A 56,130-nucleotide genomic window follows, 5' to 3' on the forward strand; every position below is an offset into this window, starting at 1 on the left:
CCGCTGCAGATTCCCGAACTGGTGAAGGTGATGGACGCGCAGCAGGAACAGCTGGCACGCTCGCTGGGCGACGAGCACCGGATCATCCACGGCGTAGCCGGCTCGGGCAAGACCATGATCCTGGGCTTCCGCGCGATGCAGCTGGCGCGCGCGATGAACCGGCCGATCCTGGTGCTCTGCTACAACAAGACCCTCGCGGCCCGGCTGGAGCAGCTGATCGGCGAACGTGGCCTGGCCGAGAAGGTGCAGGTCTACAACTTCCACAAGTGGTGCCACAAGATGCTCACGGCCTACCACGTGGAGTTGCCGCCGAAAGGCAGCGATGGGTTCTTCGCGCAGATGGTCGAGCGGGTGATCGACGGCGTCGACAAGGGTCAGATCCCGCGTTTCCAGTACGGTGCGGTGTTGGTGGACGAAGGCCACGACTTCGAGCCGGACTGGTACAAGCTGATCGTGCAGATGATCGACCCGGCGACCAATTCGCTGCTGGTGCTCTACGACGACGCCCAGAACATCTACGGCAAGGCCGACCGGCGCAAGGTGAGCTGGAAGAGCCTGGGGGTCCAGGCGCAGGGCCGCACCACCATCCTCAAGCTCAACTACCGCAATACGCTGGAGATCCTGGCCGTGGCGCGTGGCTTCGCCAACGAGTTGCTCATCGAGCGCGACGACGACGGCGACGGCGTACCGCTCGTCGCCCCCGAGAGCGCCGGCCGCCGCGGTGCGGTGCCGGAGCTGATCCGCGTCGAGACGGCCGCCGCCCAGCTCACCGTGCTGATCGCACAGTTGCGCGACGAGCACGCGCACGGCCGGCCGTGGTCGGACATGGCGGTGATCTTCCGCAACCAGTGGGAAGGCGAGAAGCTCGCCGAGGCACTGGACCGCGAAGGCATCCCCGGCCGGCTGGCCGAAGGCCGGGGCAAGGGAGCGCTGTTCGCCGTCGCCGACACGGTCAAGTTGGTGACCATGCATTCGAGCAAGGGGCTGGAGTTCCCGTTCGTGATCATCCCGGGGCTCGGATCGCTGCCCAAGGAGGGCAAGGACGAGGCCGAGGAGGCGCGCCTGCTCTACGTGGCGATGACCCGCGCGACCGAGCGGTTGGTGCTGATCCACCATGACGATTCGGTGTTCAGCAAGCGCATCCGCGATGCGATCAATCAGGTGCAGGACCAGTTGGTCGCCCTGCCGGCCTGAGGATCGCGCTCCGGTCGCCCCCATCCGCCCTTCGGGCACCTTCCCCCGTGAACGGGGGAAGGATCGAACATGCGGCCAACGTCGCACGCGGAGCCACCTGAGTGAGCCTTCCCCCGTTGACGGGGGAAGGTGCCGACAGGCGGATGGGGGAAGCCTTGCCCCGGCCCCCATGCCTTTGGGCACACCCCTCAAGCCCCACCACCCGCTAGGCTGGCCGTTTCCGCAACAAGGGGAATCACCGTGCGCAAGACCCTCCAGGCCACGCTGCTGGCCGCCTCGCTGCTGGCCGGCCTCGCCGCCCCCGCCGTCGCCGCCGACAAGCCCGCCGCCGAGGCCAGCCACGGCGACTTCCACCTGCCGCCCTTCCCCGCCGACGCGCACGCCCAGCAGACCGCGCAGATCGACGGCCGCACGCTCAAGTACACTGTCACCGTCGGCTCGCTGCCGGTGCGCGACGCCAAGGGCAACACGGTCGCCGAGGTGGTCTACACCGCCTACACCATGGGCGGGGGCGACCGTCCGGTGACCTTTGCGCTCAACGGCGGCCCGGGCGCCTCGTCGGTCTATCTCAACCTGGGCGCCATCGGTCCCAAGCGGGTGGATTTCGGCGTCGAGGGCGACAACCCCTCCGACCCGGCCACGCTGCACGACAACCCCGGCAGCTGGCTGCCCTTCACCGACCTGGTGTTCATCGACCCGGTCGGCACCGGCTTCAGCCGTGCGCTGGTCGACGACAAGAAGGCGACCGAGCTCTTCTACAGCACCGACAACGACATCAAGTACCTCTCGCGGATCGTCTACGACTGGCTGGTCAAGAACGGCCGGCTGCAGTCGCCCAAGTACCTGGTCGGCGAGAGCTACGGCGGCTTCCGCGGCCCGCGCATCACCGATTACCTGCAGACCCAGCTCGGCGTGGCGATGAAGGGCGTGGTACTGGTGTCGCCCTATCTCGACCCGGCCGCCTTCAACGACGAGAACGTCTCGCCGCTGCCGTGGATGCTGACCCTGCCCTCGATCGCCGCCGCGCACCTGGAGCGCGAGCACAAGCTCACGCCCGAGGCGATGGCGCAGATCGTCGAATACACCCGCGGCGAGTACGCCAGCGACCTGATGCGCGGCCGGTCCGATCCGCAGGCCACCGAGCGGGTGATCAAAAAAGTGACCGAACTGACCGGTCTCGACCCGTTGTTCGTGCGCCGCTCGGGAGGCCGGATCGAAACCCAGGCCTACCTGCGCGAGGTCTATCGCGCCGAAGGCAAGCTCGGCAGCCGCTACGATTCCAACGTCACCGCGTGGGACCCGTTCCCCTACGCGCCGCGCCAGCGCACCGGCGACCCGATCCTGAACGGCATCATCGCGCCGACCACCACGGCCATGGTCGATTTCGTCACCCGTACCGTGGGCTGGAAGTACGCGGGCCGCTACAACGCGCTGAGCTACGAGGTGAACAAGCTCTGGCACGAGGACGACGACGCCGACGAGGGCTCGGTCTCGCAACTGCGCGAGTCGGTCGCCACCGACCCGGGCCTGCGCGTGCTGATCGCGCACGGCTGGGACGACCTCTCCTGTCCGTTCATGGCCTCCGTGCTCGTCGTCGACCAGATGCCGCCGATGGGCGATGCGACCCGCGTCCAGGTGAAGAACTACCCCGGCGGCCACATGTTCTACGCCCGCCCGGACAGCCAGGCGGCACTGCTGAAGGACGTCAAGGCGCTCTACGGCGCACGCTGAGTGCGAAGGTGCCGGCTCCCATGGGAGCCGGCACCCTACACTGTCGCCCGGCCATCAGGGATGATCCCATGCAATGCAAGCTGTTCTGCCGCAAGTCCGGCTATTTCACCCGTCCGGCAGCCTTTGCCGAAGTCCTGCAGCGGGAGGTCAACGACTGGCTGGCGGCGAACCCGTCCATCCGCGTGGTCCACGTTCTGCAATCGTCCAGCGGCGGTAGTCTTGAGCCCACCTCGGTGACCGTTTCGGTCTGGTACGAGGGCCAGTAACGCAGGCCGCCCGCAGGGCGCGACTCCCCAACCCAACCGCCGGTGCCGCCATGACCGAGCTGCTCACGCCCGATATCCTCGCCGCCCAGCCGCTCGACCATGCGCACGCGCTTTCGGCGCGCTGCTACACCGATCCGCGCATGCCGGCACTCGACGCCAGGGCCGTGTTCGCGAAGAGCTGGCAACTGGTCTGCCACCAGTCGCAACTGGCCGGCGTGGGCGACCACCTGGTCACCGCCATCGCCGGCCTGCCGATCGTCGTGGTGCGCAGCGACGACGCCACCATCCGAGCTTTCCACAACGTCTGCCGCCATCGCGCCGGCCCGGTCGCCAGCTGCGACGGCAAGGGCGCGACCGCCTTGCGCTGCCGCTACCACGGCTGGACCTACGGCCTGGACGGCGTGCTGCGCGGCGCGCCGGAGATGGGTCGTACGCCCGACTTCGATCCCTCGACGATCCGCCTGCCCGAGGCACGCGTGCAGGTCTGGCAAGGCCTGGTCTTCGTCGCCACCGGCGAGGGGCCACCGTTCGCGGATTTCGTCGATGGTATCGACACGCGCCTGGGCGAAGGGCGATCGCTGGCCGGCTTCGAGTTCCATCATCGCGCCAGCTGGGAGGTGGCCTGCAACTGGAAGGTGTACGTGGACAACTACCTGGAGGGCTACCACGTGCCGCACATCCACCCGGGGCTCAACAGCGTGCTGGACTACCGCAGCTACGTCACCGAGACGGCACAGTGGTACTCCTATCAGTTCAGTCCGCTGGAAAGCGCCGACGAGCTCTATGGCAGCGGCGAGGCGCTTTACTACTTCCTCTACCCCAACACGATGCTCAACATCCTGCCCGGGCGGCTGCAGACCAACCGCGTGCTGCCGTTGGGTGTGGACCGCTGCCGGGTGGAGTTCGACTTCTATTACGCGCCCGACCCGAGCGAAGAAGCGCGCGTCCGGCGTGAGCGCGACGTCGCCTTCAGCGACGAAGTGCAGGACGAGGACGTGACCATCTGCGAGGACGTGCAGCGCGGACTGGCGTCCGGCTCCTACGAGAGCGGGCGGTTGAATCCGCTGCGCGAGAACGCCGTCCACCACTTCCATGAACTGCTGCGCCGCACCTACCGCGAGCACGCATGAAACCTGCCGATACCCCTGTAGGAGCGCACCCGGTGCGCGACCGCGGGCTGCCACGGTTCCACGCGGACGTCAGGTGCGCGGTCGCGCACTGGGTGCGCTCCTACACGTTTTGTCTGCGATGAACGGGCGTCCGCTCGGCCAGCTGGCCCTGACCGCCCTGGTCATCGGCAACATGATCGGCTCGGGCGTGTTCCTGCTGCCCGCGGCACTGGCGCCGTACGGCGCGGCGAGCCTGCTCGGCTGGGCGCTGACCCTGGCCGGCGCGCTGCTGCTGGCGCTGGTCTATGCCTGGCTGGCGCGCGCGATACGCAACCACGGCGGCGCCTACGGCTACGCGCGGCGCGCGTTCGGCGACAGCACCGGCTTCGTGGTGGCGTGGAGCTACTGGGTGTGCACCTGGAGCGCCAACGCGGCGATCGCGGTGGCCTTCGCCGGCAGCCTCGGCGCGCTGTGGCCGGCTGCCGGCGCCACGCCGTGGCGCTCGGCCGCCTGCGCGCTGGGCGCTCTGTGGCTGTGCACCGCAGTGAACCTGGCCGGCGTGCGCGAAGCGGCGCGCGTGCAGATGTTGACCACGCTGCTCAAGCTGGTGCCGCTGGTGCTGTTCGGCCTGGTCGGGCTGGGCTGGGCGCATGCCGATGCCTACCGCCCGTTCAATCCCAGCGGATTGCCGCTGCTGGGCGTCGGCACGTCCGTCGCTGCGCTCACGCTGTGGGCGATGCTCGGCTTCGAGGCCGCCACGGTGCCGACCGGCGTGGTGCGCGACCCGGAGCGCACGGTGCCGCGCGCCACCGTGATCGGCATGCTGATCGCGGGCCTCGCCACGATGCTTGCCTGCACCGTCGTCATCGGACTGCTGCCGCTGGACGAACTGCGCCACTCCGCCGCGCCCATGGTGGCTGCCGCGGCGCGCATGTGGGGACCGGCAGCGGGCGCCGTGCTGGCCGCGGTGGCGACGATCTCCTGCTTCGGTGCGCTCAACGGCTGGGTGCTGTTGCAGGCACAGACGCCGCTGGCGGCGGCGCAGGACGGATTGTTCCCGGCCCGCTTCGCCCGGCTCGACGCACGCGGCACGCCGGCCTTCGGGCTGGTGCTGGGCAGCGGCCTGGCCAGCGCGCTGATCGTGGCCAACTACAGCCGCACGCTGGTCGCGCTGTTCACCTTCTCGATCCTGCTCTCCACCGCCACCACGCTGTTGCCCTACGTGGTCAGCGTGCTGGCCTGGTGGCGGATCGAGCCTGCCGCGCACTGGTGGCGACGGCTGGTCGCCGGCGGCGCGCTCGCTTACGCGCTGTGGGCGCTGGTCGGCACCGGCGCCGAGTCGCTGCTGTGGGCCGGCGTGCTGGTGGCGATGGGCCTGCCGGTGCTGGCGTGGCAACGCCGGCGCTCGGCCGTCCCGTAGAGAGCGCCCACGCATCGGCAACCTTCCTGAACGGACGGCGCATCGCGATGCCTGCGGGGACGTCGCTTCCACCAAGGCGTTGCTAGCCTGCGGCGGATGTATGGATTTGCCCGCACCGCCGACACGCCTGCCGTCCTCGGATCGCCCGTCCGGCCCGCACGCGATGCGTGGATGGACAACGCCCGCCTGGCGCTGATCACGCTGGTGGTGTTCGGCCACAGCCTGGAGCCGCTGCGCGGCGTCGCCTCGATCGATGCGCTGTACCGCTTCCTCTACCTGTTCCACATGCCGGCGTTCGCCTTCCTCTCCGGCGCGGTGGCGCGAACCGAGGTGGATGTGAAGCTGCTCAAGCGGATCACCTTCCAGTTGCTGCTGCCTTACCTGCTGTTCCAGGCGCTGTACGCGCTGGCGGCACAGACGCCGGGCTGGCCCGATGCCGGACCCAAGGGCGTCACCACGCCCTACTGGCTGCTCTGGTACCTGCCGAGCCTGGCGGCGTGGCGCCTGTTGCTGCCGCTGTTCATGCGCTTGCGCCACCCGCTCCTGCTGGCCTGCCTGTTCGCGCTGATGGCTGGCTGGGCCGACGACGTGGGCTATCGCATGTCGCTCTCGCGCACCGCGTCGTTCTTCCCGTTCTTCCTGATCGGCCATCTGTACGCGCCGGCGTGGCGCGAGCGGCTGCACGGTCCGCTGGCCTGCGTGCTGGCGCTGGCCACGCTGCTGGCGCTCGGCTGGGCCGCGAGCGCGGTGCCGGACCCGCGCTGGCTCTATGGCAGCAACGGCTACGCCGCGCTGGGGGTGGACTACGCGGCAGGCACCTTGTGGCGCCTGCTGCGGCTGGGCGCGGGCGTCGCCGGTAGCGCCGCGTTCCTGGCGCTGGTTCCGCGTCGGGAATTCGCTGTCACGGCGGCCGGTGGGCGCAGCCTGCAGGCGTACCTCGCGCACGGCTTCATCGTGAAGTTCGCGGTGACCGCCGGACTGTTTGCCTGGCTGGAGGCCGGCCAGCCGCCGCTGGCCAACATGGTGGTGCTGTTGCTGGCCGCCTGGCTGCTGGTGCGCCTGCTTTCCAGCGTGCCGGCCGAGCGGCTGCTAAGTCCGCTGACCAGCCCGCAATGGCTTGAGCGGTTCCTGTGGCGGGCGCCGCCGGCCGGGGAACTCAAGTCACCGGTGCGGCCGCGGGCCTGAGCACGGCGACCTGCTGCTCCATCGTCTTGGACAGCTCCATCAGCCGCCGGGCGTAGTCCTGCAGGCGGCGGTCCTCGTCCGTCTGCGGCTCCCAGCGTGGCACCGGCGTGGGTTTGCCGTCGGGGCTGTCGAGCGCCACAAAGACCATCACGCAACTGGTCGCCAGCCGCTGTTCGCCCTTGCGCAGGTCCTGCGCCAGCACGTCCACCGCCAGGTGCATGCTGCTGGTACCGGTATGGATCAGCCGTGCGCGCACGGTGACCAGGTCACCGATCAGGATCGGCGCGATGAACTGGATGCCGCTGACCGACACGGTCACGCAATACGCGCCGCTCCAGCCGACCGCACAGGCGTAGCCGGCCTGGTCGATCCATTTCATCGCCATGCCGCCGTGCACCTTGCCGCCGAAGTTGACGTCGGTGGGCTGGGCGAGGAAGCGGAAGCTGACTTCGTTCTGCTGGCCGGGCATGGCGGTCCTGTGATGTCGGATCAGCGGCCGATTATGCCCGCCCGCGGGACCCGGCGAGTTCCAGCGCCATCGGCGTGGTGCGCACGCCGGCAGGCGAGAAGCCCTCCGGCCCGGTCGCGACGAAACCGAAATGTTCGTAGACGGGAACCGCGACGCGCGTGGCGTTGAGCGTGAAACGGCGCGTGCCCGCGCGGCGTACGGCATCGGCCATCGCGCGCCGCCACAACCGGCTGGCGATGCCGCGACCCTGATAGCGCGTGCCAACGAAGAACTGCACCAGGTGGCTGTCGTCGCGCATGCCCGCGATACCGACCAGCACCTCATTCAGCCAGGCCAGATGGAAGCGCTGGCCCTCCTGCATGCGCTCGCGCAGCACCCGCGTGCCAAGCCGCGCCAGCAGCGCCTGGCCGGCTTCGTGCGACTGGTCGGGCAGGATCCAGCGCCGCGCCACCCGGCGCGCCAGCAGGCTGATGGCCGGCGCATCGTCGGGACGCCCCAGGCGCAGGTGCAGGTCGGACATGGCTACCCCTGTCATCGTCGGGCGACAGTGTGCGTGGCGTCCGGACCGAACGCCACGCCCGGCTAGAGCGCTCCACCGAGCCAGCGCCAAAGCAGCGCGATCAGCCCACTTCCCAGCAACACGCGCCCCATGCCGACCTTGAAGCGCAGCATCGCCAGCATCGCCGCGGCCGCGATCACGGCGGACGGCCACTGCAGCGTCGCCCACTGCGGATGCTCCAGCCGAAGCCAGCCGAACTGGCGCTCGTCCACGCGGCCGAACACGGTGTGCAGGGTGAACCACACCGACAGGTTCAGCACCACGCCCACCACCGCGGCGGTGACCGCCGACAGCGCCGCATGCAGCGCCCGGTTGCTGCGCAGCGCCTCGATGTAGGGCGCGCCCAGGAAGATCCACAGGAAGCACGGCGCAAAGGTCACCCAGGTGGTCAGCACCGACCCGGCCACGCCCGCGGCCAGCGGCGACAGGCCAGCCTGGTGGTAGTAGGCGCCGAGAAAAGCGACGAACTGCACGACCATGATCAGCGGCCCGGGCGTGGTCTCGGCCAGCGCCAGGCCGTCGAGCATCTGCCCCGGCGTGATCCAGTGGAAGCCGACCACGGCGCGCTGTGCGATGTAGGCCAGCACCGCATAGGCGCCGCCGAAGGTGACCACCGCGGTCTGGCTGAAGAACAGCCCCTCGCGCGCCAGCACGCTCTGGCGCCCGAATGTGGCGATCACCGCCAGCACCGGTAGCCACCAGATCGTCAGCCAGGCCAGCGCCACCCGCCACGCACGCGCGCCCGAGGGCCGTGTATGCGTCAGCCGCCCCTGGCCCAGCAGGCGGTCGATGAGGAAATCGGACGATGCATCGGCGGCCGACGACGCCGGCGCCGGGAAACTCCGCGGCGCCCACCAGCGCCCGAGCAGGCCGCACAGGCCGGCACCGAGCACGATCAATGGAAACGGCACGCGGAAGAAATAGATCGCCACGAAGGCCAGCGCGGCGATCGCGACCATCATGCGGTTCTTCAGCGCCTTGCGGCCGATCCGGATGACTGCCTCGACCACCACCGCCAGCACGGCCGCCTTCAGTCCGATGAAGACCGTCAGCACCAGCGGGACCTGACCGTACAGCGCGTAGACGATGCTCAACGCCAGGATCGTGACGAAGCCGGGCAACACGAACAACACGCCGGCGATCAGGCCGCCCACCGTCCGGTGCAGCATCCAGGCGATGTAGATCGCCAGCTGCGTGGCCTCCGGCCCCGGCAGCAACATGCAGTAGTTGAGCGCGTGCAGGAAGCGCGCGTCGCTGATCCAGCGCCGCGTATCGACCAGCTCGCGATGCATCAACGCGATCTGGCCGGCCGGGCCGCCGAAGCTGAGCAGGCCGATCTTCGCCCACACGCGGGTGGCTTCGCGCAGCGAGACCGGCAGGGTGTCCGCTTCGGTGGAAGACCGCTCGTTCATCGGCACAGGTCCGGTATGGGTGGGGACGCGATCGGTCTGCCAGCAGTCCACCTCGCCGCTGGCTCCCCAGCGGACGCCGCCTGCCCCGCGGCGGGTGCACGACGGCAGTGTTATAAGCGCCGCATCCTACGCTGTGTGAAGCCTGGAGGCGCTGGGCATGCTCACCGGAACCCTTCGTCGCAGGCCCTTCTTGGCGGGCGTGGTCCTGGCCCTCCTGATCAGCGCGTCGACTGCCTGCGGCCAGGCGAAACTTTCCCTGCCGCTCACCACGGTCGCCGATGCGCCCCTGACCGGCCGCACGACGCGCTGGGACTACGCCAGCCTGGAGCCCACCCGCCACCACCTGTTCCTGGCGCATCTTGGCGACGGCGTGGTGACCGTGTTCGATACGCGCCGCCAGCGGGTGGTTGCCGACATTCCCGGCGTCAACCAGGTGCACGGCGTGCTGGCGATTCCCGATCTGGATCGCGTCTACGCCTCGGCCACCGGCACGGACGAGGTCGTGGCAATCGACGCCACGAGCCTCAAGATCCTCGCGCGGGTGCCGACCGGCGATTACCCGGACGGCATGGCGTACGCACCCAAGGCACACAAGCTCTACGTCTCCAACGAGCACGGCGGCAGCGACACGGTGATCGACGTGCGCAGCAACCGTCGCGTGGGCACCATCGCGCTCGGCGGCGAGGTGGGCAACACACAGTACGACCCGGGGTCCGGGCATGTCTTCGCCAACGTGCAGACGCGCGCCGAGCTGGCCGAGATCGACCCGGCGACCGACAAGGTCGTCGCGCGCATCCGGCTGCCAGGCGCGCGGGGCAACCATGGCCTCTACATCGACGCTCCTGCGCGGCTGGCCTTCATCGCCTGCGAGGACAACGCCACGCTGCTTGTGCTGGACCTGCGCAGCCGCCGCGTGGTCGCCTCGTTCGAAACCGGCGACGGGCCCGACGTGCTTGCGTTCGACCCCGGGCCGGGCTGGCTGTACGTCGCCAGCGAATCGGGCGAGGTGGCCCTGTTCGAAGTCAAAGGGCGCCACGTCCGCGCTCTCGGGCGAGGCGCGCCGGGACCGAACGCACACGTCGTGGCGGTGGACCCGGCCACGCATCGCGCCTATTTCCCGCTGAAGGACTGGAACGGCAAGCCGGTGCTGCGGATCACCGCGCCCGCCGTTCCGAAGTGACGACTAGCGGCGTCCGCGCAGGTGCCGGACGCTGTCTTCCCACGGCGAGGCCTGCGCGTGCAGGCGCAGCAGCCAGCAGCCATGGATGTCGGCGCGGCGGGCGAAGTCGAACGGGATGCTGGCGGCGCTCCAGTCCTCGATGGTGAAGCGTTCCTCCAGCGCCTCCACGTCGAGCTTGAAGCGCCGGAAGTTGTTGGAGAACACCACCACGCCGTCGCTCGCCAGCCGGTCGGCGCAGGCCAGCAGCAGCGCCGCGTGGTCGCGCTGCACGTCGAAGTCCTCGGCACGTTTGGAGTTGGAGAAGGTCGGCGGATCGACGTAGATCAGCCCGTAGTGACCGCGGTCCTGGCGCAGGAACGTCGTGGCGTCGGCCTGCACCAGCCGGTGCGCCGCGCCGGTGAAGTCGTTGAGCGCCAGGTTGCGCGAGGCCCACTCCAGGTAGGTGCCGGAGAGATCCACGCTGGTGGTGTCGCGCGCGCCGCCGGCGGCGGCATAGACGCTTGCCGTGGCGGTGTAGGCAAACAGGTTGAGGAAGCGCTTGTCGCGCGCAAGCTCGCGCAGCTTTGCACGGACCAGCCGGTGGTCGAGGAAAAGGCCGGTGTCGAGGTAGTCGGTGAGGTTGACCAGGAAGCCCAGGCCGCCCTCCTCGACCTCGTGGAACTCGCCGCGCTGATCGAAACGGCCGTACTTGGCCCCGCCCTTGCCGCGCTCGCGGGTCTTCAGCGCGATGCGCTCGCGCGGCACGCCGAAGACTTCGCCGGCCACGCGCATGATCTCGCGCAGGCGCGTGCGGGCCACCTCGACCGGCACGTCGGCAGGCGCGCGGTACTCCTGCACGTGCAGCCAGGGTTCGGCATCCGCCCGGCCGTAGACGTCGATCGCCGCCGCGTACTCGGGCAGGTCCTGATCGTATGCGCGCCAGCAGAAGACGCCTTCGCGCGCGAGCCGCTTGCGCTGGTGGCGCGCGGTCTTTTCCAGACGGTTCTTCAGCATCTGCGCGCCGGGCGAGAGCGGCTTGCGTTCGCGTGGCGCGGTTTCCTTCGGGCTCAGGTCGAAGGTGAGCAGCACGGTTTCGAGCGCGCCGTTGTAGAGCGCGTAGCGCTTGTCCGCGTGCAGGCCCAGCGCACGGCCGAGCTCCGCGTCGCCCGCCAGCACAGCAGCGCGCCAGCCGGTGAAGCGCGTACGCAGCGCATCGCCCACCGCGCGGTAGAGCTGCGGCATCTGCGCGCGGTCGCCCAGGCGCTCACCGTACGGCGGATTGGTGATGACCAGGCCAGTGGTCTGGCCAGCCGGCGGCGCGGCGTGCGCCACGTCGTGCTTCTCCAGCGTGAGGAAGCCGGCTACGCCCGCCTCCTGCGCATTGCGCTTGGCGGTCTGCACCATGCGCGGATCGGCGTCGGAGCCGAAAAACGCCGGACGCAGATTGCGCAGGCCGGCCTCGGCGCGCTCGCGCGCCTCCTCCAGCAGGCCACGCCACAGCGCGATGTCGTGCTGCTGCCAGCCGAGGAAGCCGAAATACTCGCGGCGCAGACCGGCCGCCACGTCGGCGGCCATCAGCGCGCCTTCGATCAGCAGCGTGCCCGAACCGCACATCGGATCGAGCAGCGCGCCGCCGTCGGCGTAGACCTGCGGCCAGTGCGCGCGCAGCAGCATCGCGGCGGCGAGGTTTTCCTTCAGCGGTGCCTCGCCCTGTTGCTCGCGCCAGCCGCGCCGGTGCAGCGGCGTGCCGGCGAGATCGAGCGAGAGCGTCGCGCGGTCGCGCTTCAGGCGCAGGTTGACGCGAATGTCCGGCTCGTCGGTATCCACCCCCGGCCGTGCACCGTCGCGCTGGCGAAACTGGTCGACCACCGCGTCCTTGGTGCGCTGGGCGATGAACTGGCTGTGCGTCAGCTTGCTCAGCGCGGTGTGCGCATCGACCGCCAGCGTGCCGTGCGGCGCCAGGTGCGCCGACCAGTCGATCGACTGCACGCCCGCGTACAGTGCGTCGTCATCCGCGGCGTCGAACTCGGCCAGCGGCAGCAGGATGCGGCTGGCCAGGCGCGACCACAGGCAGGCGCGATAGGCCGTTTCCAGCGTGCCGCTGAAGCGCACGCCGGCGAGCGACTCGTGCGCCTCGGCGGCGCCGAGCGCGAGCAGTTCGTCGCGTAGCAGGTATTCCAGGCCCTTCGGGCAGGTGGCGAAGAAATGGCTCATGCCAGGATGTCGAGAAAGAGGGCGAACTGGCGTTCGATCGCCGGGAGACTGCCGCTCAGGCGGTGGTCGTCGTCGAGCGCGAGCAGGGGCAAATTGAGGCGGTTGGTAAAACGTTCGATGTCGTCGATGGGGCAGACCTCGTCACGCCAGCCGTGGACCATCAATGTGGGCACGTCCCGGCGTACGTCCAGCGCACTTTCGACGCCCGGGATCGCCGGCGGCGTGGCCATCAGGAACAGGCCGGCGACCGGATGTTCCAGCGACGCCAGCGCCGAGACGAACGCGCCCATGCTGGAGCCGACCAGGACCGGCGGGGCATCGCAGGCCATGATCGCCGCGTTGAGGCGGGCCAGCCGCGGCGCCACCGAACCGGCGTGGCCCCGCGTGTCGTCCTCGCGATAGTCCAGCCGTTGCGTGTGCCAGCCGCGCGCCTCGGCCAGCGCCGCCAGCGCGCTCACCTTGGTGGCGTCCGGGCTGGCATCGGAGCCGTGCGAAAGAAGGATCGTGCCGCGCATCGCTCGGAACTCCGGACCGCCGTGTGGACCGCGCATGATAGCCGGTGCCGTGCGAGACTTCCCTTCATGCCCGCGATCACCGACCAGCCGCTGCCCTACGTCGACCGCCTGCCCGAACGGCCCGCCGAGGCGGTGGCGCTGGTGGTGATCCACTGCACCGAGCTGCCGGACCTGGCGACCGCGCGGGAGTATGGCGAGAAGGTGCTGTACGAAAGCGGGGCCGGGAACAGCGGGCATTACTACGTCGATCGGAATGGCGCGGTACTGCGTTATGTGCCTGGCACGCGCATCGCGCACCACGTGCGTGGGCGCAATGCCGATTCGATCGGGATCGAGCTGGTCAATCGCGGGCGCTATCCGGACTGGTTTGCTGCGGGCAACCAGACGATGAGCGAGGCTTATCCGCAGGTGCAAATCGAGGCGCTACAGGAGCTGCTCGCCGAGCTGCGCCGGGCGTTTCCCAACCTGCGTGCGATTGCGGGCCATGAGGACCTCGATACCGCGCGCGTGCCGGCTACTGACGATCCGGTCGTGATGGTGCCGCGCAAGCTCGATCCGGGACCACTGTTCCCGTGGGACGTAATCGTTCCGGCGTGTGGTTTGGAGCGGGTTCGGGCCTGACCGGGTTTCCCCGCGAGCCCCCTCACCCCAACCCTCTCCCCGGAGGGGAGAGGGAGCCGGTTCGCGGCACATCCACACCTTTCGCTCCTGCCTTTCGCTCCTGCCTTTCGCTCCTGCCTTTCGCTCTCGCTCTGGCTCCTCTGAAAGGTGCGCGCAGGAAGCGCGCTGCTCTTCCCAAATCCCCTATGGCGCGGCGGGCGGGTGGCGGATCAGCCCGCAGGGTGGCCGGCAGGACGCCGGCCAGTTTTTCGTCGGGGCAGGAAGCCCCGTCGAAAAACCCCGCCACCCGCACGCGTACCCGAAGGGCGCGCCATCGGGGTGCCCTTCTCTTTGGTTACTTTCTCTTGGGCAAGCAAGAGAAAGTGACTCGGGCGCCGAAGGCGTCCGAAAGCTCTTGCTCTAGCTCTCATCAACCGCCGAGGCGAGCCCCATCCCGGCCGTCTCCCCGGAGGGAAGAGGGAGCAAAGCCCCCTATAATCCGTATTCCCTCACGCACCACGGACACCCCATGCGGGAAGAACACGTCAAGGAACTGGTCGACCTGCTCCAGCTCGAGCGTCTGGAAGACAACCTCTTCCGCGGCCAGAGTCGCGACATCGGCACCCGCTTCGTGTTCGGCGGCCAGGTGCTCGGCCAGGCCCTCTCCGCCGCGCAGCGGACCGTCGACCCCAAGCGCGAAGCCCACTCCCTGCACGCCTACTTCCTGCGCGCCGGCGACATCGACGCGCCGATCGTCTACTCGGTCGAGCGCGCCCGCGACGGCGGCAGTTTCTCCGCCCGCCGCGTGGTCGCGATCCAGCACGGCCAGCCAATCCTCAACGGCGCGGTGTCCTTCCAGGAACCGGAAAAAGGCTTCGAGCACCAGAGCGCCATGCCCGAAGTGCCCGCGCCCGAAGACCTCGAACCCATGCGCCACCTGCCGCCGGACGAACTGGCCAAGCTGCCGGTGAAACTGCAGCGCTGGCTCGGCATCGACGGGCCGTTCGAGTTCCGGCAGGTATGGCCGCGCGACGAACTGCACCCGGCCAAGCGCCCGCCGATCCAGCACATCTGGTTCCGGCTGACCGCGCCGATCGGCGACTCGCCGGTGCTGCATCGCGCCCTGCTCGCCTATGCGTCGGACTTCCACCTGATCGGCACCGCCACGCTGCCGCACGGCATTTCCTACCTCACTCACAACGTGCAGATGGCCAGTCTCGACCACGCGATGTGGTTCCATCGCCCGTTCCGCGTCGACGAATGGCTGCTGTACTCGTTCGACAGCCCGACCGCGCAGGGCGGCCGCGGCCTGGCGCGCGGGCAGATCTACAGCCGCGACGGCCGGCTGGTCGCCTCCACCGCACAGGAAGGCCTGATCCGCCTGCGCAACGGCTAAACTTTCGGCCATGCGTCCCCTTTACACCTCCCCCCGCCAGGAAAACATCGACCGCGTGGTCGCGCTGCTCGCCGAACACGGCATCGAGACGACCATCACCGGCCGATCGAACTGGAACCGTCCGAGCTACCAGCGCTTCAGCTATTCCCAGCGCAACGAGAGCCGCGAGAGCTGGCCGCAGGTCTGGATCAACCGCGCCGACGACTACACCCGGGCACGCGCGCTGATGCGCGAGCTGGGCATCGAGCCGATGGTGCGCCATGGCGAGGAACTGGCGGCGGCGCGTAATCCGACGCCTGAGATGCGTCGCGCCAGCGTCGCCACGCGCGTGCGCCGCATCGTACTGCTGGCGCTGGCCGCCGCCTTCATCGTGCTGATGTTGCGCTACATGGGCAAGATCTGAAGCGACCCATCACGGCGGTCTTCTCGGAAAATTTGCAACCGCCCGCGCACTCGGTCATAGAATCGGGCTCATGCGCTCCGAACGCGTCCGCCTGTTCCAGACCCTGCCGCACGCCTGTGGCTACTACGCCGAACGCACGGCGCAGAACCTGGTGATCGATCCGGCCGCGCCGCGGCTGGACCAGCTCTACGGCCCGGCACTGGAGCGCGGCTTCCGCCGCGCGGGCGGCCACCTGTACTACCCCAACTGCCCGCAGTGCCGCGCCTGCACGCCGTGCCGCATCGACGTGGAACACTTCGTGCCCGACCGCGGCCAGCGGCGCTGCCTCAAGCGCAACGCGGACCTCACCGTGATCGAATGCATGGCCGGCTACAACGCCGAGCGCCATGCGCTGTACGAGCGCTACCTGCGCACCCGCCACGCCGGCGGCGGCATGGACGAGGCCGACGCCAGCGATTTTCGCCGCTTCCTCACCGCGCCGTGGAGCCCCACGCTGTTCCTGGAATTGCGCCGGGGCGAACGGCTGCTGGCGGTGGCGGTCACCGACGTGTGCATCAACGGGCTGTCGGCCGTCTACACGTTCTTCGATCCGGACGAGAGCGCGCGCAGCCTGGGCACCTACGCCATCCTGCAGCAGGTGCAGCTGGCCCGCCGCCGTGGTCTACCGTGGCTGTATCTGGGCTTCTGGATCGAAGGCCACGAGAAGATGGACTACAAGCGGCGCTTCCATCCGTTGCAGGTGCGCACGCGCGAGGGTTGGGTGCCGCTCGATGCAGGCTAGTCACGGATGCGCTAACGCGCCCAAAAGCGCCCCCCCCCATCCGCCTGTCGGCACCTTCCCCCGCCTTGCGGGGAAGGCTCGGTAACGCGCCCCAACGTTGATCCTTCCCCCGTTCAGGGGGGAAGGTGCCCGAAGGGCGGATGGGGGAAGCCTTGCGCACACGCGCTAGATCGAGGGCCCTTGCCCGACCACCCGCGACGAGCCCACTTCCGGATACGGGAACAGCTTGATCAACGGCAGCGAGAGCCCATCGTCTCCCACCACGCGGCAGTGCGTGCGATCGAGCTGACGCGGATCATCCACACCGCAACTGTGCGCGATGATGCCGACCTCGTACATCAGGTTGCGCGCGTAGTGCGCCACCTTCTCGGTCTTGTCCGTCACCACCAGCCCGCGCTGCAGCTTGGGGTTCTGCGTGGTGATGCCGGTCGGGCAGGTGTTGCGGTTGCACTGCAGCGACTGGATGCAGCCCAGCGCGAGCATGAAGCCGCGCGCGGAGTTGACGAAATCCGCGCCGACCGACAACGCCCACGCCACGTCATAGGCCGTGATGCGCTTGCCCGAGCAGATCACCTTGATGCGATCGCGCAGGCCCTTGGCGATCAGCGTGTCGACGAGCGTAGGCAACGCCTCGTGCAACGGCAGGCCCATGCCCTCCATCAAGGTCTGCGGCGCAGCGCCGGTGCCGCCTTCGGAGCCGTCGACGATGATGAAGTCGGGCGCGCTTTCGATGCCGCGCTTCCACACCTGGTCACACAGCTCCTCGATCAGGCCGGGGCCACCCAGCACGGCCTTGAAACCGGTCGGCTTGCCGCTGACCTCGCGCACGTGCGCGATGGCGTCCAGCAGCTGCGACACGTTGGCGATATCCAGATGGCGGTTGGGGCTCTGCGAGTCCTGCCCGACCGGGATGCCGCGAATGGCGGCGATCTCCGGCGTCACCTTCACGCCCGGCAGCAGGCCGCCCATGCCGGGCTTGGCGCCCTGGCCGAGCTTGATGCTGACCATCTTCACCTGCTTGTGCGCGCAGATCGCACGCAGGCGCTCGTCGTCGAGCTGGCCGTCGGCCGTGCGCACGCCGTACTTGGCGGTGCCGATCTCGAACACCAGGTCGCAACCGCCTTCCAGGTGGTAGGGCGCCAGTCCGCCTTCGCCGGTGTCCATCCAGATACCGGCCTTGGCCGCGCCGTGCGAAAGCGCGCGCACCGCCGGTGCCGAGAGCGCGCCGTAGCTCATCGCGGAGATGTTGAAGAACGCGGCGTGGTCGTAGGGCTCGCGCGCGTATGGGCCGATCCGCACCGGCTTCGGATCGACGTGATGACCCTCCAGCCGCGGAAACGGCGCGTTGACGAAGAACGGGATGCCTTCAGCGGAAAGATCGCGCGTGGTGCCGAAGCCGATGGTGGTGTCGGCGTTCTTGGCCGCGCGGTAGACCCACACACGCTGGGCGCGGTTGAACGGCAACTCCTCGCGGTCGCTGGCGAACAGGTACTGGCGGAAGAACTCGCCCAGGCGCAGAAAGCCGTAGCGGAAGTGGCCGATGACCGGGAAATTGCGCAGCACGGCGTTGGCGGTCTGGTAGCGGTCGGCCACCCATACGGCCAGTACGACCACCACCGCCAGCGCCAGCATCAGCACGAAGAAAGCCGCCAATGTTTCGACCAGCACGATCAACCAATGCGCGAAGCCGTCCGATGCCATCGCGTGCCCCTCTTTCGGTGAAACGGAGAGCCTAGCCTATTCGCGAGGGGTGGGTTCGCCGCAAGACTTCCCCCATCCGCCCTGCGGGCACCTTCCCCCGCGCGCGGGGGAAGGACCACCTCGGGATCCTGTAGATGGCAGGAAGCCCAAGCTTCCGATCCTTCCCCCGCGCGCGGGGGAAGGATCACCTCGGGATACTGTAGATGGCAGGAAGCCCAGGCTTCCGGTCCTTCCCCCGTTCACGGGGGAAGGTGCCCGCAGGGCGGATGGGGGAAGCCTCGCCTCAGCCCCTCAAAGCTCGACCCGCAGATGCCCCGCCGCGCGCACCGCCTTGACGCGCGCCGCCTCGACATCCACATCCCGCGCCAGCGTCACCGCCATGCGTCGGCGACCCTTCACCTCCGGCTTGCCGAAGATGCGCAACTGCGTGTCCGGCTCGGCCAGCGCATCGGCCACGCCGTGGTACCGCGGGTGGCGCCCCTCGCCCTCGACCAGCACCGCGCACGAGGCCGACGGGCCCCACTGGCGTATGACGGGAATGGGCAGGCCGAGAATGGCCCGCGCATGCAGCGCGAACTCCGAAAGCTCCTGCGACACCAGCGTGACCAGCCCGGTGTCGTGCGGACGCGGGCTCACCTCAGAGAAGATCACGCGGTCGCCCTTGACGAAGAACTCCATGCCGAACACGCCCCAGCCACCCAGCGCCTGGGTGATCGCCGCGGCCTGGCGCTGCGCCTCGGCCAGCGCCGCCTCGCTCATCGGCTGTGGCTGCCAGGACTCGCGATAGTCGCCGTGTTCCTGCCGATGGCCGATCGGCTGGCAGAAGCTGGTTCCGTCGACGTGGCGAACGGTGAGCAGCGTGATCTCGTAGTCGAAATCCACGAAGCCTTCGACGATCACCCGCCCCTGCCCGGCACGCCCACCCGACTGCGCGTAATCCCACGCTGCGTCCAGTTCGGAGGCATCGCGCACCGTGCTCTGCCCTTTGCCGGAGGAACTCATCACCGGCTTGATCACGAACGGATAGCCGATCGCCCCGACCGCCGCGCGGTACTCCGCCTGCGTGTCGCAGAAGCGGTAGGGCGAGGTCGGCACGCCCAGCTCCTCGGCCGCGAGGCGGCGGATGCCTTCACGGTCCATCGTCAGCCATGCGGCGCGCGCGGTGGGGATCACGCGCAGGCCTTCCTGCTCCAGTTCGACCAGCGTCGGCGTGTGGATGGCCTCGATCTCGGGGACCACCAGATCGGGCCGCTCGCGCGCGATCAGCGCGCGCAGCGCCGCGCCATCGAGCATGTCGATCACGTGGCTGCGGTGCGCTACCTGCATCGCCGGCGCGTCGGCATAGCGGTCGACCGCGATCACCTCGACGCCAAAGCGTTGCAATTCGATCGCGACCTCCTTGCCCAGTTCGCCCGAGCCGAGCAGCAGGACGCGCACGGCGGCGTCGGAAAGCGGCGTGCCGAAAGGCTTCATGGAAAGCTCCCTGGAAGATTGGGGCGCATTGTAGGGCTACGCTGCACTGCGCATTGACGCCAGCCCGGTCAACGGTTCCACTGGGCACGTCATCCATCCCCGGGAATGACCATGCGACGCGTTCTGCTCAGCTTGGTGCCTGCGATCTGGCTGGGCATCTGTGGTGCCGCGCAAGCGGCCGTACCGGCGCAAACCGAATGGATGACCGTGCTGCTCGGCGGCCGCAAGGTCGGCCACGTCCAGATCGACCGCGTGCGCGACGGCGACATCCTCACCACCACGCAAACACTGTCGCTGGACCTGAGCCGCTCGGGCAAGCCCATGCATCTGGGCAACATGAGCCAGAGCGTCGAAGGCCCGGAGGGCGAACCCTTGGGCTTCGCCTCACGCACGCGGATGTCGTCGATGGACAGCACGGTCGAGGCCGTGCCCGAAGACACCGGACGCTACCGCGTCACCACGATGGTGGGCGGCCAGACCACCATCACCTCGATGGACTGGCCAGGCGATGCCCTGCTTGCCGAAGGCCAGCGCCTGGCCATCGTCGCCGCCGGGCGCGCGCCGGGTACCCACTACCAGCTGCACGAGTTCGACCCCTCCAGCCAGCAGGTCGTGCACGTACGGGTGGATGTGCTGGGCGAGGAGACCGTGGCCCTGCCCGACGGCCCAGTGCGCCTGAGTCACCAACGCCAGACGCTCTCACTGGCGCGTGGGCGCCAGACGCTCGATCTGTGGGTCGACGACGAGGGGATCGCCCGCAAGGGGTTGATGAGCCTGCTCGGCCAACCGATGGAAATGCTCGCCTGCGACCGCGCCTGCGCGCTGGCGCCCAACCAGCCGGTGGACATGCTGCGTGCGGCCACGATCGATTCGCCGCGCTGGCTTCCCGCTTACGTTCGCGCCGTGCCGATGCGCTACCGCATCCGTATCAGCGGCAACATCGGCCAGCCCTTCATCACCACCGACGAGCAACAGGTCACCGCGCTGGGCGGCACCGACTGGATGCTGGACGTGGGCACCTCCCACGCCGGCCGGCAGGCGCCGCCCCGGTCGACCGACACGCAACCCAACGCCTGGCTGCAGTCCGATGCGCCGGCGATCCGCCGCCTGGCCGCCCAGGCGGTGGGCGGTGCGCACGGCGACCTGCAGCGTATGCGCCGACTGCGCCAGTTCGTCAGCAACTACATCACCGGCCACGGACTGGACGTCGGCTACGCCTCGGCGCTGGAAGTGGTGAACAGCCGCGAGGGCGACTGCACCGAGTACGCGGTGCTGCTGGCGGCCATGGCGCGGGCGCAGGGCATACCGGCGCGGGTGGTCACCGGCATGGTGTACGCCGACCGTTTTGCCGGCGGCTCGCGGGTGTTCATCCCGCACGAATGGGTGCAGGCGTGGGTGGATGGCCGGTGGCAAAGCTTCGACGCCGCGCTCCAGCACTTCGACAGCACACACCTGGCGCTGGCCAGCGGCGACGGCGACCCCTGGCATTTCGCCGCTACTACCCAATTGTTCGGCAATCTGCACATCCGCCAGGCGGTGCCGGGGGCCGATCTCAGCCTGCCTGGTGGCGGCGGCTCATCGGGGCCGGCCGGCGGCCCGGGCGGCAGTGCCGGCGGCAACTCCGGCGGCAGCGGCGCGGGACCGGGCCACTGACAGCACTTGCATAGTGATATGTTTTTGATATCTACTTCTCGTATCCAAGGGAGGTAGCGTCATGAACGAACGCAAGGGTTTTTCGATCGCCGGCATTCCTTTCATCGGGGTTTGCCTGGTGCTGGCGGCCATCGGCGTCCTGTTGCTGGTGAGCGCCGATGGGGCGCAGCCGGCACCGCACGTGATTCCGGGCATGCTGCTCTTGGCTTTTACCGGATTCCTGCTCAAGGGGTTTTTCCAGGTTGCGCCCAACGAGGCGCAGGTAATGCAGCTGTTCGGCCGCTACGCCGGCAGCGTGCGCGAGGAAGGCCTGCGCTGGACCAACCCGTTCTATGCCAAGCACCGGCTCTCGCTGCGCGTGCGCAACTTCGAAAGCGGCAAGCTCAAGGTCAACGACAACGACGGCAACCCCATCGAGATCGCCGCGGTGGTGGTGTGGCAGGTGATCGACACCGCCGAGGCCGTGTTCCGCGTCGAGGACTACGAGAACTTCGTGCACATCCAGAGCGAGTCGGCGCTGCGCCAGATGGCGCAGAGCTATCCCTACGATGCGCACGACGACGGCCAGCCGTCGCTGCGCAGCCACGGCGAGGTGATCAACAACCACCTTCGCGACGAAATCCAGGCGCGACTGGAACAGGCCGGCGTGCAGGTGATCGAGGCGCGCATCAGCCACCTGGCCTACGCGCAGGAAATCGCCCAGGCGATGCTGCAGCGCCAGCAGGCCGGCGCGATCATCGCCGCCCGCACCCGTATCGTCGAAGGCGCGGTGAGCATGGTCGAGATGGCGCTGGACCAGTTGAGCCGTCGCGGCGTGGTCGAGCTGGACGAAGAGCGCAAGGCGGCCATGGTCAGCAACCTGCTGGTGGTGCTCTGCGGCGAGCGCGGCACCCAGGCGGTGGTCAACACCGGCACGCTGTACGGCTGAGGGAGAAGAACGATGAGCTACGCCATTCCCGTCATCGTCGTGATCCTGATCATCGCCGTGGCCGTCGCCGCGCGGCGCAAGCGCGACTGAGTCGATGCCGGCGGAGAAGAAAGCCTATCCGCTGCGGATCAGCGCAAGCGTGCTCGAAGCCATGCAGCGCTGGTCCGACGACGAGTTGCGCAGCGTCAATGCGCAGATCGAGTACGTGCTGCGCGATGCGCTGCGCAAGTCGGGCCGGTTGAAGGCCGGCACCAGCAAGCCGGTGACGGACGACGAATCGGACACGGATACCCGTTGAACGCGCATCCCCTGTAGGAGCGCACTTGGGCGCGACCGCGAACGTCACGGTCGCGCCCGAGGGCGCTCCTACAGGAAACTCTCAGCGCGCTGCCTGCACCAACGGCTGCGGTCGCAGTTCCGGTAGCCGCACCCGCTTTGCTCCGTCGCTGCCAAGCACCACCAGCCAATGCCCTTCGAGCACCATCCGGTCGACATCGGCAAGACCGGAACGCCGGTCTAGCACCCTCAGCGGACGTCCGTCGCGTGCGTCGTAGGCCTGGATACGGTCGTGCTGGCGATCGGCGACGAGCAGCCAGTCGTGGTTGCCATCGGTCCAGCGCACCAGTTGTTTGGGCGGCGCCTCGCTCGAAGGCGGCATCGCAACACCGGTGAGCGTCGCCGCTGCCAGGAACGTGGCAGCGAACCCTGCGCGACCATCGAGTCGACGCAGCGATTGCCTTAGGGAGAGAGGTTGGCGCATGCCCGCAGCTTCGCGCCGGGGCATGACGCGGTTATGACGCGGCCTTGTCCGTGCGATGAAAGGCCAGTCCCAGCGCGATCCACCCGGCGATGAAGACAAGCCCGCCCAGCGGCGTGATCGCGCCGTACCAGCGCGGCGCGCCCAACGCCAGCGCGTAAAGGCTGCCGCAGAACAGCACGATGCCGACGGCGAAGGCGGCCAGCGCACAGCGACGCGCCTTGCCCGCCGGCGCCAGGCAGGCAATCGCCAGCGCCAGTGCATGCCAGAAGTGGTACTGCGAGGCGGTATGCCAGAGCTCGCGTTCGCCGGCACCGAGCACGCCGCGCAGCGCGTGCGCGCCGAACGCGCCCAGCAGCACCGCGCTGGCGCCGGCCACGCCGACCAGCCAGGGCATCGCACGCGTCAAGGCGGGGACAGGTTGTCGCATGGGTTCCTCGTCGGCGGCGCCGGCAAGGCCGCGTGGCGTATGCTGGCAGGATGCATCGCCCGGATTCTTGCATGAAGCCCTTGCGCCTGGCCCGCCTCGTCCTGCTGCTGGGTGCCGCCCTGTTGCTGGCCGCCTGCCATCGCGAGGAGGCCCTGCCCTGGCGGCTGACCAACATCAGCGGGCACATGCCCGACCTCGCCTTCCAGCTCACCGACGACAACGGCAAGCCGGTCACGGGCGAGGATTACCGGGGCAAGGTCGTGCTGCTGTATTTCGGCTACACCCACTGCCCGGACGTCTGCCCGCTGACACTGGCGCACCTGCATGCGGTGCTGCAGCGGGTCGGCCCGAAGGCGGACGGCGCGCGCATCCTGTTCGTCAGCGTCGACCCGGCGCGCGATACGCCGGCAATCATGCACGCCTACGTCAATGCCTTCGACAAGCGCGCGGTCGGCCTGACCGGCACGCCACGGGCGTTGGAGGCACTGAGCAAGCGCTATCGCTCCGCATTCACCCGCGAGCCGTCCCAGGCGAACGGCCAGTACGAGGTCAGCCACAGCTCGGCGATCTACCTGTTCGACCGCCAAGGCCGGGCGCGCTTGCTCGCCACGCCGGCCGCCTCGCAGGACGACCTCGTCCACGACCTCTACCTGCTGCTGGAAACCGGAACATGACCCTGCGCTCTCTGCCGCTGCTGCTCGCCGGCCTGCTCGTCGCCAGCGCCGCCCACGCGAGCCAGGCCGACCACGTGCATGCCGGCGATGCCTGGATCCGCGTAATGCCCGCCAGCCTGCCGGCGGGCGGCTACGTGACACTGCGCAACGATGGCGACGAACCGGCCGTGCTCGATGGCGCCAGCAGCGCGGCCTACGGCAGCGCGATGCTGCACGAGAGCTCCACCGATACGGGCATGGGCCGGATGCGCATGGTCGATCGTCTCACCATCCCGGCGCATGGGAAGGTCGCGCTCGCGCCGGGCGGCTATCACTTCATGCTGATGGATGCGGCCAGGCCGGTGCAGCCGGGCCAGACCGTGCAGGTCACACTGCATTTCGCCGACGGCAGCACGCTGGCCACCGACTTCCTCGCCAAGCCGGCGAACGCGCTGTAGGTCACGCTCTTCGTAGGAGCCCGCTTGCGGGCAATGCTCTGATTCAAGACCTGTGGCGAAGAGCATCGCCCGCAAGCGGGCTCCTACAGGGACTGGCGCAGGGGCGCGCGGTGCTCGCGCCGGATGCGCCCACGCCGCGACAGCGCCAGCCACTGTCGCAGGGCCAGCAAGGCGCCCACCGATTCGATCATCGCCGCCGGCACCCAGGTGATCACGCCGCCGACCATCTGGCCGGTCAGCACGTTGAAGGTGAAGGCACGCCCGCAGATTTCGAAGATCGGGTACAGGTCGGTCTTGGAGAACGTGATGATCGCGCCCGCCAGGATCTGCGGCGACATCGTGATCGCCGGCGACAGAACGCGCAGTCCCGGGATCATCCGCCCCGGCGGACGCGGCCGGTGGTCCAGCACCAGCGCCCAGTAGATGAAGCCGCTGGCGAGCATCGTCCAGTTCATGAAGCGGTAGATGCGCCAGTCCAGCATCGCCAGCGTCTGCATCGACGGGATCAGCCAGACCAGGATGAAGGCGATGAACAGGAACGTCGCCAGCGCCGGGTTGAACAGCACCGCGCTCACCGCGCGCCATGGCGCCGACTGCTGCACCGGCCGCAGCACCCGCGCGCGCCACGCCAGAGGCAGGCCCGCGCGCAGTACCGATCCCGGGTAGGAAGCCACCACCAGCAAGGGCGCCAGATGATGCAGCAGCACCTGCTGGATGCGGTGCATGAAGAACTCGTGCTCCGCGTAGTAATCCAGGTAGGTGTGCAGCGACAGGTAGATGATCGCCATGCCGCTCCAGAACGACAGGCGGCGGCCCAGGCTCACGCCGAGCGCGCGCGCGCCACGCCAGTACAGCACCGCGGCCACGAGGAAACTCGCGAGGAATACCCACGAGAACTCCCACGGCACGATCCATTTGAGCAACAGCGCCATCACCGGCCCGCACAACCACCAGCCTGCAAGGATAGTCCCCGCGACGCAGTGCCGGGGCGCTTGCGGCAGATTGCCGCTTTGGCGGACGTCAGAGCCGCAGGTAGAAGCTCGAGGCGAACCCCGGCCCCTCACCCCAACCCTCTCCCCGGAGGGGAGAGGGAGCCGGTTCACCGCAAGTCCATGCTTTCGCTCCGGCCTTTCGCTCCGGCCTTTCGCTCTGGCCCTGGCTCTTCTGAAAAGTGCGCGCAGGAAGCGCGCTGCTCTTCCGGGTCCCTATGGCGCGGCGGGCGGGTAGCGGATCAGCCCGCAGGGTGGCCGACAGGACGCCGGCCAGCTTTTCGTCGAGGCTTCGAGCCCCGTCGAAAAACCCCGCCGCCCGCACGCGAACCCGAAGGGCGCGCCATCGGGGTGCCCTTCTCTTTGGGTACTTTTTCTTGGGCCAGCAAGAGAAAGTGACTCGGGCGCCGAAGGCGTCCGGAAGCTCTTGCTCTCGATCGAGAGCGACCGCGCCCTAACCCGGCCGCGAGCGACTCTGCCGAAGACGCCGCCAACCGTACAAAAGCCCGATCAGCGTCACCAGCGCCGGCACCAGCACGATGTTGATCACCTTCAACCGCAACCCCAACGCATCGATCTCCGCATTGAGCTGGTGCTGCACATCGCGCAGCTCCTTGTTGATCGCCAGCCGCCGCTGCTGGAACTGCTCGATCTCGCTCTTCTGCTGCGCGCTGGCCGCGCTGGAGCGCCCGTTCTTCTGCAGCTCGTCCAGCCGCTGCCGCGTCTCGGCCAGTTCCCGCTCCAGCTCCTGCTTCTTTACCAGGAACTTCTGGTCGGCCGCCGCCTGCAACGCCCGCACGCGGGTGAACGGGCGCTGCGAAGCCGAGCGTCCACGGATGGAAAGCAGCGCCGAGGAGCCGCTCAGGTTGTCGGCCAGGTTGGTGACGAAATCGCCGTTGTTGGCAAAGGCCGAGAGCATCGGCTGGCCCAGGAAGCTCTGCATCTCCACCCAGAGCCGGTCGCTGAGGATGTCGGTATCGGCCACCAGCACCACTTCCGAATCGGGCTTGGACTCGGCCAGGTAGCCCGGAGTGCCCGCACGCTGCGGGAAGGCACTGTGGAAGGTCCCGCGCAGGCGCGCTGCGATCACGTAGTGCTGGTTGTCCGGCTGGTAGCCCTGCAGCAGCAGGGTAGGATCGCTGGCGGCCTCCAGCACGCGCTGCGCAGGTACCTTCTCGGCCTCGGCGCTGCTCTGGATCAGGGGCAGCAGGCGCGTCTGCGCGGTCGGCGCGAGGTCGAAGCTGCCGGCGGTGGACACGTTGATGCGCTGCAGGCTGGCGGTCACCACGTCGTTGTGGTTGAGCTCCTGCGGTCCCAGGCCCAGCATCGCCGGGTGGTTGAGGTTGGTGCCGGCCAATTCGATCTGCAGCGCGCGCGAGCGGTCCAGCACCACCGAGTGCGCATCGAACGTCACGCCCCAGGCGGCGAACAGTCGCGGCAGGTCGGAGTTGTGGTCGTCGGTGACGCCATTGCTGTCCACGTAGGGCGTGGTGTCGAGCTCCGCGTCCGGGTCGACGAACACCACCAGGTGCCCGCCCCGCAGCACGTACTGGTCCAGCGCGTAGACAGCGGCATCCGGCAGCCGCTTGGGATGCACCAGCAGCAGCACCTGGATGTCATCGCCCACGCGGGTGAGCGTGTCGGCGTCCAGCGTCCTGACTTCAAACAGTTGCTCCAGCTGCTGCACGACCGCCCACGGCGGCTCGCCGATCGCCGCGTTGCCGGCCAGCTGCAGCGAACTGATCAGGCCGATGTGCGGCTTGCTGGGCTGGTCCAGCTCGTACAGCAATTTGGCGATGTCGTATTCGAGGAAGGTCTCGCGCGCCGGGTCGAAGAACGGGATCGACAGGCTGCGCTCCTCGCTCTCCCCTTCGCCGCCAGCCACCGTATTGCCCACCAGACCGAAGAACACCCGCTCGCCGTTGCTGCCGCCGTTGATCGGGGTCAGGCCGCCGCCTTCGGCGCTGGCCTCGTCGTCCGAATACGGCACCGGATCGATCACGGCCAGACGGATGCGGCCACGCGAGCGGGCGACCATCTCCTGCAGCATCTCGCGTACCCGTTGTTCGTAGCTGCGCAGCTGCGGCAGATCGCGAGTGGCGTGCTCCGAAAAATACAGGGTGAGCTTCAACGGCCGGCGCAGGCCGTCGATGATGTGCTGGGTCCCTGGCGTAAGCGTGTACAGGTGATCGGCGGTCAGGTCGACGCGTGCGGCCTGCAGGCCGCGGCTGCTGGCCAGGGTGATGCCGATGAAGGCGAGCGTCAGTGCGACCAGCGCGGTGACCAGCCAGGTGCGGCGACCGATGTGCAGGCGACGCATGTCAGCGGTTCCGCTTCAGGTCGAGCACCAGCACGCCGGCGGTGAGCCAGGCGAAGATGGTGAGCAGGAAGTACATCAGGTCGCGCACGTCGAGCACACCGCGCGCGATCGCCTCGAAGTGACGGAGGATCGACAGGTGCGCCACGCCATTGACCAGCTTGCGCGGCAGCGCGCCCTGGAAGAAGTCCAGTACCTGCGGCTGGCCGACCAGGATCAAGAGCACGCACACCAGCGCGGTGAGGATGAAGGCGACCACCTGGCTGCGGGTGAGCGTGGACAGACAGGCGCCGATCGCCAGGAACGCGCCGGCCATCAGCCAGCTGCCCAGGTAACCGGCGAAGATCACGCCGTTGTCCGGATCGCCCAGGTAGTTGACGGTGATCCAGATCGGGAACGTCAGCGCCAGCGCGAGCCCGAGGAACAGCCAGGCGGCGAGGAACTTGCCCAGCATCGACTGCACCAGCGTCACCGGCAGCGTCAGCAGCAGCTCCAGCGTGCCGGACTTGGACTCCTCCGCCCACATGCGCATCGACAGCGCCGGCGCCAGGATCAGGTACAGCCACGGGTGCATCACGAAGAACGGCTGCAGGTCAGCCAGCCCGCGCTCGTAGAAGTCGCCCGCGTAAAAGGTGAGCAGGCCGGCCAGCACCAGGAAGATCACCAGGAAGACGTAGGCCACCGGAGTGACGAAATAGCTGCGCAGCTCGCGGCGCATGATGGCGGCGACCGGGTGCATCAGGCGCCCTCCCCCATCGTGATCTGACGGAAGACTTCATCCAGCCGGCCGCGCTCGAGCTGGATTTCCGACACTTCCAGGCCCTGCTGGCGCAGCAGGTCCTCGACGGGCTCCAGGATGCGTGCGCCGGGCTTGGGGAACACGGTGATGCGCCCGTCCAGCGGGTCCACCTCGATCGCAGCCACCTGTGGCAGGCGACCGAGCATTTCCTGCGAGACGCCGCTGCCGGGTGCGCTGAAGGACACCGCGCCGTGATAGCGCGAGCGCGCCTCCAGCTCGGCCGGCGTGGCGTCGGCCAGCAGCTTGCCGCGGGCGATGATCACCACGCGGTTGCAGAGCGCATGGACCTCCTCCAGCAGATGCGTCGAAATGAGGATCGTGCGCTCGCGCGCCATCGAATCGATCAGCCGCCGCACGGCGTGCTTCTGGTTCGGGTCCAGGCCGTCGGTGGGTTCGTCCAGCATCAGCACCGGCGGGTCGTGCAGGATCGCCTGCGCCAGGCCGACGCGCCGGCGCAGGCCCTTGGACAGCGTGTCGATGCACTGGTCCAGGACGTCTTCCAGTTGTAGGTGCGTGACCACCTCGTCGAAGCGGCGGAAGCCCGCCTCCGCCGGCAATGCACGCACGCGCAGGATGAAGGTGAGGAACTCGCGCACGGTCATCTCGCCGTAGCTTGGCGCGCCCTCGGGCAGGTAGCCGAGCGCGCGCTTGGCCTTCAGCGGCTCGCGCTGCACGTCGTGTCCGCAGACCCGCGCGGTGCCGGAAGTCGGCGCCAGGAAGCCGGCGATCATGCGCATCGCGGTGGACTTGCCGGCGCCGTTGGGACCGAGCAGGCCCAGCACCTGGCCAGGCTCGGCGCGGATGGACAACGCGTCCACCGCGGTGAGGCGGCCATAGCAGCGGGTGAGTCGGTCGGCTTCGATCATGCGATGCGGGGCTTGGACTGGCCCGTCACTCTAGCGCACCGGTGCGGGGCTGCGGCAGGTCGCCCCCATCCGCCTTCGGCACCTTCCCCCGCGCGCGGGGGAAGGCTCATCTTCGTCCATCCCCGCGAATTTGGGGAAGCGCTCACTGGCTGGCATCGATCCTTCCCCCGCGAACGCGGGGGAAGGTGCCCGAAGGGCGGATGGGGGCGCTTCCGCCTAGAACCGAAAATCCAGCCGCGCGTAATAGAACCCGCCATTCATGCCGAACGGCATGGTTTCCCAGCCATAGGTGAAGCCCAGTTGCGGGAACGGCGCGCCGGTCTGCGGATCCCACTTGTCCGGGTAGGTGTCGAACACGTTGTCAGCGCCCACCGTGAACTTGGCCGCGTCGGAAAAGCGGTAGCCCAGCGCCACGTCGGCCAGCCACTTGCCGCCCCAGGTTTGCTTGATGCCGGGCGTGAAGCCCTGCCCGCTGACCGGACCGAAGTAGTTGCCACGCAACGTGAAGTCCCAGGCGCCGGTGCGGTACACGCCCTGCAGGATGTGGTGCACGCGCGGCTGGCCTTCCTCGACCAGGGTGACCTGGGTGTCGTCGAACAGCTTCTCCGGCGGCAGGATGGCCGACTGCGACTTGCGCCCGGTCACCTCGGTGCGGTTGTAGCTGAGCAGCGCGGTGAGGTCGAGGCTGCTGCCGCCGTCGAAGGCATAGCCCTTCTGCGCCACCACGTCGGCACCCTCGGTGCGGGTGTCGATGGCGTTGGTGAAGAACAGCACCTGGCCCACGCCCAGCGGATCGAGGATCGCCCTGATCGGGCAGTTGCCGTTGCCGGGCGCACACGCTTGGCCGTCCGTGCCGACGGACTCGGGCACGATGTTGCTGGAGAAGATGATGCGGTCGTCGATGTCGATGCGATAGACGTCGGCGGTCAGCGTGAAGTCGCCCATCGGCTTGTAGACGATGCCCAGCGTGCCGCTGCGCGAGGTCTCCTCCTTCAGCGGCTGGATGCCGAAGGCGCGGGTGACCGGGCTGTCCTGGCGCGCGGTCAGCGTGTCGACCAGCACGCCGCTCGGATCGAGATTCGTCGAGCGCTGGCTGTAGAACATCTGCTGCACGCCCGGCGCGCGGAAGCCGGTGGCGAGCGTGCCGCGCACGGCGAAGCTGTCGGTCGCGTCGAAGCGGACCGAGAACTTGCCGGTGGTGGTGCTGCCGAAGTCCGAATACTTCTCGTAGCGCGCCGCCGCGCCGAGCAGCAGGCGCTCGGTGAGCTGCGATTCGGCATCGAGGTAGAACGCCCAGTTGTGGCGGCCATCGTTCACCGCCTCGGTGGGCGAGAAGCCGGGAAAGCCCTGCATGCCGGGCTGCGCGATGTCGCCGGTCTGGCCGAAGATCGGGATGGAGCGGTCGTTGGTACGCCCGTAGGTGTAGGTGACCGGGTCGCCGGGGGTGATCGCGTACTCGTCCTTGCGCCACTCCAAGCCGGTGGCGAGGTCCAGCGCATTGGCGCCCACGCCCCAGTCGACCGGGCCGCGGAAGTCCAGGTTGAAGGTGGTTTCGGTGAGCTTGAGCTTGCCAGTATCGGCCTCGGTCGGCGATTGCGCGTAGATGCCGCCGCCCGGTGCCGGTTCGTACCACCAGCTCACGTTGACCGAATCGGCCTCGTGGAAGCCGAAGTTATTGCGCCCGCGGTTGACCGACACGTCCATGTCCCAGTCGCCGAGCGGGTGGCGGAAGCCGACGGCGAGGGAGGCGTCCTTCACCGTGGTGACGATGTTGGGCAGGAAACCGTCCGGATAGAGCGCCGGTACCGTGCGGTTGTCGCCCGCCGGCCGGAAGAAGCCGTAGGAGCTGCCGTCGCGCTTGGACACGCCACCGAACCAGTACAACTCGCCGCCGGCGACGGGCAGGCCGCCGTTGAGCCAGAAGTAGGCGTCCTTGGCGTCGGCATCGCCCAGGCGTTGGGTCACACGCGGTGGATCCACGCGCAACGTGTCCACGCCTGCGCGGTTGGTCGCGTCGCGCTTGCGGTATTCCAGGGTGAGGTCGAGGTAGCCGTCGCGGCCGAGTTTGAGGCCGGTGTTGACGCTGCCCTGGCGCATCAGGCCGTCGCCCTGGTAGGTCTGCCCGCCTTCGAGCGAGACGCTGGTGTGGCCGGTCTGCTTCTTCAGGACGATGTTGATCACGCCGGAGATCGCGTCGGAGCCGTACTGCGCCGCCGCGCCGTCGCGCAGCACTTCGATGCGCTCGATCGCCGAGATCGGGATGGCATTGATGTCGGTGCCGGCCGAGCCACGGCCGACCGTCTGCTGCACGTTGACCAGCGCCTGCTGGTGACGGCGCTTGCCGTTGACCAGGACGAGCACCTGGTCGGGACCCAGGCCGCGCAACGTGGCAGGACGGAGGATGTCGGTGCCGTCGCTGACGAAGGTGCGGGAGAAGTTGAAGCTCGGCTCGAGCATCTGCAATGCCTGCCCCACTTCAACCACGCCGGCGTTCTGCAGTTGCTCGGCGCTGATGACATCGACCGGTGCCACCGCCTCGGCGGCCGTGCGGTCCTTGGCACGCGAACCGATGACCTGAATGCTGTCCAGTTCGGTGACTTTGGCGTTGTCTTTGGTTGCGTCCTGCGGCACCGACTGGCCCAGCGCGGGCAGGCACAGGCCCAGTGCGAGAACGGCCACGCCCGTGCGCGGTACAACGGACCCTGCGCGCCCCTTGCGGGCCGCGTGATGGTGATGCGACATGCGTTCACTCCCTCCCGAATGGCCGCCTCCAGGCGGCCCTGCATCCCCTGCGTCGCGCAGGCTGCCATGCGGGATGTGGGAGCGCTGTGTCCTTCCGCGCGGTTCGGAAAGTTGACGACCATCGTCAAACAGGCGCCTTCGGTGGCAGGGCGCAGTCGGATGGGCGGCGACTATTGCCGTGGACCAAAAAAAATCCTGCCCGCGCGAGGCGGGCAGAATGTTCGATGGAGCAAAGCGCCTGGTGCTTACTCGGCGCTGGCAGCCTCGGCCGGAGCAGCGGTCGAGCTTGCAGCGGGGGCAGAGCTGGCGGCGGCAGGCGCCGAAGCGCTGGCGGCCGGCGCCGGCTCCAGAGTCGGCTGCGGGATGCCGGCGGCCTGCTCCGGCGTCTGCTCAGGCACGTTGTCGCCCAGCAGCGGCAGGTAGACCTCGTACTTGGCGTACGTGGTGATGTTGCCGTCCTTGTCCTTCACCTCCGGCTGCACTTCGATGTCGTACAGGCGGTTGGTCACTTCGTCGAACTTGTAACCGTGGGTCTGCGCGTAGGCCTTGAGCATCTCGCGGGTCTGCGGCACGCCGGCAGCGGTGCCGTTCCACACGCCCATCAGGGTGGGGTTGCCGTAGGCCAGGGTGGCGCGCACGTTGTTGTCGACGATCAGGCGGCCGAAGCGGTCATGGTCGCCCGGCTGCGGGCCCACCGGCTTGGCAGCGGCGGTGCTGCTGGCGCTGGCCGGCGCGCTGGAAGCCTCGGCCGGCTCATCTTCCTCGCCCAGCTTCGGCGGCTGCGGCGGGGTCAGCTCCTGGCTCTGGCCGGCCAGGGTCAGGCTGGTGGCGTCGATCGGCATGCCGACGTCGAAGGTGTAGTTCTGGTCGCCGAAGTTGGTGGTGAAGATGACGCGCGGGCCGACCACGTTCACGCCCAGCTTCTTGGCGGCGTCCTGAATCTGCTTGACGGCAGTCGCGGTGGCGTCGTCCAGGGCGGCCAGGCCGCCGCTGCGCGGAATCGAGCTGGAAACCAGCAGCATCGGGGTCGGCTGGGTCGGACGGATGTACGGGACCAGGTTGCCGTAGTCGATGTTCGGCACGGCCGCCAGCACGTTCTGCAGGTTGCCCAGGCTGGTCTGGATCAGCGAATCCGGATCGCCGTGGATGTACAGGTTCGAATAGCGGTTGACCAGGTTGAAGCCGTAGGCCACGTCGTAGGACCAGGTCACCTTGGTCAGCTGGTGGCGGCTGCCCTGGCGCTCCAGGTCCAGCGTGAAATGCTTGTCCTGCCCGCGCCAGTCGTTGTCCAGGTTCCAGACAATCTTGGCGTCGTTGACGGTGTTGTCGACCTTATAGAAGTCCGGATCGGCGCTGGCGATGGTGAGCTTGCCGTCACCAATACGGCCTTCCTCGCTGGTCCAGCTGATTTCCGCGCCCGGACCGTAGGACTTGCCGGAAAGCTTGAACTGGATCTTCGGGTCCTCCTGGCGCAGCGAGGCGTAGTCCTCGAAGCGACGGAAGTTGTTGAGGACGTCGTAGACCTGCCGCATGTCCTTGCCGATGACCAGCGATCGCTCCACATGGCCGCTGCCGGGCATGATCACGCCTACCACGACACCGACCACGGCGACGATGATCAGGGCCACAATGAATTCAAGAACACGCATCATTACCTGGGTTCTCCGAGCGTTTTCCGCGCAGCACTAAAGGTTCCCGTCGGATTCCGCGCCACAGGGTGAACCCCGGAGGAAGGCACGGCGAGGGTCGGCGAAATACCGAAGCTTGGGATGGTACTTGCTCGCGGGCTGGAACGCCATCAGGCGGACCAGGGCCTGTCTGGGTGCCGTGAAAACCCTGTCGGGGCGGGCTTCTGGCGGCCTGCGCGCCTCCACCGAAAGGACGCCCATGGGGCGCGTGAAGCTTCGGCTCAGGGCGAACGGGGTTTCGTGGCGAGTGCCCGAAGCTTTGTCGCAAGGGCACGTTTCATGCAGACCGCCCAGGACCCTGGCGACGGCAGCCTGGGCTGTCGCCTGAGTAGCGGATTTCGATGCCATGGCTGCGCCGTTCGCGCCCAACCCAGGCTGCAGGCCCGAAATCGAAGCGTCCCAGCGGTCAGACGATCCCCAGCTCCAGCGCTTTCAATACCGCGCGGGTCCGGTCCCGAACGCCGAGCTTGGAGAGGATGTTGGACACGTGGTTCTTCACCGTCCCCTCGGCCACCTTCAGCGAGTTGGCGATTTCCTTGTTGGAGTAGCCGCCCGACAGCAGGCGCAGGATCTCCGTCTCGCGCTCGGTGAGCGGATCGGGCTGTTCGAGGCTGGTGAACTGGTTCTGCATGCGCCCGACCCCGGCGAGCAGGCGCTGGGTGACCATCGGCGCCACCAGCGAGCCGCCGGCGGCGACCGTGCGCACGGCTTCGACCAGTTGCTCCAGCGAAACGTCCTTGAGCAGATAACCGCGCGCGCCGGCCTTCAGGCCCTGCAGCACCAGTTGGTCGTCGTCGAACGTGGTCAGGATGATGGTCGGCGGCAGTTCGCCGCGTGCGGACAACGCCTGCAGTACCTCCAGCCCGCTCATGTTGGGCATGCGCAGGTCCAGCAGCACCACGTCGGGCTTGATGCGCGGAATGTCGGCCACGGCCTGCGCACCATCGGCGCATTCGGCGACCACGCGGATGTCTTCGGCCAGGTCCAGCAGCGAGCGGACGCCCTGGCGCACCAGGTTCTGGTCATCGACGAGACAGACGGAAATCATCGCGGTTCCTCAAGATTGCGGTGATGGCTGCGGAGTACGCGGCACCGGGCGCTGCCCACCATTCTGGCATGGGACGCAGCGAGCTGGCGTCACGACATGCTCAGCGCCGGCGGCTCCAGCCGGGAAGGCGAATGGGCCAGTTCCAACGCCTCGCCCAGCGGAAGGCGGACAGTCAGCGCGAATCCCTCGCTGACGGCGGTATCGACCGCCACGCTTCCACCGAATTCGGCCAGCCGCTCACGCATGCCGGACAGGCCGTTGCCGGGTTTGAAGTGCGCCGCGCCGCGACCGTCGTCGCGCGCGTGCAGGCCGATCTGGTTGGCGTCGGCGTAGGCGAAGGTCAGCCACAGTTGGCGCGCACCGGCGTGTTTGGCGCAGTTGGTGATGATCTCCTGCGCGCAACGCAGCAGCACCTGCGCGCGGCGCGGATCTTCGACGGCGAAGCGCGGCGGCATGTCCACGCGCACGGTCAGCCCCGGCACACCCTCGGTCAGGCTGCGCAGCGCCTGGGTCAGGTCGATCGCGTCATCCTGGCGCAGCTCGCTGACCGCCTCGCGCACGTCCGAAAGCAGGTGCCGCGCGGTGGCCTGCGCCTTGCGCACGTGCTCGCCTGCGCTGTCGTTGGCCAGGTGGCTGGCTACTTCGAGATTGAGGCTGAGCGCGGTCAGGTGGTGGCCGATCAGGTCGTGCAGCTCGCGGGCGATGCGCATGCGCTCGGCGATGCGGGTCGATTCGGCGAGCAACGCGCGGGTGGCGCGCAGTTCGGAGTTGAGGCGCCGCTGGGCCTCGCGCGCCTCGGTCTGCTGGCTGGCGACCATCGAGGTGAAGAACGCCAGCGCCGAGATGCCCAGGTACATGCACACCTGGAGAAACGCGGTCACGATCGTCCAGCCCATGTAACTGGCGATGATCGGAATCAGCATCAGGTTCTGCGCCAGCATCCAGACCAGCCCGGCCACGACTGGCAGCTGCCAGGGCAGGACGACGGCGATCACCAGCATCAGCATGGCCGACAGGCCGCTCTGGCTGAACCAGCCCATCGCCACCGCCGAGCCGGTCAGCACGACCAGCCCCAGCAGCTTGAGCACCTGCGCGCGGCCGCTCTGGCGGCTCATGCCCGAACGGCCGGTCAGCAGCAGATAGGTCAGGCCGAACACCAGATAGGAAAGAATCCAGCCGGAGATGTTCGGATTGCTCCACCACGCATTCACTTGCGCCAGGCTCCAGCTGCCCGGCAGCAGCGGCAACGCCACGCAGAGGTAAGTGAACAGTCCGGTCAGCCGCAGCAGCCGGATATGGTTGAAGTTGGTCCAGGACATACCCGGCATCATAGGCCCACGCCGGCCCCGCGCAATGCGCGGAAAGTCACCCTGCCATCGGTCACGCAGGCTCGCGTTTTACAAAGGTTTTACAGCCGCACGCAGGGTGTGCGTGTCGCCCCCGCATGCCATAATGCGCCCTTGCGGGACGCCTGCGGCGACCCACCGATTGACTGCTTATCTGCGGAGCAACGAATGGCCTTAGCCATCCGCGACGTGCGCGAGCACGACCTGGATGCCGTGCTGGCGCTCAACAACGCCGCCGGCCGCTCCATCCTCGCCCTGGACGCCGCGCAGCTGCGCTACTTCTACGAGCGTGCCGAATACTTCCGTGTCGCCGAGATCGACGGCCAGCTGGCCGGTTTCCTGATGGCCCTGCGCGACGGCGGCAACTACGACAGCCCGAACTACCGCTGGTTCTCCGACCATTACGAGTCGTTCGTCTACATCGACCGCATCGTGATCGGCAACGCGTTCCGCCGGCACGGCCTGGGCCGCATTCTGTACTGCGACGTCACCAGCTACGCCGAGGTGCGCGTGCCGCTGCTCACCTGCGAGGTGTTCCTGGAACCGCGCGACGACGTGGTCGTGCTGTTCCACGGCACCTACGGCTTCCAGGAGGTCGGCCAGCAGCGCATGGGCGATTCCGGCCCGCAGGTGAGCCTGCTGGCCAAGGACCTGCCCAGCTACGCCTACGTGCGCGAGACCTGGCTCGAAAACGGCGGACTGCCGGACGAGCCGTGGCTGGCCGAGCGCCAGTTGCCTATGCCCGCCACCTCCCTCTCCCCCACTTCCCAGCCGCGCCGTCTCGCCGGAGAGCGGCACCCGTGACAGTAAAAATGGATACCACTGAAGCTTGCGACCTGCGATTCGGCCAGGTCGGCATCGCCTGTGTGCGCGTGCGCCGCGTCGATGCCGCCGCCCTCTGCGACGAGCTTGAACGCCGCGTGCGCTCGGCACCGCAGCTGTTCTCCCGCGCCGCCGTGGTGCTGGACCTTTCGCACCTGATGGACCTGCCCGACGACGGCACGGTGGATGCCCTGCTCGAGGCCGTGCGCAGCGCCGGCATGCTGCCGGTCGGCCTGGCCTACGGCACCAGCGCCACCGAGGCGCTGGCCCAGCGCATGGGCCTGCCGCTGATCGCCAAGTTCCGCGCCGCCTACGAGCCGGCCGACGGCGGCAGCATCGCGCCGCCCGCCCCGACGCCGGCCGCCGCACCCGCGCCCCGGGCCGAACCGGTGCGCGAACCGATCCACGCCGCGCCGCCGGCCGGGTCCTCGCTGGGCGCGCAGCACCACGACGGCACCGTGCGCTCGGGCCAGCAGGTCTACGCGCGCGACCGCGACCTGGTGCTCACCGGCGCGATCGCCAACGGCGCCGAGGTGATCGCCGACGGCTCCATCCACGTCTACGGCGGCCTGCGCGGCCGCGCCATGGCCGGTGCGCAGGGCGACGAGAAGGCGCGCATCTTCGTGTCGGATTTCCGTGCCGAACTGGTGGCCATCGCCGGCCACTACCGCGTGTTTGAACAGATCCCCAAGGACCTCGAAGGCCAGGCTGTGCAATGCTGGCTCGATGGTGAAAAATTGATGATCGCCCGGCTGTGACCGGCGATTCCCACCCAAGCATTTCCGGAGAAGAGCCCTTGAGCGCTGAGATTATCGTCGTCACGTCTGGCAAAGGCGGCGTCGGCAAGACCACCACGAGCGCCTCGCTGGCCACCGGGCTGGCGATGGCCGGCAAGAAAGTTGCGGTGATCGACTTCGATGTCGGCCTGCGCAACCTGGACCTCATCATGGGCTGCGAGCGGCGCGTGGTGTACGACTTCGTCAACGTCGTCCACGGCGAGGCCACCATCAAGCAGGCGCTGATCAAGGACAAGCGCCACGAGAACCTCTACGTGCTGGCCGCCAGCCAGACCCGCGACAAGGACGCGCTGACCCAGGAAGGCGTCGAGAAGGTGCTCGACGATCTTTCCAACGACGGCTTCGACTACATCGTCTGCGACTCGCCCGCCGGTATCGAGAAGGGCGCGCACCTGGCGATGTACTTCGCCGACCACGCGGTGGTGGTGGTCAACCCGGAAGTGTCGTCGGTGCGAGATTCGGACCGCATCCTGGGCCTGCTCGCCAGCAAGACCCGCCGCGCCGAGCGCGGCGAGTCCGGCATCACCCAGCACCTGCTGCTGACCCGCTACAACCCGGCGCGCGTGGCCATGGGCGAGATGCTGAGCGTCAAGGATGTCGAGGAAATCCTCGGCATCACCGTGGTCGGCGTGATCCCCGAATCGGAGAACGTGCTGGCCGCCTCCAACGCCGGCGTGCCGGTGATCCTGGACGAGAACTCCCACGCCGGGCAGGCCTACCGCGACACGGTCGCGCGCATCCTCGGCGAGGCTCGCCCGCTGCGTTTCACCGAAGTGGCCAAGAAGGGCTTTCTCCAGCGCGTGTTCGGAGGCTGATGTGGGCATTCTCGATTTCCTGAAGCGCAAGCCGGAACCCACCGCGACGGTCGCCAAGGAACGCCTGCGCATCATCGTGGCGCAGGAACGCTCGACGCGCGGGGCGCCGGACTATCTCCCGCTGATGCGCAACGAGCTGCTCGAGGTGATCAAGAAGTACGTCAATGTCGACCTCGACGCGATCAACATCAACGTCGAGCGCGACAGCGGGCACGAGGTGCTTGAACTCTCCGTCGCGCTGCCGGACGGCAAGGCCGCCAGCACGCCCTGATCGCGGGGTGGGCTTCGGCCCACCTTGCGGCACCACAGCGGTGGGCTGAAGCCCACCCTACGCCCCCATGAACACTCCCGACGTCCTGCGCCTGGCCGACATCGGCTTCGAGACACCCACCGCCCTGCTCGCGCGCCATGGCCTGGCGCTGCATCGCGTGCCCGCCGGCGAGCCTATTCCCGGCAGCTACTGGGGTGAGGAAGAAGCCGGCCTCATCGGCACCGACGTGTACGCACGCGACGACACGCCCGTGCATTCGGTCCTGCACGAGGCCTGCCACCTGCTGATGCTGACGCCGGAACGGCGCAGCCAGGTACACACGGACGCCACCGACTCGGTGGAGGAAGAAGACGCCACCTGCTACCTGCAGATCCTGCTCGCCGATGAATTGCCGGGCGTCGGCCGCGCACGGCTGATGGCCGACATGGATGCCTGGGGCTACAGCTTCCGGCTGGGATCGACGCGGGCGTGGTTCGAGCAGGATGCGGCCGAGGCGCTGGCGTTCCTGAAGACCCGCAACCTGGCCTGACGCTTCAGCTCCCTCTCCCCTGCGCGGAGAGGGTTGGGGTGAGGGGCCGGGGCTCGCGAGGAGGGTTGCTGCGCGTTACGAAAGCCGGCGCCTGCAAGTTTCCCGCAAGGCTTCCCCCATCCGCCCTTCGGGCACCTTCCCCCGCGCGCGGGGGAAGGACGGGTGCGTGTCACTTCCGCCGAGGCGCTGGCGTTCCTCAAGACCCGCAACCTGGCCTGACGCTTCAGCTCCCTCTCCCCTGCGCGGAGAGGGTGGAGGGCGAGGAGCGAGGGCTCGCAAGGAGGGTTGCTGCGGGTTACGAAAGCCGGCGCCTGCCAGTTTCCCGCAAGGCTCCCCCCCCCCCTCCGCCCTTCGGGCACCTTCCTCCGCGCGCGGGGGAAAGATCGGCTGCGTGTCACTTCCGGTGCCACTTGTCGTCGTCGCCCTTCTCGTACTCGTTCTTCACCGCCGACCAGGCGACCTTGAACGACACCTCTTCCTGCGATTCCTTGCCCCGGCGCTTGTCCGGATCCGCATACTCGTCCCAGGCGCTGTTGAACGCCTCCTTGAAGATGTCCTGCGCGTGCGCCGGCAGGTTGTCGCGCACGGACTCGGGCAGATCGCGGGTGGATTTGTACGGCATGGCCGGGCCTCCTCGGTGGGATGGACGCCACCGTCCGCCTGCCAGGATCAAACGCGCGTCAACCACGCTTGCCGGATACATGCCGCTCGCCGGCCACATACCATCGCCAGGGCTCCTCGGCCGCGCGCGTGATGCCGATCCGCGGCGATGCCGCCGGTTCGGCCGGCGGCGGCACGCCATCGTCCACAACGGTGAAACCGCCGGCTCCCTCGACCAGGTCGACACCATCCCGTGCCCCGTCGATCCCCAGCGCCTGGCACAAGCGGGCCGGCCCACGGCAGAGATCGCGGTCGTGCCTGCAGTTCGGCCGCGCCGCCCGCATCGCGGCCAATCCGGTCAGCGGCGCCAGCGCGCGCAGCAGCACCGCCACGCCCTCGCCCTCCTCGCCGCACACGGGGTTGCAACACCAGTGCATGCCATAGGTGAAGTACACATAGAGCAACCCGGGCGGACCGAACATGGTGGCGTTGCGCGCGGTGCGTCCCCGCCACGAGTGCGCGGCCGGATCGATCGCGCCGCAATAGGCCTCGGTCTCGACGATGCGCCCGCTGCGCCCGTCCGCGTTCAACAGCACCTTGTTGAGCAACTCGGGCGCGACCACGCGCGGATCGCGCGCGTAGAACGCCCGCGGCAGCACCGTGGCAGGATGGCCGAGCAGCGAGGCGATGAAGTCGGGGGTCATGCGCACAGCATGCCGCGCGTGGTGTCAACGTTCGACCGAGGCGGGGAAAGTGGGAGTCTTCCGCAAGACGTTCCCCATCCGCCTTTCGGGCACCTTCCCCCGTCAAACGGGGGAAGGATCAGCGCGCGCGGCTCCACGCCGTCCCTGATGCCGCGCCACCGAGCCTTCCCCTGCAAACGCGGGGGAAGGTGCCGACAGGCGGATGGGGGCGCCTTTGGGAGCGAGGCGCCGGATGCGGTGGCCCGTTCCGCGCCGATCAAAGCTCGAAGCGGTACGCCAGCTTGACCAGCAACTGCTCGCTGTCGCGCAGATCGAAGCTGCGGCTGAACTGGCTGCCGGCTTCGCGGTAGAGCGGATCGAACGCGTAGCCACCACGGCCGTACACCACGTACAGGTCCGACAGCGGCGCCAGCTCGTAGCGGTAGCGGATCTGGAAGCCGAGGTTGCGCACGCTGAAATCGTTGACCGGATCGTCCACGGCCACGGCGCGCATGTCGCCATTGACGCGGTAGGCCTGCAGCAACTGCGCGTCCAGCCCCAATGCCTGCAGCTTGACGCGCAGTTCCTGGCGGCTGCCGATGTTCCAGTTGACGCCCGCGTCGAGCATCACCTGATGGCTGTCGAAGCTGCCGATGAGGTTGTCGTGCTGCCAGACCAGCCAGTCGGGGTTGAACTGGTAAGTCACGCCAGTGAAGACGCTGAAGGCGTCGTTGATGAAGTAGGTCGGCTGGAAGGTGGCCGCATAACCGATGCGGTGCAGGCCGACCCGGTCGCTGCCCATCAACTCCACTTCCGATTCCCACGCCCAGTTGCCCTTGCGCGGGCTCTGACGTTCCCAGTCCAGCACGGCATTGAGTGGCGTACGCAGGGCGCCGTGCCCGCGGGTGAGTTCGTCGTCGTGCGCAGGCGCGTTGAGGTTGAGCTGCCAGTCGGCCTCGCCGCCGTCGCGCAACTGGCTCTCGCGGATCACCCGGAACTGCCGCTGCAGCGACAGGCCGTGGTCGTTGTCCATGCCGACCACGCGCCAGTGCCACACGTGCGAGGCGTAGCGCGAGTCGGCCGGCAGGTCGGCGAAGCGGCGGCGCACCTCGTAGTGGACGTAGTTGAGGCTGTTGCGCGGCAGGTAGCCGAAGTCGTTGAGGTCGAGCCTGTCGTCGAAGTGCATGCCCAGCCACTCCTGGGTCCAGCGCTCGTTCATTTCGTACTCGACCACCGACGTGGCGCCGTAGCCGCGCGTGGTGGTGCCGTGCTGGTCGATCGCGCTGCCGACCACGTTGCTGGTGACAGTGAGTTTGTCGTTGGGCTGCCAGCGATGGTCGATGCCCAGCACGTCGGCGTCGCGATCCAGCCACGGGCGATCCACCCGCGTCGCCTCCATGCCCAGCGTCTGCGAGCCGAAGTCGTGGATCAGCCGCAACGCCGAGAAGGTGCGCCCGGCGTCGCCGCTTTCCTGCGCCGCCATCACGCCGTAGCGGGTCGCGCCCACGCTGCCGTTGAGCTTGAGCGCACCGGTCACGTCTCCCGAGCCGTTGCCGTCATCCGACGGCCCGCCGACGCGGCGGGTGTAGATCAGCTGGCTGTTGTCGATCAGCATGCTGAAGTCGAAGATGCCCTGGTTCTCGGTGAAGAACGGACGCTTGTCGGTGAAGAAGGTTTCTTCCGCGCCGAAGTTGACCACCAGGTCGTCGCTTTCCACCTGGCCGAAGTCCGGATTGATCGTTGCGGTCAACTGGGTCTGGCCGTTGGGCTTCCAGAAGATGTCCGCGCCGCCGTCGAAGGTGTTGTCGCCGCGCACCTGGTCGCGGATGGCCACCGCGTACGGCGTGATCGCGAACAGCGACTGCGTGTACGCCGGCAGCGTCACCGGCGTGAAATCGGAGAGGAAGCGCGGCTTGTTGAAGCTCGCCACCGGCCAGGCGTCGCGCTCGCCGGTCGAGCCGATCACGCGGTCCAGGTACAGCCCGATGGTGCGCTCGCCGCCGACCGCCTTGCGCATCGGCGCGATGTACCAGGGGATCAGCATCTCCACCGACCAGCCCTGCGCATCCTCGCTGACGGCGTGCTTCCAGTTGCCGTCCCAGTCGGTGTTGAAGCGGCTCTCGTTGGTCAGCACTGCATCGTTGAGGTCATCGGTGAGGGTGACCATGAAGTTGTAGCCGGTGCGCCCGTCGCCATCGAAGTCGACCATCAGGTTCACGCGGTCGACCTGAGCCTGCTCGTCGCGGCGGATGCGCTGGTGCGTGCGCGGCACCCCGGGCGGCTGGATGCAACGGAACGCCACGGCCAGGCCCTCGGGCGTGGACAGCACCCAGGCCTCGGTCGGCAGACTGCCCGGCTCGCCGTTGAGTGGCTGGGTCTTGCGGAAGTCGGTGATGCGCCTGGCGCCCTGCCATTCGACCGGGTCGATGTGTCCGTCCACGTCGACCGCCATCGCTGGCGTGGCAAGCAGCAACGCCAGCGGCGCCAGCGCGCGCAGGGCAAGGGATCGGGACGAGCGTCGGTCGGATGGGCGCATCGGCAAGGCAAAGCGGGGAGATGGCGACAAGCATAGGCAGCCGCCGCTGGCCCGCCGACTGGCGAAAGTCACGCTGGCGCCGGTGTCCGCGGACACGCCCGCGGCGATCAGCGAGGTTCGGCGATCTGCGCCTGCAGCGCAACGTCCCGCGGCGGCGGCGTCCGCGGCTCCCGGGTGACGCGTCGATACCAGCGCCACGACAACGCACCGATCACCGTCAGCACGCTCGCCCCCAGCGCCAGGTGCAGGAGGCTGCCCGAAAGCAGCGGCGAAAGCACGCCCGCCACGGCGCCGTTGAGCAGCAGGCTGGCGAAGGCCTGCACCGAGGAGATGCCGCCGCGCTTGTGTGGAAAGCGATCCAGCAACAGCAGCGTCAGCGTCGGGAATGCCAGCTGCACGCCCACGCCGTGCAGCACCAGCGGCAGCATCGACCAGGGCAGCCGCGGCTGTGGAAACCCGATGGCGAGGACCACGTGCAGCGCGCAGGCCAGCAACATCACCGCATAGCCGAGGTTCACGGTGAAGCCCACGCCGCGGCGGCCGGCCAGCCGGCCCGATACCCAGGCGCCGCCCACCAGCCCGATCACCACCGGGACGAACAGCCAGGGGAAACCCTGCGCCGAAAGGCCCAGCAGCTCGCGGATGATCCGTGGCGCCGAGGCAATGAACAGGAACAACCCGGCGAAGTTGACCGAAGAGGAGACCAGCAGCGGCCAGAACGGCCGGTCGCGCCCGAACGCGATGTAGCCGGCAAGCAACGGCTTGAACGCGAAACGACTGCGCGCCGCCGGCGGGTGCGTTTCCTCCAGTTGCCAGAGCAGCAGCCCCGCCAGCATCAGCGTGAAGCCGGTCAGCACCCAGAAGATGCCGTGCCAGCCCCCGAGCCCGAGCAGCTGTGCACCCACCATCGGCGCGATCACCGGCGCCACGCCGAAGATCATCATGACCTGCGACATCAGCCGCTGTGCCGCCTCGCCTTCGAGGCTGTCGCGGATCACCGCGCGGCCGACCACCAGGCCGGCACCGGCGCACGCACCCTGGATGCCACGGCACACCAGCAGCATGCCGAAGGAGGTCGACAGCGCCGCACCGGCCGAGGCCAGCGCATACCCGAGCATGCCCGCCACGATCACCGGCTTGCGTCCGGCCGCATCGGAGATCGCGCCATGGAACAGGCTCATCACCGCATACGTCAGCAGGTAGACGCTGATCAACTGCTGCAGCGCGACCTCGTCCACGGCGAAGCGCGCGCCGATCAGCGGGAAAGCCGGAAACACGGCATCGATCGAGAACGGGCCGATCATCGACAGCGCGGCCAGCAGCCAGGGCAGGCTGCGCCGGATGGGGGGAGGAGGGGTCATCGGATGGCGCCGGGGGAGCGGTGGCGAGTATGCCACGGGCTCCGAGTTGCCCCAGGCCGGAAGCGATGGCCTGGCACGCGGCCATCGGCTAGCATCCGCCGGATGGGAGATGGCATGCCTCCCGTTCCTCGCGGAACGAACCGCCCCGACCGAGGGGTTGATGATGCCTGCACACCGGACGCTCCGGGTGCGGGCGCGTGCCCGCGGCGCAGAGGTCCGGATTTCGACCTTTCAGGGAGGCGCTCTCGTGGGCTACACCGGATTCCTTGCGATCGGCTTCGGCGGCGCGCTCGGCTGCTGGCTGCGCTGGCTGCTCGGCAGCCTGCTCAACCATGTCTTTCCCACGCTGCCGCCCGGCACGCTGGCCGCCAACCTGCTCGGCGGCCTGCTGATGGGCGGCGCGATGGGCGTGTGGGACCATTTCCAGACGCTGCCGCCGGAACTGCGCCTGTTCGTGTTCACCGGTTTCCTGGGCGGCCTGACGACCTTCTCCACGTTCTCGGCCGAATCCTCCACCTTGCTGTTGCGCCAGCAATATCTGTGGTTCGCCGGCCACCTGCTGGTGCACCTGGTCGGATCGATCGCCCTGACCCTGCTCGGCATCGTCATTGCGCGCGGCCTGTTGCGCGCCCTCTAGGAGGCACACCGTGAGCGACATGACCACCGAAGGCGTGCAGCTGTGCTTCTACGTCCACCTGCGCGCGCGCCACGACGGCCGATTGCTGTCCGAATGGCTGCTGGAGCAGGCCAGGCGGCTGGGCATCGGCGGCGGCTCGGTCTTTCGCGCCACCGCAGGCTTCGGCCGCCACGGCGTGCTGCACGAGGAAGCCTTCTTCGACCTCGCCGACGACCTGCCGGTGAAGGTCGAATTCCTGCTCGCGCCGGCGCACGCCGATGCCCTGCTCGCGCACGTGCGTGAAGCGGGCATCCACGCGGTGTATGCAACCTCGACCATACGCTTTGGAGTTCTGGGCGCGCAGTGAGGCGTGCCGCCATTTGAAGGAGCGTTGTAATGCCCTTCCGCCAGCAGTCCCTCAAGCAACGCGCCATCGACCTGCTCGCACTGGCCGGTGTGCGTGCCGCCGACAAGCCACCCTGCGATGTGTGCGTGCATGACGATCGTCTCTACGCCCGCGTGTTCGCGCACGGCTCGCTGGGGCTGGGCGAGGCCTACATGGACGGCTGGTGGGACAGCGCCGACCTGCCCGGCCTGTTCACCCGCCTGCTGCGCGCGCAGATCGACGAGGAACTGAAAACCCTCGACACGCTGATCGCCCACCTGAAGGCACGCTTCGTCAACCTGCAGCGCGGCGAACACGCCTTCGAGATCGGCAAGGCGCACTACGACCTGGGCAACGACCTGTTCCAGGCGATGCTGGGCGATCGGCTGGTGTATTCCTGCGGCTACTGGGCCGAGGCGGACAACCTGGACGACGCCCAGGTCGCCAAGCTCGACCTGATCTGCCGCAAGCTGCGGCTCAAGCCCGGTCAGCGCGTGCTCGACATCGGCTGCGGCTGGGGCGAGGCACTGAAGTACGCGGCACAGAAGTACGGCATCGAGGGCGTGGGCATCACCGTCTCGCAGGAACAGGCCGCCTACGCGCAGGCGCTGTGCGCCGGGCTGCCGGTGGAGATCCGCCTGCAGGACTACCGCGAACTGGACGAGCCGTTCGACGCGATCATGTCGATCGGCATGTTCGAGCACGTGGGCGCGCTCAACTATCGCAGCTACTTCGAGGTGGCACGGCGCTGCCTGCGCGAGGAAGGCCTGTTCCTGCTGCACTGCATCGGCAGCAACGGCGCACCCTCGCGGCCGGATCCGTGGATCGAGAAGTACATTTTCCCCAACTCCATGATCCCGGCGATGAGCCAGACCGCCAGCGCACTCGAGGGCCTGTTCGTGGTCGAGGACTGGCACAACTTCGGCGCCGACTACGACAAGACGCTGACCGCGTGGCGCGCCAATTTCGACGCCGCGTGGCCGGCGCTGTCGCATCACTACGACGAGCGCTTCCGCCGCATGTGGCACTACTACCTGGCCGTCTCCGCCGCCGTGTTCCGCAGCCGGCGCGACCAGCTGTGGCAGCTCACGCTCAGCCCCCGCGGCGTGCCGGGCGGCTACCGCGTGCCGCGCTAGGCGCGTCCGCGGCACCACTCATTTCCGCCTGCAGCCAGGCCGCCAGCGTTGCCAGTTCGTCGCGGCGCATCGGGCGCATGCACCAGGTGGCCGCGGAGTACGGCGAGTTCGGTAGCGAATCCCTGGCCCGGCCGCTGGCCGCCGCGGAAGCGCAGGTCGACCGGCTGGTCGACCAGTTGCTGCACGTGCCGCGGGACGCCGCGCGGCGCTGAACCCCCTGCGCGAATGTGGTAAACCTCCGGGCGGGGAACCGCAGGGAAAGAGACGCGGCACGATGCAGGGAGAGGGGCCAAACCAGGTGTCATGGCAATGCGGCGAGTACACGATCGTGCCCGCCTGCCGGCGCCTGCTGCGCAACGGAGAACCGGTCGACCTGGAAGCGAAGGTTTTCGACCTGATCCTGCTGCTGGTGGAGAACCGCGACCGTGCCGTCGGCAAACAGGAGGTCGTCACCGCCCTGTGGGGTCACCGCCCGATCACCGACGCGGCGCTCAGTCAGTTGCTCTACAAGGCCCGCCGCGCGCTCGACGACGATGGCGACCGGCAGGCGGTCATCCGCACCGTCTACGGCCGCGGCCTGCAATGGGTTGCCCCGGTCACTACGGGCCATGACCAGCCGGTCCACGTCGATCCCGAGCGCCCTTCGGCGCCCCTCGACGTCACGCCACGGCCGGTGCGCCGGCGCAGGCTCTGGTTCGCCCTTGGTGCGCTGGTTCTGGCCGGCCTGCTGTCGATCTGGATCGTCCCGCGCAGCTTCGCTCCACCCGCACCACCGAAGCAGCGCCTTGCGTTGCTGCCGATAGAAAACGGTACCGGCAACCACTCGCTGGACTGGACCACGCGCGGCCTGTCCGGGCTGGTCGCAAGCCTGCTGGGCACCAGCCGCGACATCGACGTGGTCGATCCGCTGGAGGCTGCGCGCGCCTGGACCTACACGCCACCGCAAGGCCGTGACCATGCCGCACACGTGCGCTACGTCACCGGTGCCGACGTACTGGTGGGCGGTCGCCTGACCCAGCTGGCCGACAAGCTTTACCAGCTCACGCTACGGATCGATACCGGTAACGGACATGCGCCCGCGACCTTCGTCCTGAGCGGCAGCGATCCGGCCGTGCTCGGCGTCAACGCGACCGCTCGCCTGCGCCGCGAGCTGAAACTCGACCCACCCGCCGCCTCGCCCTTCAAGTCCACGCCCGAAGACGCCTACCTGGCCGCCACGTTCGCGCGCGGCATGGACCTGGCGATGCATGGCGACTGGCTCGACGCCAAGCCCTATTTCGTTGTGCTGGCCAGCGGCGCGCCGGACTTCCTGCCCGGTCGCTTCCAGTTGGCCCAGGCCCAGGCCAACACGGACCAGCCCGACGATGCCGACGCCGGTTATGCCGCCGTGCTTGTCGAGGCCCAGCGCCAGCATCAGCCCGCGATGGCCGCGCGTGTACTGATCGCGCAGGTGAATCAGGCCGACCACCGGCACCAGAACACGGTCGCGCTGAAGATCGCAGGTCAGGCCATGACCACCGCGCGCGAGGCCGAAGACGACGAGTTGCTGGCGCGTGCGCTGTTGGCCAGCGCCAACATCCGCGCGCGCCTGAAACAGACCACGCTCGCACTGCAGGAGCACGCACAGGCACGCGCGCTCGTCACGCAAGGCACCATCCGCGGGCTGGAGCCCTTGCTGCACAACACGGCGGGTTACATCGCGGACGCCAGGGGCGATACCCCCGCCGCGATTGCCGCGGCCCGAGCGGAGCTGGCGGCCGACGAGGCCCTGGGCAGGGAGCGCTCCAGCGCCATCGCCAGTTTCAACCTCGCCTACGCGCTCTCCAACAGCGACCATCCACTGGAAGGCGTGCCACTGCTGGCACGCACGTGGAACTGGTCCAGCCAGCATCACGACGCCCCACTGCAGGTCGCCACCGCCAATCTGCTGACGACCGCGCTCTACGACCTTGGCGCCTATGAGGAACTGCGGCCGCTCGTCGACACGGCCACACGACTGGCACGAGCGCAGGACAATGCCTTCATGCAGGCCCGCCTGCTCGACATGAGCGCAGGCGGCGAGTATTTCAGCGGGCATCCGACCAAGGCGCTGGCGCTCAGCCGCCAGGCCAGTGCCCTGATCGATCCGGCGCAGGGGCCGGAGGACGCGCTCCAGAGCAGCGTGATCGAGGCCTTCGTCGCGATCGCGGTGGAGCCGGCATCGCTCGCCGGCATCGAGCGCCGCGTCGAAGCGATGGCGCGACACCTGCCTGATCCGTCCGGGGCGCACTTCAACCGAGCCGTGGTGCAGACACTGGCGAACGCTGCGCGCGGCGACCACAAGGGCATGCAAGAGGCATTCGCCGCCGCCGCGCACAGTCCAGGCGCATCGCGCGACTTCCTTCACGCCCTTGCACTCCAGCTGGCGTTGGCCAGGCACGAGGACGCCGCGGCACAGGCCTGGCTGGGCGACTTTGATGTCGAGTCGCCCGACGCCACTGCCGATACGTTGCGCCTGTATATCGCCTGGGCCAAACGCCACGGCGATGCCGCCGGCGCACGGCGCGCGCAGGCGCGGCTGGCCTCGCTTCGCGCGACCGCCCTTGCCGCCCTGGCCAAGGTGCCCATCGATCAACCATGAACCCGCAGCGCGGGCAGCGACGCTTGAAGCGCCCTCGGCGCGCACGGATAGTGGCCCCCGGAACCGACCAGACGAATGCCCATGAAACATCGCCTCGCCAGCCTGCTTGCCGCGCTCGACTTCGCCCGTTGCCGGGCTCTGCGGCAACGTCGGCGATCCCGGGCGGGAGGGTACACGCGGTCTGCCGCGCTGATGCTCGCGCTCGCCATCGCGGCGCCTGCCCAGGCCCACCCGGCGCTCTGGGCGATCAAGGACCAGGACACCACGATCTACCTGTTCGGCACGGTGCACCTGCTGCCGCACGACGCCGACTGGCACTTCGCCGCGCTGGACAAGGCACTGGACGACAGCCAGGTGCTGTACGTGGAGATCGTCGACGACGACCAGGCCAACATGGCGGCGCTGGTGATGCGCTACGGCATGGACATAACCCACTCGCTTTCCGACCTGCTCACGCCGTTCGACCGTGGACGGCTGGAACGCGCCGCGCGACTGGCCGACATTCCCGGCGGCGTCGCTGCGCTGAACATGATGCGGCCGTGGCTGGCCGCGCTCACCCTCACCGTCGCACCGCTGACCAAGGCGGGGCTCGACCCCGCCCAGGGCGTCGACAAACAGCTGCGCGCGACGATGGAAAAGGCGGGCAAACCGGTGCGCGGGCTGGAGACGGCCGAGCAACAGATCCGCTTCCTGGCCGACATGCCCCAGACCATGCAACTGGCGATGCTGCGCTCGACCTTGCGCGATACCGACCGCGCCACCGCGGACCTGGCCGCCATCATCCGGGCCTGGAAAGAAGGCGACGACGCCGCGCTCGCCCGGCTGGAAAACGACCTGATGCGTCGCGAGACGCCCGAGCTCTACCAGCGCCTGCTGGTAGAGCGCAACAAAGCCTGGGCCAAACGCATCATCGACATGCTGCAGCATCCCGGAACCGTCTTCATTGCGGTCGGCGCAGCCCACCTGGCCGGCCCGGACAGCGTGCAGTCACAGCTCGCCGGGGGCGGCATCACCGCACGACGGCTGTAGGGAGCGCCCCCCGTCGGGGGTCGGCGAAGCGCCACGTCGGATACCACAAGTCATTGATCCTACTTACAAGTAAGGATTCGTAACGATCCCCTCAGAGGGGCATCAAGCCTGCGCCGGCATGGATCGGTTGCGATACGGGTACGCCGCGATCGGCGGTGCGTCCCGCAACACAGCCAGGCCTCCGGACATGACCCACCAGCACGCCCTCCATCGCGCCGCCGCATGGCGGCCCGGCCATCTGATCGTCGCCTGCCTCGCCGCCACCACCGGCCTGGCCCTGTCGCCACCGGGCGCGGCCGGCGACATCTCGCCCTATGACATGAAGGAGAGCCCGGCCACGCTGGTCTACTCCATCGACATCCGCGGGCACGCCCACCAGGGCAATGCCAAGCTCGGCACCTTCCGCGACACCACCGTGCAGCGTCACCTGGACGGCACCGTGCACTTGAAGGGCACGCAGGGCACGGTGACGGGCGTGGACAACGCCCAACAGATGATCGAACAGACCGCCCCTGCGCGGCAGCTCATGACCCCGGCGATCCAGCAAGCCATGGCCACCTGCGGCGAGGACGAGGCCTGCATGACGGCGGCCATAATGAAGCTGTCGGCCGATATGAAGCACAACCATCCGGGCGTGCTCGAAGGCGCCACGAAAGCGAAGGCGAAGCTGAGCAACCACGGCCTCGGCAACTGGACGATCAACGCCACCGACCCGCGGTGCTCGCTGCACGCCCTCACGCAGGGCACCACCCACTTCCGCACGATCGATGCCGGCGAGGGCTACGGCGGCTACGTCACCGGCTCGCAGAAGCGCCACGGCGAGGGAAACCGGGACTGTGCCGCCGGCATGGCGCTGGACAGCGTGCCCCGTGCCAGCGCCAAGTGGAACGGCGACACCCGGATGCTGGAACTGAAGTTGCCGGGCCTGACCGTGGACGAGCAGACCACCGACGCCGACGGCACCACGGACACGGCAAAAGTCACCATCCCCGACGTTTCCCTGGATGCCCTGCGCTGGACCGGCAAGGGTCCGCAGAGCGGCCAGCAGACCCGCCAGGTCGAGGCGGGCGATGTCCCCGCCACCATGACCATCCGTTGGACCTTCACCCCCGGCAAGGCCTGACCATGTGCGCGGATCTGCGAAGTGGCCGGGTGGCGTCGCTGGTCCTGGCCTGGGCACTGTGGACCACCGCTGCCTACGCCCGTGCCGCAGCGCCGGCACGATCGCCCCACTACGTCCAGCGGGCGATGCACGTCGCGGCACGCCTGGGCGCCGCCCCCGGCTATGCGGCCGCACACGGCTGGGCCCTGCAGCCCGAGGCGCCGACGCTGGTGCACGTCGGGCGGGACGTCTACGGCCGCCCGCTGCAGCTGGCGCCCCGGGCCGCGACCGCCATGCGCGCCATGGTCGCGGCTGCGGCCCGCGATGGGGTTGTCCTGGAAGTCGTGTCCGGCTTTCGCAGCTTCGAGCATCAACGCCGCCTGTTGCGCCGCAAGCTCGATCGCGGCCAGCCGCTCGCCTCGGTCTTGCAGGTCAATGCCCTGCCCGGTTACAGCGAACACCACAGCGGCCGTGCACTGGACCTCACCACACCCGGCATGCCGGCGGCCGACGCGGCGTTCGCACGCACGCCGGCCTACGACTGGCTAGTGCGCCACGCCGTCGAATACGGCTTCGTGCTGTCCTACCCGGCCGGCAATCCCCAGGGCATCGCGTTCGAGCCCTGGCACTGGCGTTATGCCGCGCCGGCACCCGCCGCAGCAGGCCGGTTGGCGCAGACGCCATCCGCGCGGCTGGACACCGGCAATGCCTTTGCGCAAGACGCTCCGGAACCCACTGCCGAGGCGACGCTCGCCGGCACCTCGGCACGCACCCACCCCATCGTCCAGGGATACCCATGAACATGCGCACCTACCCTCTGGCCCTCCCGTTACTCCTCCCGTTCGCCGCGTTCGCCGTCCAGGCGCATGCGCAGGCGGTGCCGGTCAGCTGTTCGGGCAAATCCATCGCCACGATCGAGGCCCTCGCCCGCCACGATCACGACGGCGCCCGCCGCTACCTGGACGCCGCGCTGCAGTCCAACTCGCAGCAGATGGAGCCGATGTGGGACGCCTTGATCGAGCAGAACTGGGGGCCTTACCGCTCGCACGGCGTGCCTGAGGAAATCGCCAACGGCGACCACACCACCACGGTCCGCCTGCCGCTGGAGTTCGACCACGGCGCGACGACCTCCACGCTCACCTGCGACCCGAAGGCCGGCGGCGCCATCGTCGAATTTTCCCTGTTGTAGCGGCGGCCCCGCGTCGCACGTCAGGCCACCGCCCGCGCCATCAGAAGGTACGCAACATGATCAGGACCGGCACCGCCGTGAAGCTGCTCGCCGTCGTCGCAGGCGTGGCCCTTGCCACCGGCGTGCTGTGGTGGCGCCACGGGCAGGCGGGCCAGCCAGACGCCGCCGCGCAGCCCACGACGCTCGTCGCCACGCAACGCCCCGTCGCCTCTGCGGCGCCGGCCCGGGCGGCATCGGCAGCCGTCGCGCCCGCGCGCAGAACCTATCCCGTCGGCGCCTGGGACATGGCCGTCCCCTACATCAACCCGTTCGGCGCGCAGAAGGCGTATGGGCAGATCAAGCACGCCGCCAACGCGCGCCTGGACCTGCGTTACGTCGACAGGGCCCACATGGAGACCGTCCGCTCGACCAGCGGCGAGACCTGGCAACTGCAGGTCGACTGGCACGACAAGTCCACGCCCGCCCTCGACGACCTGTCGCGCTACATCGCGCAACTGGGTGGCGAGAGCTTCCCCGGCGGTCGCGACGGCCTGGTGGTGCACGCGCGCGACGGCGCGGGCGAGGATTGGTGGGGCATCGCCGAGCCGCAGGGCGGCGGCTACCGGTTGACCGTGTGCAAGCAGCTGCAGTTGCGCGACGGCAAGGCGCTGACCTTCCGCACCGCGGATTTCAGGGACGGCACGATCTACTTCACCACCGAGAACCCCGGGCACCGCTTCCAGAGCCTGAAGCTCGGCCTCGCCGATGGCGCGGTCACCCTGCATGGCCAGAACACGTTCCTGCAGGGCCGCTACCGGCGCGACCTCCACTACCAGCGCGCGCTCTACGCCTACAAGACGCACGACTACACGCTCGACGACCTGCCGCAGGACAGCGACCAGCCGATCCAGTGGAAACTCCAATGGAGCGGCAAGACGGATCCGAAGCAGCTGACCGTCACGCTGGAGGAAGGCGATGACCTGATGCCGGTGCACGCCGGCGAGCGCCTCGGCGCGCTCAAGGTGCGCGGTGCGGCGCTGGGCGAGGTGCAGGTGCGCGAGCCGGCCGGCATTTCGTTGCATCACCCCGAACTGGACCGCACCGGCACGCGCACGCCCGAGGGCGACACGCTGTTCTGGCTGCCCTCGGGCTACTGGAACGTCACCCTGGTGCCCAACACCCTCAAGGCCACCTCCGACACTCTCGCCACCCGGCTGGTGCCGGTCAGTGCGGGACAGATGACCGTGCTCGACGTCGGCTCGCTGGTCGAGCGCGCCTACCGCAATCCCGCGATCGACACGGCCGCCGGCACCGGCAGCCAGTTGCGCATCCTCGATGCCGCCGCGCACGGCGACAGCGCGACGGTGGACTTCATGCTGCAGGACGGCAGCGGCGCGAAGCTGGTACCCACGCCCGCCAACACGCACATCGTCGAAGGCGGGCAGGACGCCCGGGTGCTCGGCATCGAGCGCCTGAAGACGCCGCCCAGCCTGGTGCTGGTGCTGGACTCCTCCGGTTCGATGGCGCGCTCCATGACACGCGTGCTCGCCTCGGCGCGCGATTTCGTGCGGGGCCTGCCGGACGGCAGCCGCGTGCAGCTGATCGACTTCGACTCGCAGATCCGCCCGCTCAAGGGCACCGGCAAGGCCGACGCGCTACGCAACCTGGGCGGCATCCGCGCCAACGGCTCGACTGCGCTGTACGACGCGGTGCTGGCCGGGCTCAAACAGCTCGACGGCGAGCAGCGCCCGACGCTGGTCGTGTTCACCGACGGCGTGGACAGCCGCGAGGACCACTCCGGCAAGGGCAGCAGCGCAACCAGGGCGCAGGTGAAGCAGGCGGTGGCCAACGCGCACATCCCGCTGTTCACCATCGGCTTCGGCAAGGGCCACGACGGCAGCACGCTGAAGGAGCTGGCCGGCATGTCCGAAGGCACCTACTACCCGGCCGACGACACCGCCGCCCTGCAGCACGTGTTCGCCTCGATCAACGACCGCCTGGGCAACCGCTACACCGCCACCTACGCGCGCCCGCGCGCGGCCGCGCCCTCGGACCTGCCGGTGATCACGCTGGCGACCGACGTCAGCCTGTCGATGGACACCGCGCCCACCGGTGCCGGTTGCGACTATTGCAACTACCGCATCGACAAGATGAAGAACCTGTTCCACGCCTTCATCGAGCAGATGCCGGCGAACAGCCTGGCGCAACTGATCAGCTTCTCCGGCGCGGTCAACGTGCGACAGGTGTTCACCCAGCGCAAATCCGACCTGCTGCAGGCACTGGGCAGCCTGGACACCGGCCCCGGCACCGACATCCTCGGCTCGGTCAACAAGGCCTACCTTTCGCTCAAGGAGGTGCCGGCGCAGAAGCGCGTGATCGTCTACCTCACCGACGCCGCGCTGGACGTGGCCAAGGACGACCGGCCGCAGTTCGACCAACTGCTGCAGAAGATCAAGGCGGCCGGCATCCAGTCGCTGTGGGTGGGCATGGGCACCGGCGCGCCCGATGCGCCGTTCCGGCATGCGGCCGAAATGTCCGGAGGACGGTTCGTGATCTCCGAGGATCCGGCCGTGCTCGGCAAGGCGCTGGCCGACGTGCTCGCCAGCGCGCGTGCCCGCCCGGCCGGCAAGGCGGCGCTCACCATCACCGTGAACGGGCCGGCCACGGACGGCCACGCACGCCACGATGCCGATACGCAGTTGCTCGACTTCCCGGTGCTGCGCAGCTCCACGCAGCGCTACGCCTTCGACACGATCCGCTACCGCACTGGCCTGAAGGCCCCCCAATACGGCGACGCGGCCGCGGCACTGGTGTACGGCCGCGACATCCCCAGCCAGGACGTGATCCTGACTAAGCGCATCACGCTCGATGCCGGCGGCACGAACCAGGCGATGCAGTGGCACGCGCGCGAGCTGTACCTGATGAAGCGCTTCCACGGCATCGACGCGCCCGGCGGCCAGGTGTTCCTGGCGCTGGACATGACGATGAAGAACATCCAGGCGGAAGGCGCGACGTATCTGATCCCCGACTTCGCCTCGCACTTCTTCGTCACGGTGAACAAGGCCGGCGCGTGGCCCGCCTCGCCGGCCACCTGGCTGGCGCAATCACCGCTGGCCGCGCCGGGCGAGAACGACATCCGCCTCGCGCCCGACCAGACCGTGCACGGCGCGCTGGTGTTCCTGGTGCCCGATGTCGCCATCGACCAGCTCTCGGCGGATTTCTACGACACCGCCAACGGCCACATCACGCTGCCACTGGTCGGCGCGCCGGTGCCGCGCGAACTGGCGCTCACCGCGTTGCCCCGGAGCACCGCCCGGCAGGCGGACACCTTCGCCATGCACCTGACCGCCAGCGAGGACCTCGGCCGCATCGAGGACGTCGCCGCCGGCGCAGACAGCG

General features: G+C 68.7%; 52 protein-coding genes and 1 riboswitch (2 of these 53 running past the window's edge). Of the genes, 31 read left to right on the forward strand and 21 right to left on the reverse strand.

Annotated elements, in window-relative coordinates:
* The 6 genes from ACFWZ3_RS03585 to ACFWZ3_RS03610 form a co-directional block, all read left to right on the forward strand.
* On the forward strand, nucleotides 1-1,194 hold the 3' portion of the coding sequence (locus tag ACFWZ3_RS03585; RefSeq protein ID WP_439706414.1) for a 3'-5' exonuclease. 681 nt of this gene lie to the left of the window's left edge; only the last 1,194 of its 1,875 coding nucleotides appear in the window; its start codon lies off the left edge, out of view; its stop codon occupies nucleotides 1,192-1,194.
* A gap of 240 nt (nucleotides 1,195-1,434) precedes the next feature.
* Entirely contained in the window at nucleotides 1,435-2,925 is a 1,491-nt protein-coding gene (locus ACFWZ3_RS03590) for a S10 family peptidase (RefSeq protein WP_439706415.1), read from the forward strand.
* 68 nt (nucleotides 2,926-2,993) lie between these two features.
* Nucleotides 2,994-3,191, forward strand: coding sequence for a hypothetical protein (locus tag ACFWZ3_RS03595; RefSeq protein WP_439706416.1), 198 nt, complete (start codon nucleotides 2,994-2,996; stop codon nucleotides 3,189-3,191).
* 50 nt (nucleotides 3,192-3,241) lie between these two features.
* Nucleotides 3,242-4,321 (forward strand): aromatic ring-hydroxylating oxygenase subunit alpha, encoded by a 1,080-nt coding sequence (locus ACFWZ3_RS03600; protein WP_439706417.1) that lies wholly within the window; start codon nucleotides 3,242-3,244, stop codon nucleotides 4,319-4,321.
* 118 nt (nucleotides 4,322-4,439) lie between these two features.
* A complete protein-coding gene (locus ACFWZ3_RS03605) occupies nucleotides 4,440-5,720 on the forward strand; it encodes an amino acid permease (RefSeq protein ID WP_439706418.1) in 1,281 nt (426 codons plus the stop codon).
* Nucleotides 5,721-5,891: 171 nt separating this feature from the next.
* Complete coding sequence (locus tag ACFWZ3_RS03610; protein ID WP_439706419.1) at nucleotides 5,892-6,905, forward strand: acyltransferase family protein; 1,014 nt, start codon at nucleotides 5,892-5,894, stop codon at nucleotides 6,903-6,905.
* Here the strand turns inward: ACFWZ3_RS03610 and ACFWZ3_RS03615 are convergent.
* From ACFWZ3_RS03615 to chrA, 3 genes are all read right to left on the reverse strand, one after another.
* A complete protein-coding gene (locus ACFWZ3_RS03615; protein WP_439706420.1) occupies nucleotides 6,877-7,374 on the reverse strand; it encodes an acyl-CoA thioesterase in 498 nt (165 codons plus the stop codon). The genes ACFWZ3_RS03610 and ACFWZ3_RS03615 overlap by 29 nt on opposite strands.
* A 31-nt stretch (nucleotides 7,375-7,405) precedes the next feature.
* Nucleotides 7,406-7,894 carry a GNAT family N-acetyltransferase gene (locus ACFWZ3_RS03620; RefSeq protein ID WP_439706421.1) on the reverse strand — a complete coding sequence of 163 codons (489 nt, stop codon included), beginning with the start codon at nucleotides 7,892-7,894 and terminating at the stop codon, nucleotides 7,406-7,408.
* A gap of 62 nt (nucleotides 7,895-7,956) precedes the next feature.
* Nucleotides 7,957-9,345: a chromate efflux transporter gene (gene chrA / locus ACFWZ3_RS03625; RefSeq protein ID WP_439706422.1), complete on the reverse strand. Its 1,389-nt coding sequence runs from the start codon at nucleotides 9,343-9,345 to the stop codon at nucleotides 7,957-7,959.
* Nucleotides 9,346-9,502: 157 nt separating this feature from the next.
* On the opposite strand from chrA, the gene ACFWZ3_RS03630 reads away from it, so the two are divergent.
* Nucleotides 9,503-10,525, forward strand: a complete 1,023-nt coding sequence (locus ACFWZ3_RS03630; protein ID WP_439706423.1) for a hypothetical protein — start codon at nucleotides 9,503-9,505, stop codon at nucleotides 10,523-10,525.
* 3 nt (nucleotides 10,526-10,528) lie between these two features.
* Here ACFWZ3_RS03630 and rlmKL read toward each other — a convergent pair whose 3' ends face one another.
* Nucleotides 10,529-12,718 (reverse strand): bifunctional 23S rRNA (guanine(2069)-N(7))-methyltransferase RlmK/23S rRNA (guanine(2445)-N(2))-methyltransferase RlmL, encoded by a 2,190-nt coding sequence (rlmKL, locus tag ACFWZ3_RS03635; RefSeq protein ID WP_439706424.1) that lies wholly within the window; start codon nucleotides 12,716-12,718, stop codon nucleotides 10,529-10,531.
* Nucleotides 12,715-13,233: an alpha/beta hydrolase gene (locus ACFWZ3_RS03640; protein WP_439706425.1), complete on the reverse strand. Its 519-nt coding sequence runs from the start codon at nucleotides 13,231-13,233 to the stop codon at nucleotides 12,715-12,717. The genes rlmKL and ACFWZ3_RS03640 overlap by 4 nt, the downstream gene beginning before the upstream one ends.
* 66 nt (nucleotides 13,234-13,299) lie before the next feature.
* Here ACFWZ3_RS03640 and ACFWZ3_RS03645 point away from each other — a divergent pair, with 66 nt between their 5' ends.
* From ACFWZ3_RS03645 to ACFWZ3_RS03660, 4 genes are all read left to right on the forward strand, one after another.
* Nucleotides 13,300-13,854 carry an N-acetylmuramoyl-L-alanine amidase gene (locus tag ACFWZ3_RS03645; protein WP_439706426.1) on the forward strand — a complete coding sequence of 185 codons (555 nt, stop codon included), beginning with the start codon at nucleotides 13,300-13,302 and terminating at the stop codon, nucleotides 13,852-13,854.
* A gap of 508 nt (nucleotides 13,855-14,362) precedes the next feature.
* Nucleotides 14,363-15,229 carry an acyl-CoA thioesterase II gene (tesB, locus tag ACFWZ3_RS03650; protein ID WP_439706427.1) on the forward strand — a complete coding sequence of 289 codons (867 nt, stop codon included), beginning with the start codon at nucleotides 14,363-14,365 and terminating at the stop codon, nucleotides 15,227-15,229.
* A 10-nt stretch (nucleotides 15,230-15,239) separates the two neighbouring features.
* Complete coding sequence (locus tag ACFWZ3_RS03655; RefSeq protein ID WP_439706428.1) at nucleotides 15,240-15,632, forward strand: hypothetical protein; 393 nt, start codon at nucleotides 15,240-15,242, stop codon at nucleotides 15,630-15,632.
* A 70-nt stretch (nucleotides 15,633-15,702) separates the two neighbouring features.
* Complete coding sequence (locus tag ACFWZ3_RS03660) at nucleotides 15,703-16,413, forward strand: arginyltransferase (RefSeq protein WP_439706429.1); 711 nt, start codon at nucleotides 15,703-15,705, stop codon at nucleotides 16,411-16,413.
* Nucleotides 16,414-16,578: 165 nt separating this feature from the next.
* Here ACFWZ3_RS03660 and ACFWZ3_RS03665 read toward each other — a convergent pair whose 3' ends face one another.
* Nucleotides 16,579-18,114 (reverse strand): FMN-binding glutamate synthase family protein, encoded by a 1,536-nt coding sequence (locus tag ACFWZ3_RS03665; protein ID WP_439706430.1) that lies wholly within the window; start codon nucleotides 18,112-18,114, stop codon nucleotides 16,579-16,581.
* Between the two features lie 291 nt (nucleotides 18,115-18,405).
* Complete coding sequence (gene purT / locus ACFWZ3_RS03670; RefSeq protein WP_439706431.1) at nucleotides 18,406-19,587, reverse strand: formate-dependent phosphoribosylglycinamide formyltransferase; 1,182 nt, start codon at nucleotides 19,585-19,587, stop codon at nucleotides 18,406-18,408.
* A gap of 111 nt (nucleotides 19,588-19,698) precedes the next feature.
* Here purT and ACFWZ3_RS03675 point away from each other — a divergent pair, with 111 nt between their 5' ends.
* From ACFWZ3_RS03675 to ACFWZ3_RS03685, 3 genes are all read left to right on the forward strand, one after another.
* Nucleotides 19,699-21,240 carry a transglutaminase-like domain-containing protein gene (locus tag ACFWZ3_RS03675; RefSeq protein WP_439706432.1) on the forward strand — a complete coding sequence of 514 codons (1,542 nt, stop codon included), beginning with the start codon at nucleotides 19,699-19,701 and terminating at the stop codon, nucleotides 21,238-21,240.
* 61 nt (nucleotides 21,241-21,301) lie between these two features.
* Nucleotides 21,302-22,168 carry an SPFH domain-containing protein gene (locus tag ACFWZ3_RS03680; RefSeq protein WP_439706433.1) on the forward strand — a complete coding sequence of 289 codons (867 nt, stop codon included), beginning with the start codon at nucleotides 21,302-21,304 and terminating at the stop codon, nucleotides 22,166-22,168.
* A 94-nt stretch (nucleotides 22,169-22,262) separates the two neighbouring features.
* Complete coding sequence (locus tag ACFWZ3_RS03685) at nucleotides 22,263-22,466, forward strand: Arc family DNA binding domain-containing protein (RefSeq protein WP_439706434.1); 204 nt, start codon at nucleotides 22,263-22,265, stop codon at nucleotides 22,464-22,466.
* Between the two features lie 81 nt (nucleotides 22,467-22,547).
* On the opposite strand, the gene ACFWZ3_RS03690 is transcribed toward ACFWZ3_RS03685, so the two are convergent.
* Nucleotides 22,548-22,928 (reverse strand): hypothetical protein, encoded by a 381-nt coding sequence (locus tag ACFWZ3_RS03690; protein WP_439699674.1) that lies wholly within the window; start codon nucleotides 22,926-22,928, stop codon nucleotides 22,548-22,550.
* 31 nt (nucleotides 22,929-22,959) lie between these two features.
* Nucleotides 22,960-23,355 (reverse strand): DUF423 domain-containing protein, encoded by a 396-nt coding sequence (locus ACFWZ3_RS03695; protein WP_439706435.1) that lies wholly within the window; start codon nucleotides 23,353-23,355, stop codon nucleotides 22,960-22,962.
* Between the two features lie 71 nt (nucleotides 23,356-23,426).
* Between ACFWZ3_RS03695 and ACFWZ3_RS03700 the strand changes: the two genes are divergently transcribed.
* Nucleotides 23,427-24,029 (forward strand): SCO family protein, encoded by a 603-nt coding sequence (locus ACFWZ3_RS03700; RefSeq protein ID WP_439699672.1) that lies wholly within the window; start codon nucleotides 23,427-23,429, stop codon nucleotides 24,027-24,029.
* The gene (locus ACFWZ3_RS03705; RefSeq protein WP_439706436.1) at nucleotides 24,026-24,466 is read left to right on the forward strand and encodes a copper chaperone PCu(A)C; all 441 of its coding nucleotides are present in this window, start codon (nucleotides 24,026-24,028) and stop codon (nucleotides 24,464-24,466) included. Before ACFWZ3_RS03700 ends, ACFWZ3_RS03705 begins: the two co-directional genes overlap by 4 nt.
* Before the next feature lie 83 nt (nucleotides 24,467-24,549).
* Here the strand turns inward: ACFWZ3_RS03705 and ACFWZ3_RS03710 are convergent, their stop codons facing one another.
* From ACFWZ3_RS03710 to ACFWZ3_RS03745, 8 genes are all read right to left on the reverse strand, one after another.
* A complete protein-coding gene (locus ACFWZ3_RS03710) occupies nucleotides 24,550-25,401 on the reverse strand; it encodes a cytochrome c oxidase assembly protein (RefSeq protein WP_439706437.1) in 852 nt (283 codons plus the stop codon).
* 508 nt (nucleotides 25,402-25,909) lie between these two features.
* Entirely contained in the window at nucleotides 25,910-27,775 is a 1,866-nt protein-coding gene (locus ACFWZ3_RS03715) for a Gldg family protein (RefSeq protein WP_439706438.1), read from the reverse strand.
* 1 nt (nucleotide 27,776) lies between these two features.
* Nucleotides 27,777-28,511, reverse strand: a complete 735-nt coding sequence (locus ACFWZ3_RS03720; RefSeq protein WP_439706439.1) for an ABC transporter permease subunit — start codon at nucleotides 28,509-28,511, stop codon at nucleotides 27,777-27,779.
* Nucleotides 28,511-29,437, reverse strand: a complete 927-nt coding sequence (locus ACFWZ3_RS03725; RefSeq protein ID WP_439706440.1) for an ATP-binding cassette domain-containing protein — start codon at nucleotides 29,435-29,437, stop codon at nucleotides 28,511-28,513. The genes ACFWZ3_RS03720 and ACFWZ3_RS03725 overlap by 1 nt, the downstream gene beginning before the upstream one ends.
* A gap of 216 nt (nucleotides 29,438-29,653) precedes the next feature.
* Nucleotides 29,654-32,116, reverse strand: coding sequence for a TonB-dependent receptor plug domain-containing protein (locus ACFWZ3_RS03730; protein WP_439706441.1), 2,463 nt, complete (start codon nucleotides 32,114-32,116; stop codon nucleotides 29,654-29,656).
* A gap of 308 nt (nucleotides 32,117-32,424) precedes the next feature.
* The gene (locus tag ACFWZ3_RS03735; RefSeq protein ID WP_439706442.1) at nucleotides 32,425-33,831 is read right to left on the reverse strand and encodes a polyketide cyclase; all 1,407 of its coding nucleotides are present in this window, start codon (nucleotides 33,829-33,831) and stop codon (nucleotides 32,425-32,427) included.
* A 442-nt stretch (nucleotides 33,832-34,273) separates the two neighbouring features.
* The gene (locus ACFWZ3_RS03740) at nucleotides 34,274-34,915 is read right to left on the reverse strand and encodes a response regulator (RefSeq protein ID WP_091333901.1); all 642 of its coding nucleotides are present in this window, start codon (nucleotides 34,913-34,915) and stop codon (nucleotides 34,274-34,276) included.
* Between the two features lie 89 nt (nucleotides 34,916-35,004).
* A complete protein-coding gene (locus ACFWZ3_RS03745) occupies nucleotides 35,005-36,234 on the reverse strand; it encodes a sensor histidine kinase (RefSeq protein WP_209614425.1) in 1,230 nt (409 codons plus the stop codon).
* Nucleotides 36,235-36,429: 195 nt separating this feature from the next.
* On the opposite strand from ACFWZ3_RS03745, the gene ACFWZ3_RS03750 reads away from it, so the two are divergent.
* The 5 genes from ACFWZ3_RS03750 (at nucleotide 36,430) to ACFWZ3_RS03770 (ending at nucleotide 39,495) form a co-directional block, all read left to right on the forward strand.
* Nucleotides 36,430-37,065, forward strand: coding sequence for a GNAT family N-acetyltransferase (locus ACFWZ3_RS03750; RefSeq protein WP_439706443.1), 636 nt, complete (start codon nucleotides 36,430-36,432; stop codon nucleotides 37,063-37,065).
* Between the two features lie 8 nt (nucleotides 37,066-37,073).
* Nucleotides 37,074-37,841 carry a septum site-determining protein MinC gene (minC, locus tag ACFWZ3_RS03755; RefSeq protein ID WP_439706444.1) on the forward strand — a complete coding sequence of 256 codons (768 nt, stop codon included), beginning with the start codon at nucleotides 37,074-37,076 and terminating at the stop codon, nucleotides 37,839-37,841.
* 38 nt (nucleotides 37,842-37,879) lie between these two features.
* The gene (gene minD / locus ACFWZ3_RS03760) at nucleotides 37,880-38,695 is read left to right on the forward strand and encodes a septum site-determining protein MinD (RefSeq protein WP_439706445.1); all 816 of its coding nucleotides are present in this window, start codon (nucleotides 37,880-37,882) and stop codon (nucleotides 38,693-38,695) included.
* 1 nt (nucleotide 38,696) lies between these two features.
* Nucleotides 38,697-38,966 carry a cell division topological specificity factor MinE gene (gene minE, locus ACFWZ3_RS03765; protein ID WP_209614422.1) on the forward strand — a complete coding sequence of 90 codons (270 nt, stop codon included), beginning with the start codon at nucleotides 38,697-38,699 and terminating at the stop codon, nucleotides 38,964-38,966.
* Between the two features lie 67 nt (nucleotides 38,967-39,033).
* Nucleotides 39,034-39,495 carry a hypothetical protein gene (locus ACFWZ3_RS03770; RefSeq protein ID WP_439706446.1) on the forward strand — a complete coding sequence of 154 codons (462 nt, stop codon included), beginning with the start codon at nucleotides 39,034-39,036 and terminating at the stop codon, nucleotides 39,493-39,495.
* A 394-nt stretch (nucleotides 39,496-39,889) separates the two neighbouring features.
* Here ACFWZ3_RS03770 and chaB read toward each other — a convergent pair whose 3' ends face one another.
* The 4 genes from chaB to ACFWZ3_RS03790 form a co-directional block, all read right to left on the reverse strand.
* Nucleotides 39,890-40,117: a putative cation transport regulator ChaB gene (gene chaB / locus ACFWZ3_RS03775; protein WP_439706447.1), complete on the reverse strand. Its 228-nt coding sequence runs from the start codon at nucleotides 40,115-40,117 to the stop codon at nucleotides 39,890-39,892.
* A gap of 58 nt (nucleotides 40,118-40,175) precedes the next feature.
* Nucleotides 40,176-40,799, reverse strand: a complete 624-nt coding sequence (locus ACFWZ3_RS03780; RefSeq protein ID WP_439706448.1) for a DNA-3-methyladenine glycosylase — start codon at nucleotides 40,797-40,799, stop codon at nucleotides 40,176-40,178.
* A gap of 256 nt (nucleotides 40,800-41,055) precedes the next feature.
* Nucleotides 41,056-43,314 (reverse strand): DUF5916 domain-containing protein, encoded by a 2,259-nt coding sequence (locus tag ACFWZ3_RS03785; RefSeq protein ID WP_439706449.1) that lies wholly within the window; start codon nucleotides 43,312-43,314, stop codon nucleotides 41,056-41,058.
* A gap of 107 nt (nucleotides 43,315-43,421) precedes the next feature.
* Entirely contained in the window at nucleotides 43,422-44,675 is a 1,254-nt protein-coding gene (locus ACFWZ3_RS03790) for a multidrug effflux MFS transporter (RefSeq protein WP_439706450.1), read from the reverse strand.
* Nucleotides 44,676-44,771: 96 nt separating this feature from the next.
* Nucleotides 44,772-44,852: riboswitch (Fluoride riboswitch) on the forward strand.
* Nucleotides 44,853-44,922: 70 nt separating this feature from the next.
* On the opposite strand from ACFWZ3_RS03790, the gene crcB reads away from it, so the two are divergent.
* The 10 genes from crcB to ACFWZ3_RS03840 all read left to right on the forward strand — a co-directional run.
* A complete protein-coding gene (crcB, locus tag ACFWZ3_RS03795; RefSeq protein ID WP_439706451.1) occupies nucleotides 44,923-45,312 on the forward strand; it encodes a fluoride efflux transporter CrcB in 390 nt (129 codons plus the stop codon).
* A 19-nt stretch (nucleotides 45,313-45,331) separates the two neighbouring features.
* Complete coding sequence (locus ACFWZ3_RS03800; protein WP_439706598.1) at nucleotides 45,332-45,658, forward strand: DUF190 domain-containing protein; 327 nt, start codon at nucleotides 45,332-45,334, stop codon at nucleotides 45,656-45,658.
* 29 nt (nucleotides 45,659-45,687) lie between these two features.
* Complete coding sequence (gene cfa, locus ACFWZ3_RS03805) at nucleotides 45,688-46,812, forward strand: cyclopropane fatty acyl phospholipid synthase (protein WP_439706452.1); 1,125 nt, start codon at nucleotides 45,688-45,690, stop codon at nucleotides 46,810-46,812.
* Nucleotides 46,813-46,889: 77 nt separating this feature from the next.
* Entirely contained in the window at nucleotides 46,890-47,024 is a 135-nt protein-coding gene (locus ACFWZ3_RS03810; RefSeq protein ID WP_439706453.1) for a hypothetical protein, read from the forward strand.
* 86 nt (nucleotides 47,025-47,110) lie between these two features.
* Complete coding sequence (locus tag ACFWZ3_RS03815; protein ID WP_439706454.1) at nucleotides 47,111-49,432, forward strand: winged helix-turn-helix domain-containing protein; 2,322 nt, start codon at nucleotides 47,111-47,113, stop codon at nucleotides 49,430-49,432.
* A gap of 81 nt (nucleotides 49,433-49,513) precedes the next feature.
* Nucleotides 49,514-50,461, forward strand: coding sequence for a TraB/GumN family protein (locus ACFWZ3_RS03820; RefSeq protein WP_439706455.1), 948 nt, complete (start codon nucleotides 49,514-49,516; stop codon nucleotides 50,459-50,461).
* Between the two features lie 187 nt (nucleotides 50,462-50,648).
* Complete coding sequence (locus ACFWZ3_RS03825) at nucleotides 50,649-51,584, forward strand: hypothetical protein (protein ID WP_439706456.1); 936 nt, start codon at nucleotides 50,649-50,651, stop codon at nucleotides 51,582-51,584.
* A 29-nt stretch (nucleotides 51,585-51,613) separates the two neighbouring features.
* Nucleotides 51,614-52,363 (forward strand): M15 family metallopeptidase, encoded by a 750-nt coding sequence (locus ACFWZ3_RS03830; RefSeq protein WP_439706457.1) that lies wholly within the window; start codon nucleotides 51,614-51,616, stop codon nucleotides 52,361-52,363.
* A 2-nt stretch (nucleotides 52,364-52,365) separates the two neighbouring features.
* The gene (locus tag ACFWZ3_RS03835) at nucleotides 52,366-52,752 is read left to right on the forward strand and encodes a hypothetical protein (protein WP_439706458.1); all 387 of its coding nucleotides are present in this window, start codon (nucleotides 52,366-52,368) and stop codon (nucleotides 52,750-52,752) included.
* 56 nt (nucleotides 52,753-52,808) lie between these two features.
* Nucleotides 52,809-56,130: the 5' portion of a VWA domain-containing protein gene (locus ACFWZ3_RS03840; RefSeq protein ID WP_439706459.1), read on the forward strand. The gene runs 1,589 nt beyond the window's last position; 3,322 of the gene's 4,911 nt are visible here — the first part of the coding sequence; its start codon is at nucleotides 52,809-52,811; its stop codon lies beyond the right edge, outside the window.

Origin of the sequence: Frateuria sp. GZRR35 (assembly GCF_051900415.1) — a bacterium.
In the GTDB taxonomy this organism is placed as follows: domain Bacteria; phylum Pseudomonadota; class Gammaproteobacteria; order Xanthomonadales; family Rhodanobacteraceae; genus Frateuria_A.

Coding starts and splice junctions, on each gene's coding strand:
- ACFWZ3_RS03595 (WP_439706416.1), top strand. CDS start 2,994: ATGCAATGCAAGCTGTTCTGCCGCAAGTCCGGCTATTTCACCCGTCCG.
- ACFWZ3_RS03600 (WP_439706417.1), top strand. CDS start 3,242: ATGACCGAGCTGCTCACGCCCGATATCCTCGCCGCCCAGCCGCTCGAC.
- ACFWZ3_RS03605 (WP_439706418.1), top strand. CDS start 4,440: ATGAACGGGCGTCCGCTCGGCCAGCTGGCCCTGACCGCCCTGGTCATC.
- ACFWZ3_RS03610 (WP_439706419.1), top strand. CDS start 5,892: ATGGACAACGCCCGCCTGGCGCTGATCACGCTGGTGGTGTTCGGCCAC.
- ACFWZ3_RS03615 (WP_439706420.1), bottom strand. CDS start 7,374: ATGCCCGGCCAGCAGAACGAAGTCAGCTTCCGCTTCCTCGCCCAGCCC.
- ACFWZ3_RS03620 (WP_439706421.1), bottom strand. CDS start 7,894: ATGTCCGACCTGCACCTGCGCCTGGGGCGTCCCGACGATGCGCCGGCC.
- chrA (WP_439706422.1), bottom strand. CDS start 9,345: ATGAACGAGCGGTCTTCCACCGAAGCGGACACCCTGCCGGTCTCGCTG.
- ACFWZ3_RS03630 (WP_439706423.1), top strand. CDS start 9,503: ATGCTCACCGGAACCCTTCGTCGCAGGCCCTTCTTGGCGGGCGTGGTC.
- rlmKL (WP_439706424.1), bottom strand. CDS start 12,718: ATGAGCCATTTCTTCGCCACCTGCCCGAAGGGCCTGGAATACCTGCTA.
- ACFWZ3_RS03640 (WP_439706425.1), bottom strand. CDS start 13,233: ATGCGCGGCACGATCCTTCTTTCGCACGGCTCCGATGCCAGCCCGGAC.
- ACFWZ3_RS03645 (WP_439706426.1), top strand. CDS start 13,300: ATGCCCGCGATCACCGACCAGCCGCTGCCCTACGTCGACCGCCTGCCC.
- tesB (WP_439706427.1), top strand. CDS start 14,363: ATGCGGGAAGAACACGTCAAGGAACTGGTCGACCTGCTCCAGCTCGAG.
- ACFWZ3_RS03655 (WP_439706428.1), top strand. CDS start 15,240: ATGCGTCCCCTTTACACCTCCCCCCGCCAGGAAAACATCGACCGCGTG.
- ACFWZ3_RS03660 (WP_439706429.1), top strand. CDS start 15,703: ATGCGCTCCGAACGCGTCCGCCTGTTCCAGACCCTGCCGCACGCCTGT.
- ACFWZ3_RS03665 (WP_439706430.1), bottom strand. CDS start 18,114: ATGGCATCGGACGGCTTCGCGCATTGGTTGATCGTGCTGGTCGAAACA.
- purT (WP_439706431.1), bottom strand. CDS start 19,587: ATGAAGCCTTTCGGCACGCCGCTTTCCGACGCCGCCGTGCGCGTCCTG.
- ACFWZ3_RS03675 (WP_439706432.1), top strand. CDS start 19,699: ATGCGACGCGTTCTGCTCAGCTTGGTGCCTGCGATCTGGCTGGGCATC.
- ACFWZ3_RS03680 (WP_439706433.1), top strand. CDS start 21,302: ATGAACGAACGCAAGGGTTTTTCGATCGCCGGCATTCCTTTCATCGGG.
- ACFWZ3_RS03685 (WP_439706434.1), top strand. CDS start 22,263: ATGCCGGCGGAGAAGAAAGCCTATCCGCTGCGGATCAGCGCAAGCGTG.
- ACFWZ3_RS03690 (WP_439699674.1), bottom strand. CDS start 22,928: ATGCGCCAACCTCTCTCCCTAAGGCAATCGCTGCGTCGACTCGATGGT.
- ACFWZ3_RS03695 (WP_439706435.1), bottom strand. CDS start 23,355: ATGCGACAACCTGTCCCCGCCTTGACGCGTGCGATGCCCTGGCTGGTC.
- ACFWZ3_RS03700 (WP_439699672.1), top strand. CDS start 23,427: ATGAAGCCCTTGCGCCTGGCCCGCCTCGTCCTGCTGCTGGGTGCCGCC.
- ACFWZ3_RS03705 (WP_439706436.1), top strand. CDS start 24,026: ATGACCCTGCGCTCTCTGCCGCTGCTGCTCGCCGGCCTGCTCGTCGCC.
- ACFWZ3_RS03715 (WP_439706438.1), bottom strand. CDS start 27,775: ATGCGTCGCCTGCACATCGGTCGCCGCACCTGGCTGGTCACCGCGCTG.
- ACFWZ3_RS03720 (WP_439706439.1), bottom strand. CDS start 28,511: ATGCACCCGGTCGCCGCCATCATGCGCCGCGAGCTGCGCAGCTATTTC.
- ACFWZ3_RS03725 (WP_439706440.1), bottom strand. CDS start 29,437: ATGATCGAAGCCGACCGACTCACCCGCTGCTATGGCCGCCTCACCGCG.
- ACFWZ3_RS03735 (WP_439706442.1), bottom strand. CDS start 33,831: ATGATGCGTGTTCTTGAATTCATTGTGGCCCTGATCATCGTCGCCGTG.
- ACFWZ3_RS03740 (WP_091333901.1), bottom strand. CDS start 34,915: ATGATTTCCGTCTGTCTCGTCGATGACCAGAACCTGGTGCGCCAGGGC.
- ACFWZ3_RS03745 (WP_209614425.1), bottom strand. CDS start 36,234: ATGTCCTGGACCAACTTCAACCATATCCGGCTGCTGCGGCTGACCGGA.
- ACFWZ3_RS03750 (WP_439706443.1), top strand. CDS start 36,430: ATGGCCTTAGCCATCCGCGACGTGCGCGAGCACGACCTGGATGCCGTG.
- minC (WP_439706444.1), top strand. CDS start 37,074: ATGGATACCACTGAAGCTTGCGACCTGCGATTCGGCCAGGTCGGCATC.
- ACFWZ3_RS03770 (WP_439706446.1), top strand. CDS start 39,034: ATGAACACTCCCGACGTCCTGCGCCTGGCCGACATCGGCTTCGAGACA.
- chaB (WP_439706447.1), bottom strand. CDS start 40,117: ATGCCGTACAAATCCACCCGCGATCTGCCCGAGTCCGTGCGCGACAAC.
- ACFWZ3_RS03780 (WP_439706448.1), bottom strand. CDS start 40,799: ATGACCCCCGACTTCATCGCCTCGCTGCTCGGCCATCCTGCCACGGTG.
- ACFWZ3_RS03785 (WP_439706449.1), bottom strand. CDS start 43,314: ATGCGCCCATCCGACCGACGCTCGTCCCGATCCCTTGCCCTGCGCGCG.
- ACFWZ3_RS03790 (WP_439706450.1), bottom strand. CDS start 44,675: ATGACCCCTCCTCCCCCCATCCGGCGCAGCCTGCCCTGGCTGCTGGCC.
- ACFWZ3_RS03800 (WP_439706598.1), top strand. CDS start 45,332: ATGACCACCGAAGGCGTGCAGCTGTGCTTCTACGTCCACCTGCGCGCG.
- cfa (WP_439706452.1), top strand. CDS start 45,688: ATGCCCTTCCGCCAGCAGTCCCTCAAGCAACGCGCCATCGACCTGCTC.
- ACFWZ3_RS03810 (WP_439706453.1), top strand. CDS start 46,890: ATGCACCAGGTGGCCGCGGAGTACGGCGAGTTCGGTAGCGAATCCCTG.
- ACFWZ3_RS03820 (WP_439706455.1), top strand. CDS start 49,514: ATGAAACATCGCCTCGCCAGCCTGCTTGCCGCGCTCGACTTCGCCCGT.
- ACFWZ3_RS03825 (WP_439706456.1), top strand. CDS start 50,649: ATGACCCACCAGCACGCCCTCCATCGCGCCGCCGCATGGCGGCCCGGC.
- ACFWZ3_RS03835 (WP_439706458.1), top strand. CDS start 52,366: ATGCGCACCTACCCTCTGGCCCTCCCGTTACTCCTCCCGTTCGCCGCG.